Consider the following 57671-nt stretch of genomic DNA (forward strand, 5'->3'; position numbering starts at 1 on the left):
GGTCATCGTCATGGCCGTGCTGCTGCCGATCATCGAGATCAATCAGTTGGTGCAGTAGCAAGGCGCGCACTAACCCGTGGCGAGGGAGCTTGCTCCCGCTGGGCTGCGCAGCAGCCCCAACCCTGACACCCCGGTAAATCAGCCCGATCGATTCAACCTGCTTGGGGTCGCTTCGCAACCCAGCGGGAGCAAGCTCCCTCGCCACAACAGCTGCGAATATTTTTGCACTGCCACAACACCTCCCGTGTCATGCCCGCGCCAAACTCGGGTTCCTCGTTCTGTCATGTTTACCCGCCGCACGACCGCCTGCCGCCGGCTTCCCTTACAACCCTTGCCGTATCCCCGCAAAACCAGCCCGGACCCTCAACCCAGAGCGCTCGAACACCCGAGGAAAAAACTTGAAAAACAGCCCTCAGCTCCCGAGGTTTTTTCCTTTATCTGTCACCGGAAGCTGCGAATTTCTAACCCATGGCCTCACCCCATCGCCATCGGCACAGGACCGAGCGCCATGACGGCAAGCACGCGTCACCCAACCTACGTACGAACACGATGAAAGGAGATTCTTCATGTTTAAGCGCAACGTTCTCGCGGTATCCCTGACCCTCGCCGGCCTCTGCGCCGCTCAGGCCGCCATGGCTGATGTCAACGGCGGTGGTGCTACCTTGCCTCAGCCTCTGTACCAGACTTCCGGTGTTCTGACCGCCGGTTTTGCCCCCTACATCGGCGTGGGCAGCGGCAACGGCAAACTGGCTTTCCTGAACAACGACTACACCAAGTTCGTGGCTGGCAACACCAGCAAGAACGTGCACTGGGCTGGCAGCGATTCGAAGCTCAGCACCACTGAGCTGAACAACTACGTCACTGCCCACGGCGCTGCCTGGGGCCCACTGATCCAGGTACCTTCGGTTGCCACCTCGGTAGCCATTCCGTTCAACAAGACCGGCACCGCCAACGTTAACCTCAGCGTCGCTCAGTTGTGCGGCGTGTTCGCCGGCACGCTGACTGACTGGAACCAGATCACCGGTTCCGGCCGTTCCGGCCCGATCACTGTGACTTATCGTGCTGAGAGCAGCGGTACTACCGAACTGTTCACCCGCTTTCTGAACGCCAAGTGCCCTACAGCTGTACCCGCTGTGCCCGGCACTTTCGCCATCACCACCAACTTCGCCTCCAGCTATAGCCTTGGCCTGCCAGCCGGCGCCGTAGCCGCCACTGGTAGCCAAGCTGTGATGGATGCGGTGAATGCTGCCCAAGGTCGCATCACCTACATGAGCCCGGATTACGCCGCCACCACCTTGGCCGGCCTGGACGACGCCACCAAGGTCGCTCGCGTTGCCGGTGTTTCCCCAGCCCCGGCCAACGTGTCGGCCGCAATCGCAGCCGTCACCGTGCCTGCTGCCGCCAACCGCGCTAACCCGAACGCCTGGGTACCGGTATTCGCCGCAACTACCAACCCTAGCGATCCAAGCGTTGTGGCTTACCCAACCACCGGCTACCCGATCCTGGGCTTCACTAACGTGATCTTCAGCCAGTGCTACGCCAACGCTGCACAAACCACTCAGGTGCGTGATTTCTTCACCCGTCATTACAACGCAACTGCGGCTAACAGCAACGATGCCGCAATCACCGCCAACCGTTTTGTGCCTTTGCCAGCTGCCTGGAAGCAAGCTGTTCGTAGCAGCTTCCTCACCAGCACCAACGCTCTCAGCATTGGTAACACCAACGTTTGCAACGGCATTGGTCGTCCGCTGTAACACCACGCCTGAGCAACACGCAACACCGATCAGCAACGGCGAAAGCCGTTGCTGATTTCTTTGTAGTTAACGGTTGTTGTTTCACACCCTTCAGCCGCGCTTACGGTCGATGCACTCGGGTAAGGCGCCGCTTCTCAAGACAGGAGTCTTGTCATGTTCAATCGTTTATCCAAGGCTGTTGCATTGCTGTGCAGCGGTATATGCGCGCCGTTGGCAATGGCGGATGTCAACGGTGGCGGCGCTACCTTGCCCCAGCCGCTTTACCAAACGCCTGGCGTGTTGACGGCCGGTTTCGCTCCCTACATCGGTGTGGGTAGCGGCAATGGCAAACAGGCTTTCCTGAGCAATGACTACACCAGATTCGTGGCAGGCGACACCAGCAAGAACGTTCACTGGGCCGCCAGCGATTCGAAGCTCACGTCGACTGAGTTGAGCTACTACAACTCTACTCACAGTGCCACTTGGGGGCCATTGATCCAGGTGCCCTCGGCAGCGACCTCAGTTGCCATTCCGTTCAATAAGGCCGGCACCGCCAATGTCGATCTGAGCGTTAACCAACTGTGCGGGATCTTCTCCGGTCGCCTGACCGACTGGAGCCAGATCAACGGCTCTGGCCGTACCGGTCCAATCACTGTGGTTTACCGTGCCGAGAGCAGCGGAACCACGGAATTGTTCACCCGCTTCCTGCGCGCAAAGTGCGCGGAAACAGGCAGCTTCTCTGTCACCACCAACTTCGCCTCCACCTATAGTGGCGGCCTACCGGCCGGTGCAGTATCAGCTAACCGCAGTCAAGGTGTCATGGATGCGGTGAACGCAGCTCAAGGTCGTATTACCTACATGAGCCCTGCCTATGCGGCGTCGACGCTAGCGGGTCTTGATGACGCCACAAAAGTGGCGCGGGTTGGTGGTATTTCTCCGGCACCAGCAAACATTTCGGCGGCCATCGCTGCTGTTCCAGTACCAGCCGCCGCCAACCGCGCCAACCCGAACGCCTGGGTGCCAGTGTTCGCCGCAACCACCAACCCTAACGATCCAAGCGTCGTGGCTTACCCTACTACCGGCTACCCGATCTTGGGCTTCACCAACGTGATCTTCAGCCAGTGCTATGCCGACGCCACCCAGAGTACGCAAGTGCGAGGCTTCATCGCCCGTCACTATAACGGCTTAGTAGCCAGCACCAACGACGCAGCGATCACCGCCAACCGTTTTGTGCCGTTGCCAGCTGCCTGGAAGCAAGCTGTTCGTAGCAGCTTCCTGACCGCTACCAACGCCCTTAGCATCGGCCACGCCAACACTTGCAACGGCATCGGTCGTCCGCTGTAAGCCCACGCTTGAACGACCCGCAATACCCGATCAGCAACGGCGCAAGCCGTTGCTGATTTTTTTCGTCACACCCGTACCAACACAGCCATATGAAATTTTCATGACATCCGTTCGGTCCCGAGCGGCTGTAACCGCCTATCCCCTATAACCAACGCTAGCAGCTTGATAGCACTGCGTTGCGCCCCCTTAGAGCGAACCCGAAAGGATGAGTAGGATGCTGCGCTGCAAACCCCAGACGAACCTGAATGCCCCACGTCGCGATGGCGAGTTGTCGATGTTGCGACTCAAGCCGCTGGCCCAGGCCATTGCCCTGCTGATGGTGGCCGGCAATGCCCACGCAGCGACGGCGTTCAGTTCGGCCTGGTTTGCCGCCAAGGGCGCGCCTCAGGCCGGCGGTGCGGGGCGACCTGCAACGGCGCAGCCAGGCATGCCGCCACCCCTGGCGCAGCAGCAGCGGGCCAATGCGCAGTTGCAGCGTTCGCTGACCAACCTCAACAACACCGTGGCCGCCATCGCGGCTCAGCAGGCGGCCCAGGCCGCCGGGCGCCAAGCCGCGCTCGGCCAGGTACAGGTCGTGCCTGACGGCTTGGGCGAGGGCGGGCTCAAGGTCGATAACAGCCTGACCCAGGGCTGGCTCAACGCCAAGGGACCGCAGCAGACCCAGGCCGGTGGCAAGACCACCGTGAAGATCGAGCAGACCGCTGACAAGGCGATTCTCAACTGGGAAACCTTCAACGTCGGCCGTAACACCACGGTGGATTTCCAGCAGCAGTCGGACTGGGCCGTGCTCAACCGGGTCAATGATCCACAGGCGCGAGCGAGCCAGATCCAGGGCCAGATCAAGGGCAACGGCACGGTGATGCTGGTCAACCGCAACGGCATCATTTTCAGCGGCAGCAGCCAGGTCAACGTGCGCAACCTGGCGGCGGTGGCGGCGAACATCAGCGATGAGCAGTTCAGCCAGCGCGGGTTGTACGTCGATGCCACCGGCACCCAGCCAACCTTCACCGATGCCGCCGGCAAGGTCGAAGTGCAACGCGGTGCGCAAATTGAAACCCACCGCGCCGCCACTTCAACCGCAGGCGGTGGCTATGCCTTGCTGCTGGGTTCGGAAGTGGAAAACGCCGGCTCCATCATCACCGCCAAGGGCCAGACCACCCTGGCGGCGGGCGACAGCTTCTACATCCGCCGGGGCCAGGGCACCAGCGGCAACTTGCGCTCCACCACCCGTGGCAACGAGGTCGCGACGTCACTCAAGTCAGGCAGCAGCGCCGGCACCGTGATCAACAGTGGCCTGATCCAGGCCAGCACCGGCGACATCACCCTCACTGGACATCACGTGCAGCAGAACGGCGTGGCGGTCGCGAGCAGTTCGGTGGATACGCGCGGCACCGTGCACCTACTCAACGCCGCGAGCGACAGCAGCGGCAGCGTGGCCCTGGGGCAGGGCAGCGCCACGGCGGTGCTGCTCGACGCCGCGGGCGGCAGTGCCCTGGACAGCCAGCGCAATGCCGGATCGGCCGGCCTGGATGGCACGCCGAACAACCTGGTCAGCGGCCAGTTCAACAACCTCAGCAGCGTGGTCGACCGCACCGACCAGTCACGGGTCGAGATCGTCAGTGGCGGCAGCGTCGACTTCCAGAACGGCTCCATCACCCTGGCCACCGGTGGCCAGGTCGCGGTCAGCGCGGCCGGTCGCAGCCTGGTGCGCGATGGCGCGGTGATCGACGTGTCCGGCGCCATCGGTGTCAAGGTGGCGATGGAGTCCAATTCCATCAAGGTCAACGTCCAAGGTAACGAACAACGGGATGCGCCGATCAACCGCGAAGGCGGTAAGTTGACCAACAACGATGTGTGGGTGGACGTGCGCGACCTGGTCTACGTCCCGGCGGGCACCAACGGCTACGCCACTGACCGCTGGTACACGGCGGGAGGTCTGTTGGAGGTTGGCGGTTATCTTGGCACCCGTGGGCACAGCGTCGGGGAGTGGGCGGCCCAGGGCGGTACCCTGACGTTCACTGGCAACGACGTGGTGACCCAGCAGGCGGCTCAGTTGAACCTGTCCGGCGGTACCCTGGATGTACAGAGTGGGTACTTGCGCCAATCCTGGCTCAAGGGCGCCAATGGTCGTCTGTATGAGCTGTCCAAGGCCCCGGGCGACATCCTCTACACCGGCATCTACAAGGGTTACGAAGACCACAGCCAGCGCTGGGGCCAGACCGATTACTACTACAACCCGCTCATTGCCCCTCGCGAACGTTTTGAAGCCGGTTACACCGTCGGGCGCGATGCCGGCAAGCTGGTGGTGTCGACCCGCAACGCCGTGCTGGACGGCCAGATCGTCGGCGAGGTCTACCAGGGCGAACGCCAGACCCAGGCGCCCAACCTCAACCTCGACGGCTACCAGCAATCGCAAAACGCCGTGGCCCGTCGGGCGCAATTATGGGTGGGCAGCGACACGCCGATCTATGACAAGGCCAGTGGCGTGATCAACAGTGGCCTGAACCCCACCTTCGATCAGGTCACCCTTGGCAAGGTGAGCGACAAGCTTGCTGCGGGGCTGGACCTGACCTCGGCGGTCGGCACTGACCGGCAAGGCACGCTGGTGCTGGACAATGCGTTGCTCAATGGCTTCCAGCTCGGCGCGGTCAAGGTAGCGGCGGCTGAAGGCATCAAGGTCGATGGGGCACTCAAGGTCGCCGATGGCGGCGATATCACGCTTTATGCACCGCAGGTCGAGGTGAATGCCGACCTGACGGCCCGCAGCGGTCGCATTGCCTTGGGTAACGTGCTCAAACAGGTCAGGACGGATAATTTCCAGATGGCAGACGTCACACTTTCACCCGCCACGGGACAGCGGGCGACGGTCACCTTGGGCGAAGGCGTCAAGCTGAACACCGCCGGGCGCTGGAGCAATCTGCTGCTCGACGGCAACGACCGCCAAGGCCTGCCGTTCATCAACGGCGGCAGCGTGTCCGTGCGCAGCAGTGGCGATATTGATGTGCAGCAGGGCAGCCTGATTGACGTCAGCTCCGGTGCTGCCGTGATGGCCGATGGCAAGACTCGCGGCGGCAAGGGCGGTGACTTGACCTTGACCGCGAGTACCGGTGCATCGTCCGGTAACGGTGACTTGAACCTCGAAGGTGAACTGCGCGGTACCGGCGTGAGCGGCGGCGGGACCTTGAAGTTGGCGGCCAGCAAAGTGCTGATCGGCAACAGCGGCACCCCCCTCGAACCTGGCACTCTGCAACTGGGCGGCGATTTCTTCGACAAGGGTTTCTCCGCCTATGACATCACCGGCGACGAAGGCCTCACTGTGGCCGACGGGACCCGGGTCGATGTGACGATGCCGGTGTACCGTTTTGGTGAGCAGGCGTTGGACACCGGCAGCGACGCGGAGCCGGCCGCTGCCTTGCAGCGCTGGACGCCGGAGCTGTATCAGGAAGATGCGGTCAAAGGTGTCCTGACCCAGCGTCGTGGTGCGAGCCTGAGCCTCACCGCTGGCACCGCGAATTCCAGCGCCGCCGACATGGCGCGCACGGTATTGAGCTTGGGCAAGGGCAGTGTGATTACCGTTGATCCAGGCCAGGGTATCGATGTCCGGAGCAGCGGGCAATTGACCGCCAACGGCACGCTTAACGCCTGGGGCGGGCGGGTCAGCCTTACCGAGTTGAGCGTTGATGATGCGGTTCGCGATCAGGTCAATGCCCAGGGCCACGGTCGTTCCATCTGGCTGGGCGAGCAGGCGCTGATCGATGTATCGAGCCGGGCAATGACCGCTCAGGATATGCGCGGCCAGACCTATGGCCTGGTGCGCGATGGCGGGCAGATTGTCATCGGTGGCCAGATTGATGCCGCGAAAGGATCGACGTCTGCCTCCGAGCTGTTTGTGGTAGTGCGCGACGGTGCCCGTCTGCAAGCGGATGGCAGCCAGGCCGTGCTGGATGTCGCTGGTCAGGGGCGCACGTTAGTGGCGAGCAACGGCGGCAGCATTTCCCTGGCGTCGGCCAATGGCTTGTATCTGGACGGCGCATTAAGCGCCCGTTCGGGAGGTGCCGGGGCGGCGGGGGGCAGCCTGTCGGTGGCGCTGGAAACTCCCTACTACCTGAAAAGCGCAGTCGATGGCCGGGTGTTGAACGTGCGTGAACTGGTGTTGGAACAGGTGGCTCAGGCACATCGGCTTGGCGACACGGCTGAAACATCGGCGGATTCGCTGGTCTACGGACACGGTCGGCTAGGCGTCGATCAAGTCCAGGCTGGTGGTTTCGACAATTTGTCCTTGTTGAGCAACGGACTGATGAGCGTCGATGGCAACCTGTCGATGTCCCTCGGACAAAGCCTGAGCCTGTACGCCCGCAGCTTTGGATTGAGTGCAACCGCGCCAGCCAATACCCGGGTCGAGTTCAATGCACCCCATGTGTTGCTGTCTACTGCGACAGGGCTGGCGACCACTCGACCGAGTTTTGAGCCTTACACCCGGCCAGTGGTCGATGGTGGCGGGGTGTCTCTATCGGCGAACAAGGCGGTGTTTTCCGTCAACGCCGATCTGCTGGATGTGCAAGGCAATGTGATGTTCAGCAGCAAAGGCACAGTGAGGCAGGCCGATGGCAGCACAGTGGGACTTGAGCGCGCAGGTTTCGATCAGGTCCAGCTGAGCAGCCGGGGTGATTTGCGATTCCTGGCCGGGTTCTCGAGCGCCGATATGCCTACGGGTTTTACCACTCAGTTGCTGACCCCTTCGGATATGCTGTTGCAAGCGGCCCAGTTGTATCCGGCGACCGGGGTTGGGGCTCGGGTATTGGCGGGGTATGGGTGGGGCACATCTAACGGCACCTCTCTTTACGATCCGACGCGCAGCCTGGTTATCGGGCGAACCACCAAGGCCATACCACAAGTGCCTTATTCGGCATTCGGTCACTTGCAACTGGGCAGTGCGCAGATCGAGCAGGGTGGGGTCGTTCGGGCGCCGTTGGGATTAATTGAAATCGGCACCAATGACATCACTGGCGTCACTGCCCGGGTGGATTTGCTGCCCAACAGTCTCACTTCAGTCAGTGGCCTCGGTCTGGTGCTGCCTTATGGCGGTACCGTCGATGGTCAGAGTTATGAGTACGCGGGCAAGAAGGTGGTGTTCCTGGGGCAAGGGGCTATGCCGTCTGCCAACGGTGATCTGAACATCGGCGTAATTCTGGGCGGAAAGTCTGTAATGGCCCAGGAAGGCTCGGTACTCGATCTTTCCGGTGGCGGTGATCTGCTCGGCGCCGGTTTCATCTCCGGCCGTGGTGGTTCCACCGATGCGCGCTTCAACCCGCTGGTGCAAATCGGTGCCAACGGCGGCTTTACGTTGCCTGGCCTGTCCAGCAACCCGGTCTATGCCATTGTGCCGGGTAATCAAAGTCCATACGCGCCAGTGGCGCCCGAGGGCGGCGCCGTCGACCCGAGGGTCGGCCAGCAAATCACCATCGGTGCCGGTGTGCCGGGGCTGGCCGCGGGTACCTATACACTGATGCCGTCCACCTATGCCTTGTTGCCTGGGGCGTTCCGGGTGGAGGTCAACGGCCTCGCGGGTCAGGGTTCCACGACGGGTGCGCTGCAGATGCGCAACGGCTCCTGGACCACCGCCGGGGTGCTGTCGGTGGCCAATTCCGAGCATCGCAACCGTCTGGCCAGCCAGATCATCCTGACTTCAGGCGATGTGCTGCGTCGCTATTCGCAGTACAACGAAACTAGCTATGCCCAGTTCGCTGTAGCCGACGCCGCACGCCTGGGCGTGCCTCGGGCCCTATTGCCGGTGGACGCCAAGACCTTGAAGTTGAAGCTGGCCCCAGGGGCGGGAGACCAAGCGTTCTCCTTCAAGGGCATTGGTAAGTTCGCGCCCCAGAAAGGTGGCTACGGCGGCACTGTCACGGTAGTGGGTAATGTGGGGGGCGCGCTGGAGGTAGTGGCTGATGGACGCGGGGCTACGGCTGGCTTCGAGGGTGTGACACTCAATGCCGAAAGCCTCAATGCGTTGAACGCATCGCGTCAGGTGATTGGCGGCCAGTTCTATACGCTCTATGGTCAGGGCGGAAATTACATCACGCCGACATTTGCAGCGTCGTCCAGGGTGATCTTGCGTGAAGGCGCGACGCTAGCGGCACCGGAAGTTTTCCTGCTGGCCAACGGCGAGTTGTCGATGGAACAAGGCGCGGCCATCAACACCATCGGCCGTGGCGCGGCGGCCTACGATGCCCGTGACGGTTTTGTCTATGACCTCAATGTGAACGGCCAGAATTTGAGCTTGCTGGCCGCCTCCAACGGCTTGCTCAACGTGCTGGCACCCTCATCGGGCAGCAACGGCACGATCAACATCGGTGGATGCAGCCTGACGCCCTGCAGTGGCGTCACCCGGATTCATTCCGAAGGCAGCATCGCCGCCGCTACCGGGGGCAGCCTGGAACTGGATGAGGGAGTGCGCTATGGCACCCGCCACCTGACGCTGGCCCTGAGCAATATCAACGTCGGTACCTCCCCGGCGTTGAGCGACGCAGCGGCGCGTAATGTCTTGCCGGCCGGTCTGACCCTGAGCCAGACGGTACTCGATCGCCTGTTGCGCGGGGACACCGAATACGGTGCCCCGGCCCTGGAAACTCTTGAACTGTCGGCTCGTGAGGCGTTGAACTTCTACGGCACTGTCAGTCTCGACACCTATGACTCGGCGACGGGCAAGTCGCGGTTGGCCAACCTGATGCTCAGCACCCCGGCCATTTATGGCGCAGGCGGTGCCAGCGACGTAGCGACCATTCGCACCGCCAACCTGATCTGGAACGGTGCCGTCGGCGCGCCGGGTTCGGTCATCGCCGGCGGGGCCGGCACCGGTGCCGGTCGCCTGGACATCCAGGCCCAGCGCATCGAGTTCGGTTATGGCGAGTTCGCCCAACCGAGCTCGATCACCACCCTGGACCGCCTGGCCCTGGGCTTCGCCAACGTCAACCTCAGTGCCAGCGAACGCTTGACCGCCAATCACAAGGGCAGCCTGGCGGTGTATCAGAGCCAGGGCGCCTATGACGCTAAAACGGGCTACGCCTACAGCGGTGGCAACCTGAATATCCTCACCCCGTTGCTGACTGGCGAAGCCGGTTCGGTCAACCGCATCACCGCGGGCGGTGCGGTCAATGTGACGGGCGCGACCGCTAAGCCGGGCACTGTCTCCGGGCTCGGGGGCGAGTTGTCCCTCAAGGGGGCGAGCCTCAACCTGGCCAGTGCGGTGGTGTTGCCCAGCGGCAAACTGACCCTGAGCGCGACGGATGACCTGACCCTGGCCGATGAGGCGCTGATCGACGTGGCGGGTCGCACGGTCACCTTCAACGATGTCACGCGCTACAGCGCTGGTGGCGAGGTGATCCTGCAAAGCCAGAACGGCAACATCCGCCAGGCGGTTGGCTCCAGCATTGATCTGTCGGCGCGCCACAACCAGGCCGGACGGCTCAGCGCCGTGGCCTTGGGCAGCACGGCCGGGGTTGTCGACCTGCAAGGACGAATCCTCGCCAGCAGCACTGGCGAATACGATGCCGGTGGCACGCTCATGCCATACCTGGCCGGTGGCGTGCAAATCCAGGCCCAGCGCCTGGGCGACAATGGCAGTCTCAGCGAACAGTTCGCCGCGTTGAACCAACGCTTGAGCGACGGCCAAGTGTTCGGCTCCCGCAGCTTCCAGCTCAAGCAGGGCGACCTGGTGATCGGCAACGAACTCAAGGCTTCGTCCATTGACGTGTCCCTGGACAACGGCAGCCTGTTGATCAACGGCACGGTGTACGCCAGTGGTGAGCGGGTCGGCAGCATTTACCTGGCTGCCAAGAATGCCCTGACCCTGGGCAGCGGTGCCGTGCTTGACGCCCATGGTCGACGCCTGCGGGTGGACAGCTACGGCAAGATCATCGACTCGCCGAACCGTGCCATCGTTGACTTGACCGCCAGGGAAGGTCTCCTGACCCTGGGTAACGGCGTGCGTATCGATTTGCGCCACGGTACCGAAGTCGCGCTGGGCAGTGCGTCCGGTATGAACGACGGTCGGCCTCGCGGGACGTTGCAACTCAGCGCGCCACGACTGAGTGGCGTGTCGGGGGGCGACGTGGCGATCGATGCCAGTGGTGCCCTGGACGTACAAGGCGCCCGTTCGATTGCGTTGGTTGCTACGTGGCAATACAGCGACGCGCCGCTGGTGAACGTGCCGGCGGCCAGCGGCAAGCCTTATCAGGTCATCAATCAGGCATGGCTGAAGGATGTGGTGGACCCCGACAACACCGCCTTTATCACCAACGCTCACGACAACAACGATCTGTTGCAGCGCAAACTCGCCGGGCTGAACAACAGCCGCTATCGCGACGTGTTCCACCTGCGCCCCGGTGTAGAGGTGGTGAGTGCGACGGCCGATGGCGACCTGGTGGTCCAGGGGGATCTGGACCTGTCGCAATATCGCTATGCGAGCCTCAATCCGCATAACGTTTTGGATGAAAACGTCTACGGCTCCGGCGAATCCGCCAGCCTGACGCTGCGCGCCGGCGGTGACCTGAACATCTATGGCAGCATCACCGACGGTTTTGCCCAGCCGCCCGCCAGCAACGATGACAAGGGCTGGGTGCTGTTGCCAGGCATTGATTTTGCGGCGGGCGATATCGTCGTGCCCGGCACTGGCGTGACCCTGGAGGTCGACACCGCGTTCCCGGCCGGCTCGGTGCTCAACTTCGACGTGCCGCTCAAGGGCGCGACCCTGGCTGCGGGAACGCGGTTGCCGGTCGCCGCCACGCTGGATCAGCCAATGGTACTGCCGGCCGGCACGGTGCTGGCCGCGGCGGTGCATGACGCACAGGGCAATCTGTTGTTCGCGGCCGGCACGTTGTTGGCTTCGACCCAAACCCTGCAGGCGGGCACGGTGCTCGGGGCGGGCAGCCTGCTGGGCAGCAGCGCAACGATAGGCAACCTGATCTGGCCCAAAGGCGTTGCGTTGCCAGACATTGAAGGCGCGAGTAACGGCTTGACCAACGTGCTGCGTCTCAGCAGCGCCCTGGCACTGAGTGTGGGTTCGAAAATTCCGTCAGGTACCGACATCAAGTTGCCGGCCGGTGTCGAGTCGGTGCAGTTGCGTCCGGAAGTGGCGGGGAGCAACTGGGCCATCGCGCCGATGCTGGCCGAGGGCTCGCAGTCCTGGTCATTGCGACTGGTGGCCGGTGCCGATACGCAGGCGGCGGACAGTCGGGTCGTACGGCCGGTGCTGGCGGGTGGTGATCTGCATTTGGCTGATAGTCACTACGGCACGTTCGGCGTGGCGTCGATGGTCTGGACCGAAGCAGGATCGCTGGATTGGTTCGGCGACACCAGCATGGTGGGGCTGCCGGTTGACTTTGAAGTTTTTGATTACCCCAACTTATGTGTCGACAATCCACTTCATTGTGAAGCTGGCGGAGCACCTGAATACGAGCCCGGCAGCCAACGTTGGAGTGTCATTCGCACCGGCGCAGCGGACTTGGAGCTGCTGTCGGCAGGTGATCTGAAAATGGACTCGCTGTACGGCGTCTATACCGCCGGCAGTTCAGCCAGCGAAACGTACGCCAACGACCCGTACAACCAACCCAAGGCGCGTGCGGCGGCGGGCAAGGTGCTCAATGATGCACTAGGTGAAAACGAGCAATTCGTGGATGGCGGTTCCAATAGTCTTTACCGCGCCTGGTACCCGGACTTTGGCGGCAACCTGAGTTTGAAGGTCGGCGGCAATCTGACCGGTAATAGCCTGGATGTATCGAGTGCGAGTATAGGGCGGCCCAATGGAGGAGACATTGGTTACGATACGGTCAACGTCGGTAATTGGCTGTGGCGTCAGGGCAATGGCTCAGTCGCAACCGGTACGCAGGCACAACCCACCGCTTGGTGGATCAATTTTGGTAGTTACACCGCCGCGAAGGACGGCAAGGCTGACCTGATGGTTGGGTTTACCGGTTTCGGTACTCTGGGCGGCGGTAACCTGAATGTTCAGGTCGCCGGCGATGCGGGGGAGCTCGAACAGATGGCAGGGAGTCGTCTTGTGCCAGGCAGCAACAGCCGCAGCCAAGGACTGGTTCTTGCCGTGGGCAGCACCGGGCGTGTGGGCGCTGATGGCAGCCTGCAATTGACCGGTGGTGGTGATCTCAACCTGCGTGTAGGCGGCGCCTTGAATCCCGATAGCGCGTTCGTCGACGGGCATCTGAACGGTGCGGTCATCAACCTGCGGGGCCACGCGCAGATCGACAGCGGTGCCATCGGTCGAATTGACCTGCGCTATGGCAACGTTGCTTCGGCACAGTCTCCGGGGGAAACGCGTGCGTACGACTCCTTCAGAGCCACACGTAGCCTGCCAACAGGCGGGCTGACCCTGATGCCGGGCGATGCCACGTTCGATCTGACAACTTCGGGCGACCTGGTAGTGATGGACGTAGCGGACCCTGGCCGGGCGCCGATGATGAGCGTATCGCCCTTCAAAGATGGCGCCACTAACGGATCCGGCGTGAGCTGGTTTTCGTTATGGACCGCCAACACGGCAGTTGATCTGTGGTCATCGGGGGGGAATCTGACGCCTGTGGTGCCAGAGGTCGAGACGGATCTGGCGGTGGTCTACCCATCGATCGTGAGGGCTGTGGCGGCCAATGGCAGCCTTTACTATGGCAAGTCCTCGGTATGGGATGGAACAGGTTATGACGGCAACAATCGTCCAGCCCTGTTGCTCGCTCCCGGCATCAACAGTGAGTTGCAATTCATGGCCGGCGATTCCATCTACGGCGGCGACATGTCGGTCAGTCGTTCCGGTGCATCCTCCGCAGCCCTGGCAACGCCGTTCAGGCCAGCCTTTGTGGGTATCGTCGAGACTGTCGAATCCGGTCCCGTCATAAAAGCCAGCAATCTCTCAGCCGATGGCAACCTCGCTCGCCCTAGTGCGAACATATTGCCGCTGTTTGCCTTCGACACCAGCAGTACCTCAGGCGAATGGGCCCTCAATGACGACCCTGCGCGCTTCTATGCGCTGGAAGGTGATTTGCTGGCTGTCACCAGCGGACGGTCGATGACATCGGCATCCGTTGGCAGGTGGCCAGGGCGAATCGCCTACGAAGGCGCCGGAGCTGTACGAATGATGGCAGGACGAGACATCGTCAGTAGCGGGATTCCACTGGGCGGCTCTTTGAGCAACAACTCCCAGGCAGGGGATTACACCAGCGCCGGCAACCTCTTCATCCACAACAACCCCACCGACATCTCAATCGTTTCAGCCGGGCGCGACATCCTCTACAGCAGCTTCAACGTCGCCGGCCCCGGCCTGCTGGAGATCACCGCCGGACGCAACATCCTGATGGATGACAAGGTCAGCATCACCAGTATCGGCGCCGTGGTGCCGGGGGATTCGCGCTCCGGGGCGAGCCTGGTGCTGCAAGCCGGCGCGGGCCTCGACGGCGCGGATTACCAGCGCTTCGTCAAGGCGTACCTGGACCCGGCGAACCAGGCCCTGGCCGGAGTCCCGCTGGCGGACCAGGATGGCAAGGTCGCCAAGACCTACGAAGCGGAGCTGCTGAAGTGGCTCAAGGCGCGCTTCGGCTTCAGCGGCGACACCGAGCAGGCCCGCAGTTTCTTCGCCGCGTTGCCGGCGGAGCAGCAGCGGGTGTTTGCCCGCGACGTGTACTTCGCCGAGCTCAAGGCCGGTGGTCGTGAGTACAACGAAGTCGGCGGCGTGCGCCAGGGCAGCTACCTGCGCGGACGAGAGGCGATCGAGCTGTTGTTCCCGACCAAGGATGTGGCGGGCAATGCGATCACCTACAAGGGCGACATCACCATGTTTGGCGGGGCAGGGGTGCACACCGATTTCGGCGGCAGCATCCAGATGCTCACTCCCGGTGGCGGGCAGACGTTCGGCATCGAAGGCAACGCGCCGCCGTCCACCGCCGGGGTCATCACCCAGGGCGAGGGCGATATCCAGTTGTATGCGAAAAACAGCATCCTGCTGGGGCAGAGCCGGATCATGACCACTTTTGGTGGTTCGATCCTCAGTTGGTCGGCTCAGGGTGATATCAACGCCGGTCGTGGTTCGAAGACCACCGTGGTCTACACGCCGCCCAAGCGCCTGTACGACACCTGGGGCAACGTGACCCTGTCGCCATCGGTGCCGAGCACGGGGGCCGGTATCGCCACTCTCAACCCGATTCCAGAGGTAGCGCCGGGGGATATCGACCTGATCGCGCCGTTGGGCACCATCGATGCGGGCGAGGCGGGGATCCGTGTGTCAGGTAACGTCAACATTGCGGCGTTGACGGTGGTCAACGCAGCCAACATCCAGACCCAGGGCAAATCCACCGGCGTGCCGTTGGCGGCTTCGGTGAACACCGGGGCGATCACCTCGGCCAGTTCGGCGGCGTCCTCGGCCACGCAAGCGGCGGAAGACGTAGCGCGCCAGCAGCAGAACGCGGCGCGGCAGAACCAGGCCTCGGTGTTTACCGTGCAGGTGGTGAGTTTCGGCTCCGAGCAACTGGCGCCTTCGCGTGATGGCGCCAGCCGTGAGGCGCCACGTACCTATGATCCGGCCAGTCCGGTGCAGGTGCTGGGTGCCGGGCCGTTGGACGAGCAGGCGCGGCAGCGGTTGACCGAGGAGGAGCGGGGGCGGTTGAGCCTGTAAACCGAGTCGCGGCCTTCGCGAGCAGGCTCGCTCCCACAGGGGTTGTTGTGCCTGGAAGCCTTCGGGCACCCGGTCCTCCCTTGTCACAGGGTTTGTTGTGCCCGGGCATCATCGGGCCCCCATTATCCCCGTGGCGAGGGAGCTTGCTCCCGCTGGGCTGCGAAGCGGCCCCAAGCCAGTCACTGCGGTGTGTCAGGCTGATTCTCCGTCAGCCTTTTTGGGGCTGCTGCGCACCCCAGCGGGAGCAAGCTCCCTCGCCACGACAGCTGCGGCGCTCTCTCAAATGAAGCTTTCATGACAAAAGTTCGGTAGCACATCGCCATTCCCGTCATGCCTGTGTGACGTGTTCGAGGGGACCTTTCAGGTCGTTTGGAGCCGGGGCGCGAAGCCGGGAGTGAGGCGATGGGGACTATGGAACGTTATTCGAAAGTGGGCATGCAGGAGCTGGACCAGCGGCTGTCGAAGATCGTCGAGGCGGCGCGCAAGCAGCCGGTCTCGGTGTATCGCTACGGTGCGCCGTGGGTCTGGATCGTTTCCCAGGATGACTGGCAGGGCGCGCTCAAGGAAGTGTCCAGCTACATCCCCCAGGGCCACTCCCTGGTGCTGTTACGGCCACAGATCGACGACCTGCTGGCCGAACACCGCGACGTGCTGCAGGGCCTCAACGCCGATGCCGGCATGCTCATCGCGCCGCAGACGGCCATGCACATCCTGCTGCTGCAATTGCTCTATTCGGTGCCCAGCGAGCAGCAACTCTACGAACAACTCAATTACAACCTGCTGTTCCGCTGGTTCGTCGGCCTGGACCTGAACCAGAAGGTCTGGAGCTTCAACGTGCTGAGCAAGGACCTCGCCACGCTGCTGGGCGATGCGCGGGCCGTGCGGCTTATCCAGAAAATCATCGGTGAAGTGTTCTGTGGCGCCTTGCTGCAAATGCCCGAGTTCTCCTTGAACTTCGCGCTGCTGCACACCTGGCTGGCCCGGCACGCCACGACATCGACCGCAAGCAATTGAGCCGTACTTTGAATTCAGGGGGTGGTGTGGAGCATTTTTTCAAATCGCGGCCGGCGCTGTGGGGCTGGTTGCTGCTGGCGGTCGGGGGACCGTCGGCACTCGCTGCAGAAGGAGCGCCGGAAGCCGAAGCGGCGCCGGCTCGCCTGGTGGATGTGAACGAGTACTTCGTGCGGGGCAACACCGTGCTGGATGCCCGCGCGATCGAGGAAGCGGTGTATCCGTTCCTTGGCCCGCAAAAGACTTTGAACGACATTGAAGGCGCTCGCGAGGCGCTGCAAAAGGTCTATCAGGCTCGCGGCTACCAATCGGTGTTCGTCGAGTTGCCGGAGCAGAAAGTCGAAGACGGCATTGTCTACCTGCAGGTCAGCGAGACCAAGATCGGCCGCGTGCGGGTGGTCGGTGCCAAGCACTATTCGCCGGTGGAAATCCGCGAAGATGTGCCGGCGCTCAAGGAAGGCGAGGTACCGGACTTCGCCCAGGTCCAGACCGAGCTGGCGCAGTTGAACAAGACCCCGGGGCGCCAGGTCATGCCGCTGGTACGCGAAGGCCAGCGGCCGGGCACCATGGACGTAGACTTGCAGGTCGAGGACCAGGATCCCTGGCAGGCCAGCCTGGGCCTGAACAACGACTACAGCGCCGACACCGAGAAGCTGCGCACGGTCGCCAGCCTCGGCTACAACAACCTCTGGCAACTGGGCCACAGTATTTCGCTGACCTTTTTTACCGCGCCCCAGGACACCGAAAACGCCAAGGTCTGGTCGGGTTCCTACACCGCGCCACTGAGCGAACGCTGGAGCGTGCAGTTCTCCGGTTACCAGTCCGACAGCAACGTGGCGACCGTCGGCGGCAGCAACGTGTTGGGCAAGGGCCACTCCTACGGTGTGTCGGCGATCTACAGCCTGCCGTCCAGTGGCGCATGGGCCAACAGCTTTTCGGTCGGAGTGGATTTCAAGGACTTCGACGAAGAACTCAACCTGGGCGGCGCCAGCGACAAGGCACCGCTCAAGTACGCGCCGTTCACCTTCGCCTACAACGGTTTCCGCTACACCGAAACCAGCCAATTGGGCCTCGGCCTGAGCCTGGTGGCAGGCACCCGTAGCCTGCTGGGTTATGGCAGCGACGACGAGGAATTTGACTACAAGCGCTACCGCGCCAGCCCAAGCTTTGCGGTGCTCAAGGGCGACGGCAATTACACCTTCACGTTTGGCAGCGACTGGCAGACCGCCTCCAAAGCCGCCTTCCAGCTGGCCTCCGGGCCGCTGGTCTCCAATGAACAGTTCTCCGCCGGCGGCGCCACGTCGGTACGCGGCTACCTGGCCGCCGAGCGCACCGCTGACGACGGCTACCTGTTGTCCCAGGAGCTGCGCACGCCCACGCTGGCCAGGTTTCTCGGCAGCTATGTCCAGGAGTGGCGCTTCTATGCCTTCGCCGAGGGTGCGCAGCTGTACCTGCGCGACGAGCTGCCCGACCAGGATCCCGATTACAGCCTCGCCAGCGTCGGCCTCGGTACCCGCGCGAGCCTGAGCAAATGGCTGTCCGGGAGCCTTGATTGGGGCTTTCCGCTGCTCGACGGGCCGAACACCACGAAACAGGAATCGCGCCTGCACTTCAACCTGCAAGCGACGTTTTGAACCCAGGAGTCATGTCCATGCAACGCTTATTCATACCGCTGTTGATCTGCCTGGGGCTGCTGCTTCCGGCGACCGCCAACGCCTGGTGGCAGGACGATTGGCACTACCGCAAACAGATTTCGGTGGACACCACGCCGCAAGGCGCGGCCATCGCCCAGGCCTTGGGTCGCACGGCGTTGCTGGTACGCCTGCACACCGGCAACTTCACCTTTGACGGGGTCAAGGAGGATGGTTCGGACCTGCGCTTCGTCAGTGCCGACGACAAGACCGTGCTCAATCACCAGATCGAAAGCTTCGACCCGTTGATGGGCATGGCCCTGATCTGGGTCGATGTGCCGAACGTCGAGGGTGGCCAGCGCCAGGATCTGTGGATGTACTATGGCAACCAGAAAGCCCCGGCCACCGCCAGCGGCCAACTGGCCTTCGATCCGGACTACACCGCGCTGTATCACTTCGACGGTGCCACCGGAATTCCGCCACGGGACACCACGGCCTATGGCAACAGCGCCCAGGGCGCGGCGGGCGTGAGCATCGACGGCGTGATCGGCCGGGCCCTGCAACTCAACGGCCAGCCACTGTTGCTACCGGCCAGTCCGTCGCTGCAACACACCGCCGGCGCCGCGTTCACCTTCAGCACCTGGCTGCGCCAGGACCAGGCCAGCGGCGAGCAAATCGTCCTGGCCCGTCGCGAAGCTGCCGCCAGTCTGTTGGTTGGGGTCAACCAAGGGGTGCCGTTCGTAGCGATCAATGATCAGCGTGCGGTCTCGACCCAGCCGCTGAACCCCGGCCAATGGCAGCACCTGGCATTGACCGCCTCGGGTGATCGGGTCGTGCTGTACGTCAATGGCCGCGAAGCCGCGAGCCTGGCGCTGGCAATGCCGGCGTTCAATTCGCCGATCGCCTTGGGGGCAGACGTTGCCGCCGGCACCTTCGCGCCGTTCAGCGGGGCCATGGACGAGGCGCGCCTGTCCAAGGTCGCCCGGCCCGCGCCGCTGCTCCTGGCCGATGCCAACGCTCAGGGCGCCGAATCGAAACTGGTGGCCTACGGTGTTGATGAAGAACAGTCCGGCTTCGGTTTCGGCAGCCTCGGTTTCCTGCTCAATGCCGTGCCGCTGGACGCCTGGGTGATCATCGCCGTGCTGGTGCTGATGATGTTCCAGTCGTGGGTCATCATGATCCGCAAGAACCGCATGGTCAGTCGTCTCAGTGCCGCCAACGAAGCGTTCCGCGAGCAGTTCGCCCGGATCGGCACGCGCCTGGAGATGTTCGCCGACGACCAGGAACTTGCCCAGCGCCTGCAGCATTCGTCCCTGTGGCGCCTGTACCTGGTGGCGGTCAAGGAAATCCGTACCCGCCGCGAACAAGGCGCCGACACCTCGACCGTCTCGGCCGCCACTATCGAAGCGATCCGCTGCTCCATGGATGGCGTGCGCACCCGCGAAAACCAGGCGCTGAGTTCGAAGCTCTCGACCCTGTCCAACGCCATCGCCGGCGGCCCGTACATCGGCCTGCTCGGCACCGTGCTGGGGATCATGGTGGTGTTCCTTGGCACGGCCATGGCCGGTGACGTCAACATCAACGCCATCGCCCCGGGCATGGCCGCCGCGTTGCTGGCCACCGCCATGGGCCTGTTCGTCGCGATCCCGGCGCTGTTTGGCTACAACCGCCTGATCACCCGCAACAAGGAAGTCAGCGCCGACATGCGGGTGTTCGTCGACGAGTTCATCACGCGTTTGGCGGAGATGCACGGCGAAGGCCAGTCCGGCGAAGCGGCTCATCGCCGTGACCATCACGTCCAATCGTCCGTACCGGCCTGAGGAGCATCGCCATGGCTAGCGTAAATACGTCACACGATGACGACGATGATGCAGCGGTCGACAGCATCAACGTCACGCCGCTGGTGGATGTGCTCATGGTGGTGCTGGTGATGTTCATCCTCACCGCCACGGCGCAGGTCTCAGGCATCCAGATCAACCTGCCCAAGGCCAGCGCCTCGGTGTCGTTGTCGGAGGCCAAGACCAAGGCGATTTCGGTAAATGACGGTGGTCAGGTATTCCTCGATGCCTACCCGGTGACCCTGGCCGAGCTGGAGGAGCGCCTGCGCATCGAGAAGGCCCAGAGCCCGGACTTCCCGGTGATCGTGCGCGGCGACGCCACGGTGCAGTACCAGAAAGTCATCGAAGTGCTGGATCTGTTGCGGCGCCTGGAACTGTCCCAAGTCGGTCTGGTGACCGGCAAACCGAGCCAGGGCTGATCATGACCGCCAGACTTCCCGTCAACCCGCCCCCCGTGAAGCGCTCGCCGCTGCGCCTGCTCAAGTGGGCCGCCGGCCTGGCGCTGGCTGGCCTGGCGGCGTGGCTGCTGTGGCAATGGGCCAACGACATGAGCGGCGTGCGCCGTGAAGCGCCGAAGGTGCCGACGATTATCCCGCTGCCGCCACCACCGCCGCCGCCACCGGAAAAACCCAAGGAGCCGGAACCCAAGGTCGAGGAAAAAGTGCCCGAGCCCGAACCGACCCCGAAGCCCGAAGAGGTCAAGCCCGAGGAAGAAGCGCCGCCGTCGCCGGTGGATGACCTGGCCAACCCGATGCAGATGGACGGTGACGCCCAGGCCGGCAACGACGCTTTCAACATTGGCGCGGGCAAGGGCGGCGGCATGGCCGGGGCAGGGGGCGGACGCCTCGGCAACGGCACCTACAGCCAGTTTCTGGCGTTCACCTTCCAGCGCTTGCTGCGGGAGAACCCTGACTTGCGCAGCCTGGCGTTTTCGCTGCAGGCCGATGTCTGGCTCAGCGCGGTGGGGGAGATCACCCGTGTCGAGCTGGTCAAGTCCAGCGGCAACCCGCAGGTGGATGAGCAAGTGATCGCCGCCCTGCGTGCCGCGCCGCATCTGAGTGAACGGCCTCCGGCCTCCCTGACTTTGCCCGTGCGCCTGTCCTTGCAGGGACGGCGTCCGGGTTAACCCGAATTCTTTAAAGTTTGCCAACAGGAGTTGTGTGCAGATGATTGCCAATGTGAATCGATTGTCGTGGGCGGTCGGCCTGGTTGTCTTGAGCCTGGCCGGGCACGCGTCGGCAGCCCCGGCGCCTTCGGAAAACGCCACGATCAATCTGATCCGCCTGCTGGTGCAGCAGGGCGTACTGAAGCAGGACCAGGCCGATGGCCTGATCGCCCAGGCCGAGCGCGAAGCCGTGCAGGCCCGTCAGGCTGCCACTGCCGTTGCTGCCGCACCCGCCGGTGCGCCCGGGGATGTGCGGGTGCAGTACGTGCCGAACATCGTGCGTGAGCAGATCCGCGACCAGGTCAAGGCCGAAGTCATGGCCACCGCCAAACAGGAAAACTGGGCTCAACCCAACACCTTTCCGGATTGGGTCTCGCGCATCAGTTTTGATGGCGATATCCGCCTGCGGGACGAGTCGCGCTACTACTCGGGCACCAACAGCAACCAGATCGTCGACTTCGCTCGCCTCAACGACCGCGGCCCCTATGACGTCAACCCCAACAGCAGCTCGAACCTGCCGCCCTTGCTCAACACCCGCGAGGACCGCGAAAACCTCTTCCGCCTGCGGGCGCGCCTGGGCATGAAGGCGGTGATCGCGCCCGAGTGGACCGCGGGCATCCGTATCGGCACCGGCTCGGACAACAATCCGGTGTCCACCACCCAGACCCTCGGTGGCGGCTTCGGCAAGAAAGACATCTGGCTCGACCAGGGTTACCTGACCTGGAAGCCCTCGGATGAGTTGACCCTAACCGGCGGGCGTATCGCCAACCCGTTCTACTCCACTGACCTGCTGTACTCCGGCGACCTGAACTTCGATGGCGTGGCGGCGATTTTCAACCGCAAGCTCAGCCAGGACTTCGGCCTGTTCGGCACCGTCGGCGCGTTCCCGGTGGAGTACACCAACGACACCAGCACCAGCAACGGCACCGACAAGGAAGAGAGCGACAACAAGTGGCTGTATGGCGCGCAACTGGGCGCCAACTGGGCAATCAACGACAGCAACCGCGTCAAGGGTGCGCTGGCCTATTACCGCTTCGACGACATCGAAGGCCAGCGCTCGTCGCCATGCGAGCCCTGGGCCGGTGACCCGGGCTGCGACACCGACGGCTCGCGCGTGGCGTTCATGCAGAAGGGCAACACCGTGTTCCTGCTGCGCGACATCACGCCCAATCCGCTCAATCCGTCTGCCACGCCACAGCCGCAATACGTCGGCCTGGCCTCGGAGTTCAACCTGCTGGACCTGAACCTGGCGTGGGACACCGATCTGCCGGAAGACCTGAAGCTGCGCAGCCAGGCGCATTACGTGCATAACCTCGGTTATGACGAAGGTGAAATGCGCAAACGTTCGGAAGGGCAGTTCGCCAACAACCTCGATGAGAACGGTGAAGTCGAGAGCGGAGCCAACGCCTGGATGCTCCAGTTCACCCTGGGTAACTCCCTGGAGCTCAAGCGCCAGGGCGACTGGAACATGTTCGCCGGCTACAAGTACATCCAGCCGGACGCCTTGCCGGACGGCTTCAACGATTCCTCATTCCACCTGGGCGGCACCAACGCCAAGGGCTATTTCCTGGGCGGCAACTACGGCTTGGCGAACAATGTCTTCGCCACCGGCCGCTGGCTGAGTTCCGAAGCGGTGTACGGCGCGCCGTACGACATCGATGTCCTGCAGCTTGAAATCAACACGCGCTTCTAAGCGCCGGGAGGCCTCATGAAAAGGCGAACCATCAACCCTTGTCCGGTCGCGTTGCTGCTGGGCCTGCTGCTCAGTCCGTTATTGATCGGCAGCGCCCACGGCGAAGGTCTGGAAGAGCGCCTGCGCACGCAACTGCGCAGCACCACCGCCCAGTTGCAGACGTTGCAGAGCGAACAGGCCCAGGCCAGCGTCGCCCGCCAGGCGGCGGAAAACCGCGCCAAGGAAGCCGAGGCGCAGGTCAAGCGCCTGACCGCCGAGCTGGCCAAGGCGCAAGGCCTGGCCGAACAACTGGCCGGGCGCCAGGAAAGCCTGCAAAGCCAGGCCCAGGCCCAAGCCGCGGCCAGCCATGAGCAGATCGGCAAGTTCAAGAAGGCCTACGACGAGCTGCTGGTAATGGCCCGGGGCAAGGAAACCGAACGGGCCCGTCTCGAAGCCCGGTTGAATGAACGTGACACACAAGTGCAGCAATGTTCGGTCAAGAATCAGCAGATGTACGACGTCGCCAAGGAACTGCTGCACGCCTACGAAACCATCGACGTGACCGACGTCATGAAGATCCGCCAGCCGTTTGCCGGCAAGGCCCGGGTACGTTTCGAAGAGTTGGCCCAGGGTTTTGGCGATGATCTCTACAAGAACCGTTTCGATGCGCCCCAGGCCTCGATCACCCATTGATAGCGCAAGGAAGAACCAACATGACTTCATTGATTGAACACGTCACGCCCGCATCCCTCACCGAGGTGTTGCAAGCCGCCGGTTATCGGGTCAACGAAACGGAGCAGAACGGTATCGTGCAACTGCTCAGCGCCAGCCAAGGCATCGGTTATGCCGTGCGCTTCGGCAATCCGACACCGACGCCGGGCCAATACCTGGATTTCACCTTCAGCTGTGCCTTGCGCGTGCAGGGTGAATTGCCGGCCGGGCTGGCGGAGCTGTGGAACGCCTCGCGACGCTTTGCCCGGTTGTCGGTACAGGGCGAATTCCTGGTGATGGAAATGGACGTGGTGGTGGCGGCCGGCGTCAGCGCCGAGCACCTGCGCAGCAACCTGGAACTGTGGGACCGGTTGCTTCAGGAATTCATCGTCTACCTGCGCGAGTTCAGCCAGAACGCCGCCCGCCTGCACACCGGCGCCGAGCCTGCTGAGGCCGCGCCGGAGGAGGCCGTCGCACTGTGAAAAAGCCAACGTTTGTCATCAGCGCTGCGGCGCTGGGCCTGGTTGCCGTGGCTGTTGTCCTCGGCTTGCGTCCCGGCAACGATCCGGTGGCGGCGGTGCAATCGGTCAGCGTGGCGACAAGCGAGTCGTCGAGCCTGGCGCGGCTGGGTAGCCAGCAGGTCAGCCCGGAAGAACTCAAGGCGTTGCTAGCGGCGCTTGCCCCCGAGGTTCGCCAGCAGATGCGCGGCAACCGCGCCGCACTGGAGGGCTGGATCCGCGCAAGACTGGCGGAAAAAGCCGTGCTGGAGCAGGCCGATGCCCAAGGCTGGCGTCAGCGCCCGGAGGTGGAGCGCCAGATGCGCGCTGCGACCGAGCAGATTGTCTTTCGGGATTATCTGCAGTCGGTCAGCCAGGTGCCGGCCGGGTATCCCAGCGAGGATGAACTGAAACAGGCCTACGAAGCGGGAAAAGCCAACTGGACGGCGCCGGCGCTGTACCGGGTCAGCCAGATTTTCCTCGCGGCGACCGAGCCACAGACCGTCGAGGCGGTGCGCCGCCAAGCCATGGAACTGAGCAAAAAGGCCCAGGCCGCGCCCGCTGAATTCGCCGCGCTGGCCAGCCGTTATTCCCAGGACCGCGCCAGTGCCGAGCGCGGTGGTGACAGTGGCTTCCAGCCGTTGCAACAGCTGGTGCCCACGGTGCGCGAGGCGGTGGCGCGGTTGAAGTTGGGGGCGATATCGGACCCGGTGCAGAGCGCGGCGGGCTTCCATGTGATCAAGCTCACCGAGCAACAACCGGCCCGGGAAGCGACCCTGGATGAAGTCCGCGAGCGCCTGACCCAGGCCTTGCGTGCCCAGCGCCAGGAGCAGATCGCCAAGGCCTACCTGGACGGCATGCTCGACACCGCGACGTTGAGCATTGATGGTGCGCAGTTGAGCAAGGTGCTGGAGGAGGTTCGGTAGCTGGTTTATCGGGACTGCTGCGCAGTCCAGCGGGAGCAAGCTCCCTCGCCACGCTTAATCGGTTTTTAAATGACAGGGAGTCACTCATGTCTTTCATCGAGCCCGCAGGACGCCAGGCTGTCACCGCATACCGCGCGCCCTTGCGTGCGCCTGAGCCCTGGTTGGCCTTGGCCGCCAGCATCGAGCCGCAGGTGGCGCAGTGTTTTCTGGTCAGCGCCCGTTGCGGCTGTTTCATGCAGGCGTCCCGCAGCCTGAACGTCAAGGCCACATGGCTGCGCAAGCAGTTGGCCCAACTGGAAGCTCGCCTGCAGCGCTCACTGTTCAGCTTCCAGGGCAGCACCCTGGCGCTTACCCGCGAAGGACGGCAGTTGCAGGCGCGCTTGCTTGCCCTGGGCGAGGACGGGCCGCCAGCGCTGGCCGATCAACCGCTGATTCGCCTTGCAGTGGCCGAGTCGATCCTGCATGACCTTCTGGGTCGTGACCTGATCTCATTGCTGCGCCGCAACGCCAGCGTGCGCTTGCAAATCATCACGCTGGACAGCGAACTGGCGCTGCAGGCGGTCAGTGCCGACCTGGTGCTGTGGCTGAGTGACGGGCAGGAATCAACGCCGGGGCCGAGCGTTGCGACACAGGCGCCGGAGCAGCTGGCGCGGCTGGACTATCTGCCTCACATCGCCAAGCGTTATTCCCGCCCGGCCAGTCGTCCGCGCCGGTTGGAAGAGCTGAACGACTACATGTTGGTGCAATGGCAGGCCGACAGCCAGGTGGGCAGTTTCACGCCGTGGAATACCCTCGTCGAGCAACGCCGCGCCGGCGTGGTGCAGCTGCAATCCTATGAGCTGATGCTGGAAATGATCCGCTGCTGCGCCTGCATTGGCCTGTTGCCGAAGTACATGAGCCATTTCGATCGCGGCTTGGTCGCCTTGCCGGGGTTGTTTGAGCAGCCGATGCAGCGCCACCTGTGGATGGCTGTGAGCACCGAGGCCCGGCCAGTGCCGCAGGTGCAGATGCTCATCGAACTGATCCGCCACACGCTGGATGAGCGCAGGGAATGGTTCCGGGCTTGAAGCACATGGATTCGGGCCAAAGCAGCTTCAAGCCGTGATCGGCAATTCGATGAGATTGGGGCGGCCTGAGCGTATGCCATCCTCGACCGCCCCGGCAATGTCGCTGGAGCGCTCGACCCGGCGCGAAGCAACCCCCAGGGCAGAGGCGAGGGCCAGGAAGTCGATGGCCGGGTCGCGGATGTCCATGCCGATGAACTGGTTCGTACCGGCACTGCGGTAGTGCGCCTGGTTGCGCGCGTAGTTTTTCAAAATGTTGTATTCGCCATTGTTCATGACCACAAAGGTCACCGGCAAACGCTCGTGTGCCGCGGTCCAGAGCGCTTGCGGTGAATACATCGCCGAGCCATCACCGACCAGGCAGACCACCGGGCTGCGGTCCAGGCCGAGCGATGTCCCGACAGCCGCCGGCATGCCCCAGCCAAGGATAGCGCTACGCGTAAACAGGTACTGGCGGGCCGAATGTGAATCCAGGCAAGCACGCACGTGAGGGATGGTGACCGGCGCTTCGTCGACGATCCAGATGTCAGGGCCGATGGCCCGGACAGCTTCATGGGCTGCTACGAAAGGCGTGGTCAGCGGGGAATCAAACTCACGGCGCGCGCGCTCGGCGACTTCGATTCGACGGGTACTGCGCTCGTGCGCAGCGACATTTCGCAGCGTCGTGATTGCCTGGCTGTGCGGGGCGAGTTTTTTATCCAGTAATGGCAGCAACAGCTGCAAGGACAGCTTTATGTCGCCTATCAATCCCAGCGCGGTTCCGTGAACCCTGCCCAGTTGGTGGCCATCGCCGGTCAATTGAATGAGGCGGCAATGTGGGGGAATCGCCGGACCGTCCGAGTATTGGTAACTGATCAGCGAATGGCCGCCAAGAAGGAGCACTGCGTCGAATTCAGCGAATGTTTCCCTGATGTCGGCAGCCTTGGGCGCCAGGGCGCCTCGCCATTGAGGATGAGCGGTGGGGAACGGGATATGCCCGGGCCAGGAGGGCCCGAACACCGGCGCGCCGAGCGCTTCGGCGAGCCTCACCGCTTCCGCTTGCGCATTCGACTGGAACACCTCTTCACCGACGATCATCGCCAGCCGGCCCGGGGTAACCGTCGATAAAGCCTCAGCCAATGGCTCGATTGCTGCGATCACCGCACCCCGTTCGATTCGCGACGGCTGGCCAGCACCGGTATCCGTGTGCTGCTCCATCACGTTGATCGGCAGCGAAAGGAACACCGGGCCGGTCGGCCCCGTACGGCAGTCCTGCAGAGCGCGGCGCAACAGCATCGGGATATGTTCGGGATGCTGGATTTCCTCCGCCCACTTGACGCTCGGTCGGGCCAGGCTGACCAGATCACCGTGAAGCAGCGGATCGGTTACCCCATGGCGGGTGTCTTGCTGGCCTGCGGTGATCACCAAAGGCGTGTTCGCCATCTTCGCGTTCAGGATGGCGCCCATCGCATTGCCCAGCCCACCGGCCGTATGGAGATTGACGAAAGCGGGGCGCCCGGACGCTTGCGCATAACCGTCGGCCATCGCCACGACGGAGGCTTCCTGGAGGCCGAGCACGTAGTGAATATCAGAGACGCCTGAAAGCGCATCGAGCAACGGCAGCTCCGTGGTGCCTGGATTGCCGAAGACATGGCGAACGCCTTCGCTGCGCAGCACTTCTACGAACAGATCCGCGCCGCGTTGGCCACGGACGCTGGACGGGACACTGGGGGTTGAGGGCATGGCGCGAAACCTCGCTCATCGGGAAGAAACAATTTACCCTGCTTTCGTGGCTATGGGATCGCCAAATGGCAACGAATCGCTGACGCCGGTGAACGAGCTGGCAGCGCAGTGTTAAAGCCCTCATCAGTGCAGCCGATAAATTCGTCCATGAATCGCCAACAGCAGTGATGGGATCGGGCCTACGACCAAGGTCTGCTGGCCGGCCACCTCATTTAAGGAAAAGTGACTGTGATCATAGGTATCGACCTGGGCACCACCAACAGCCTCGTTGCTGTTTGGAATGGCGAACAAGCCCAGCTACTTCCAAACGCCTTGGGCAATCTTCTCACGCCTAGCGTCGTTGGTCTTGACGACCAGGGCCAGTTGATAGCCGGCGATATAGCCCGCGAACGGTTGCATACTCACCCGCACCTTACCGCCGCCTTGTTCAAGCGCTACATGGGCAGCGCTCGTGAAACCCTGTTGGGCGGGCGCGCCTATCGCGCCGAAGAACTTTCGGCAATGTTGCTGCGCAGTCTCAAGGCCGATGCCGAGCGGACCTTGGGCGAGCCGGTGCACGAAGCGGTAATCAGCGTGCCTGCTTATTTCAGCGATGCCCAGCGCAAAGCCACCCGTATTGCGGGCGAGTTGGCCGGGCTGAAAATCGACAAACTGATCAACGAACCCACTGCCGCCGCCCTGGCCTATGGTCTGCAAGAGCGAGGCGAAACGACCTTCCTGGTGTTCGATCTGGGGGGTGGTACGTTTGACGTATCCATTCTGGAACTGTTCGAGGGTGTCATGGAAGTGCGCGCCAGCGCAGGGGACAACTTTCTTGGCGGTGAAGATTTCGACGACCGGCTGGTGGAGCATTTCATCAGCCGCATCGGTGCGGCTGATCTTCCTGATACGAATCAGCCCGCCATCGCACAAAGGTTGCGGCGTGAGGCGCAGCGTGTTCGCCACGCCCTGGGGCAAGCGCAGGTCGCACGCTTTAGTCTTCGCGATCAGACGCGCGAGTGGGGATTGGAATTGACCCAGGGCGATCTGACGCAAATCGTCCAGCCATTGTTGGACCGCTTGCGCGCGCCTATCGAGCGCGCACTGCGCGATGCCCGGATCAAGGTCGCGGACCTGGACGAAATATTGCTGGTAGGCGGTACCACGCGCATGCCGTTGGTGCGCAAGTTGGTCGCGACACTGTTCGGGCGAATTCCGGCCATGCAGCTCAACCCGGACGAGGTCGTTGCGCAGGGGGCCGCCATCCAGGCAGCGCTGCAGGCGCGCCATGCTTCCCTCGAAGAAGTGGTGCTGACCGATGTGTGCCCTTATACCTTGGGGATCGAGACCGCGGTGCAACTGGGCACCGGCTACCAAAACGGCCATTACTTGCCGATCATCGAGCGCAACACTGTCGTGCCCGTCAGCCGTTCCCGTGATGTCTCTACGCTCAGTGATAATCAGAAAGTGGTCAGGCTGGGTATTTATCAGGGTGAAAGCCGGCTGGTGGCCAACAACATTTTCCTCGGTGAGTTGGAAATTCCCGTGCCACCGCGCAAGGCCGGCGAGGTCACGCTGGAAGTACGCTTTACTTACGACAACAACGGTTTGCTCGAAGCCCAGGTGCATTTGCCGATCAATGGCGAAACCCGCCGATTGGTCATCGAAAACAACCCAGGGGTGCTGACTCCCGACGAAATCGCGCAACGGCTTGCCGCACTCGAAGCACTGAAGGTGCATCCACGTGACCAGCAGGTCAACACACTGCTGCTGGCCCGGTTGGACCGCCTATATCAAGAGTGCCTTGGCGATGCCCGGGATTATATTGCCGGGCTGGCGAACCGTTTCCAGCAGGTACTCGACACCCAGGATGAACACCGGATCCGCGAAGCCCGCGGCGATATTACCCAGCGCCTGGCCCATTTCGAGCAAGAGGGTTAAGCCACATGAGCCATTGGCAAATGCTGGGCCTCACCCCTGACGCAGACGAGCGCGGCATCAAGCGCGCCTACGCACGGCTGCTCAAAATTCACCGCCCGGATGAAAACCCCACTGAGTTCCAGCGCCTTCGTGAGGCCTATGAAGCTTCGTTGGCCGAAGCCCGCTGGCGCGCGGAAGCGGATGATGAGGTTGTTTACGCACCATCGGCGGTAATCGCGTCATCGCTGATGGTTCCTGAGCCCAAAGAAAGCCTCACGCATGGCAGCTACCGGGAACATGTTGGCATCGCGACCTCTGCCAACCCTCCAGAGCCGGCCCTGGGCGAGATTCGGCAATGGCTGGATGAAGGCAAGGACCGCGAGGTCATGGACGCGCTGCGCCTCTGGCTGGCAAGCGACTGGTTGTTGCCGTTCGAGCGCCGCCAGCAGTTCGAGCAGGATATTCTGGATTGGCTGGAGTCGGCGCAAGGATGGTCACCTGCGTTCTTCGACGGGGTATGCAAGGTCATGGGGTGGGACGAAGCCCAGGGCAATCTACCCTGTGAATATTGGCGCTGGAGCCGCTTGATAGAGCGATGTGAGGCGCATGCCCTGGCAGAGACCATACGCCGCGATCTAGCCAGGTTTGAGGATGACAGGGTCCATGGGCTGGCTGCCGCCATGCTGTTCCTACCCATGACCGACAGACGTCGCCGGGAAATGGCCGACGGTTTAAGCAACCTCGACTGGCAGCGCTTCACAGAACTCGCTCAAGCCATCGAATATCAATACCCGGAAGTGCCTCAGCGTCTGGGGCTGCAACCGCTCGGTAATTGGAGGGATTGGCTACCGCCCACCAGCTACCACGGCGTTTATCTCTTCGTCTGGCTGGCGCTGTCTGTCGTACTCATCGTTTCAATGCTCGCGGGGCCGAGCGAGAAAGTAGACTTGGTCTCGGCGATAATCATGCCGCTGATGATGGCGTTCGTGAACTGGATCGGCAGCAAGGCATATGTCGTCTGGGCCATGGTGGCTGTGACGGCGGGGCGCCTGGATGTGCTGCTCAGCCGAAGGTTGATCCCGCCTCGCTGGTATCGACAGGGCGCCGGTCTGCTGTTGCTCCGCCACGTGCTTCCTGCCGCAGTGCCCGCCGCATTGGCATACCTCTGGTCTTATGATGTCCTCTGGCTGCGGTGGGGCAGTCCGGTGCTGGTGTTCCTGGGTACGGTCTACTTTACAAACGACGCGCTTAGCGGCGGCAGGATTTCAATGTGGGGTCGTGCATTGAGAGCGCTCAAGTTGAGCGTGGGGCGGCTGCCTTGGCACCTGCTCAATAAGCAGGGGCTTCCGGCTGTGATTGCAGTGGCCGTGATGGCGCTAATTGTCTATTTCCGCATGAAAGCCGCCGTTTAGAGCTGCGCGCGTTGTGGTTGAAAGGCTGCCTGTCTCCCAGGCGGCCGTGGCGGCTGGCAGCTGCAGCCAATGTCTTAGCTCTTCGGGCAGCTCCAGGGTACGCCGGCTAAACTGGCGATACGACTTGCCTGCCCTATGGCGTAATGCGATAAACCGTTTTTCGGTTCTGTTTCGTTACATTCTTTTCATCAGGCCGACATCGTTTGATAGCCAAGAGCGCAATCGTCAATGCCTGATCGTAAAGCCAGCCTTCTTTTTGCCGCCGCCACCGCGACTGCCGTCATGGCCGTCACCGCGGCGGTGGGGCCGATCACGTTGTTCTGGACCAATGAGACGCGTCTGGAGCGGAACGTGGTCGAGTCGCAGATCGAGCGTATCCGCAATGTCCAGGGGTTTCTGGTCGACGCGGAGACCGGCGAGCGTGGCTACGCCTTGACGGAAAAGGACGACTTTCTACAGCCGTACTATGTCGCCGTGTCTCACTTGCCTCCTGCCATCAAAAGCCTGCGAATTGCCTATCAAGGGGATCCGGCCGAAGAGATTGCGCGTGTCGAAGCATTCATCCGGCACGCCGAGCTGAAAATGGTCCACCTGGACAGGGTCGTGAAGCTGGTCAGCCATAACGGCAATGATGCGGCAGAGGCCGAGATCGCCGCTGGTGGCGGCAAGGAACTGATGGACACCGTGCGCGCCTTGACTGCGGAGCTCATTGCTGACGAAACAGAGGAGCTTGTGGCGCTCGAACGGCAGCTTTTGAGCAACATTCGTTGGGCGGTCGCGATTTCCATCCTCAGCTTTGTCGTTACCCTGGGGTTAGGACGTTTCATCTACCTGTCCATGCGCAGCAGTGTCCGCCGTCAATCGGAGTCTGCCGTGGCGGCCAACCTGGCCAGCGATCAACTGAGCCTGAGCCTGGCGCGTTTGAAACGCCGAAATGGCGAGATTGGTCTTCTCGCGGAAATGGCCAGGTTGATGCAGACGGAGTTGTCCCAGAAGGAAACGCTTCAGCTGGCCAGTACTTACTGCCAAAAGTTGATACCTGCAAGCGAGGGGGAATTCTTTCTCTATCGCAACTCGGCTGATGTCCTGCAACACGCCGCAGCGTGGGGGCAGGCCGAGGAAAAGGCCGCCGATGCGATACTCAACCCCAAGGATTGCTGGGCAATCAGGCGGGGACGCTGGCATTTGTCGGTGCACAACCATGATCTTCGCTGCCCTCATTACCCAGCGGCGTCTGGCACTGACCCAGTGACTGACTGTTGTCTTCCGTTGATGGCTTACGGTGAAATCCTCGGCCTGTTGCATATCCGTCAAGTCGGCCTGCGCGACCTGTCCGAGGAGGGCCTGCAGATCGCTGAAGCCGTGGCGGAACAAACGGCGCTGGCATTGGCGAATGGCCGCATGCGCCAGGTGTTGGAAACCCAGTCCATAAAGGACCCGCTGACCGGGCTGTACAACCGCCGCTTCATGGACGAGACGCTCAACCGCGAGCTGGTGCGCGCCGAGCGCAACGGGGCGTGCCTGAGTGTCGTGATGATCGACCTCGATAACTTCAAGCAGTTGAATGACTCTTATGGCCACTCAGCAGGCGACGCCGTGCTGCGTGCGGCTTCCGCCTTGATCGTGCAATCGCTGAGATCCTCCGACATTGCCTGCCGATTTGGCGGGGAAGAGCTGATCATCATCCTTCCGGACTGTCCGCCCGAAGGTGCTGTGGCCCGAGCCGAATCCATACGGGTGTCTCTGGAAGAGATGAGTCTGGTTGATCACAGCCAGACGCTCACTGCGACTGCTTCTTTCGGGGTGTCCTCCACACAAACCTGCGGGGCCAATCAAAACGCACTGTTGAAGGCCGCTGACTCGGCGCTTTACGCGGCCAAGCGTTCTGGAAAGAACCGGGTTGAATCCTGGCCCTTGTCAAAAAGGTGAGCCGCAAAGCTTGCGTCAGCGTCGAGGCTTATAGCTCATAGGTGGCGCGGATAGCTTCCACGGCCCGCTCACCGATCACGACGCAGGGCGCCATCGTGTTGCCACTCGTGACATGGGGCAGGATGGACGCATCGGCAATGCGCAGGCCCTGGATTCCGTAGACGCGTAATTGACTGTCCACCACGGACATCGCGTCCCGGCCCATTTTTGCCGTACCGCACTGGTGCCAGTAGGTCACCGCAGCGTTGCGAGCATAGTGTTCCAACGCTTGGGTGTGCAGTTTTCCAGGCAGGCTTTCGCCCTTTACCAAGCCCTTGAACGGCGTCTGGGCGCCCAGCTCCTGGACGAAACGAATGTTTTCCAGGGCGTTGCGCCGATCGGTCGGGTGCGACAGTGTGTTGGGTTGAATGATCGGGGCATCGCTCACATCCGGGCCGCTGAGCGTGATCCGCCCGCGACTTTCGGGGTGGGAAAGGCCAGCGAACATCGTCCAGCCATGGGCGGGAACACCTAGTGCGGCGGTCTCTGCACTGGGCACTGGAAATTCAACCTGGCAGTGGAACATGTCCGGAAGATGCAAGGCGCTTTCGCTGCTCCAGTAGAGCGTCGCCTCCGAGCCGCCGTAACCCACCGGTTGTGGCCTCGCGTATTCGAAGATAACCGCAAAGGACACGTGGTCCTGATGGTTGGCGCCGACGCCGGGCAGGTGCTGGACGAGCGCAATGCCATGGCGCTGCAATTCATCCTCCGGCCCCACGCCGGATTGCATCAGGACCTTGGGCGTGTTGACCGCACCCAGCGAAAGAATGACTTCGTGTTCGACGTAGAAGCACTCGGCCTGGCCATTGCTGATGGTCTGCACGCCGATGGCGCGTTGGTCGCTGAAGAGCACCCGGCTGACAAGCGTATCGGTCAGGACGGTGAGGTTGGGCTGGCCGCAGCGTGGAGCGACGTAGGCGCGGTAGATCGAATGACGCCGGCCATCCTTGACGATGAGATCGTTCAAGGCCGCACCTCCGCGGCCCTCCATCATGGCGCCGTTGGGGTTTTCAAAGGTGGGGATACCCATTGCGCCAGCTGCACTGAGCATGGCGTTGGCAATCGGTTGCGCGTCCTGGACAGGCGCAACATGAACCGGCCCGCCGCTGCCGCGACGCAGCGGATCGGCGATGCCCCGATAGTCTTCCACGCGCTGATAGATCTTCAGGACCGAGGCGTAGCCCCAAGCAGGATCGCCGCTGTCGACGGCGAAGTCTTCCCAGTCGTTCTTGTGACCTCGGGCCCATAGCATGACATTGACGCTGGACCCGCCGCCCAACCCGCGTCCCATGTTCAGCGGCATCTTCCTGTCGTTGAGGTGAGGGTTGGCTGCACCGACGAAGTTCCAATCGCGCTCGCTGCCCAGGTTCAACGGCCAATGCTGCGGCTCCAGCACATGGGGATGCTCATCGCCGCCGCCGGCCTCGATGAGCAATACCTGGACCTCGGGATTCTCGGCCAGCCGTCCGGCAACGACGGAGCCGGCAGTCCCCGCCCCGCAGACAATAAAGTCGTAATGGTGCTTCTTCAGGGCGGGATTCACGGGCATGAGCGGGCTTCCTTTGCAGGGTTCCTGTTATCGAGTTCAGCGCAGCAGCGGCCTGGGTTACTGGCTCTTCTGTACGGCCTGGATGATGACTTTTGCGACGTCTGCCGGGCGTGATTGCTGTGGCACGTGGCTGGCTTCGATTTCGCTGACCTTGGCACCGATCTTCTTGGCGAAAGCCCTTTGCAGATCCGGCTGGATCATCCGGTCTTCCTTGGCCACGATGTACCAGCTTGGCTTGCCTTTCCAGGCAGCGGCGCTGGTCTTGTCATCGAAAGCCGAAGCGCGGATCGGCCCTTGCGTCGCGGCCATTACCGCGGTTTGTGCTGGGGGAAGGTCCTGGGCAAAACCGCGAGCCATGCCTTCGGTGGTCATGTAGAGGAAGCCGTTCTTGTCGGCGGCGATGTCTTTCACGCCGGATGGAGCCGGGTACTCCTTGCCCAGATCCTTGACGGCCTGACCGGCATCCGGAGCAAACGCGGCGACGTACACCAGGCTGCGGACTTTCTTGTCGGTGCCGGCCTCGCTGATGACGGTGCCGCCCCAGGAATGGCCGACCAACACGACGTCGCTCTCCTGGTTGTTCAGTACACGCTGCGTGGCGGCGACATCGTCAGCCAGCGAAGTCAGCGGGTTTTGTACGACAGTGACCTTGATGCCTTCCGCCTGCAGCAGCGGGACGACTTTGCCCCAGTCGGAGCCGTCGGCGAAAGCGCCATGGACGATCACGACTGAAGGCTGTTGCGGCGCGGCATGGACGGCGCCGCCGAACAATGAACCGGTCATGGCGAGTGTGAGGGCAAGGGCCTTGGGTTTGAACATGATGCGATCTCCTGTTTGGGGTGAGCGCAGTTTCGGCGATACTCGGCGGCCCGGGTATCGGTCGTTTATCCGAGGCCATCAACATTCAATCGGATACGCGGAGGAAACGAGATGACGACAGCTGACTGTATCGCAGTGGAAGACGCCATCCTGGCGTTGTCCATGGTCGGCGACCTGAGCATGGGCCAGCCGTTCGATCAGTCGCGTCGCACCGCCCGCTTGGTGCAGATGCTCGCGCAGACTTGCAACGGTGCTGGCGAGCACACCGAGACCGGACGCCAGGTGGCCTTGCTGCGCTGGTCAGGCTGCACCGCCAATGCCGAGGGCTTCACCCGGCTGCTGGGCGATGACGTCGAGGGCCGCAACGCAATGCTGACGCATACCCTCAGCGAGGCGGGGCAGCGGGCGATGCGCCGGTCGACGCCGCTGGCACAGATTCATTGCGAAGTGTCCGGTGATATTGCTCACACATTGGGTTTGAAAACCGAAGTCGAACAGGGTCTGCGTCATGTGTTCGAGCAATACGACGGTGAGGGAAGGCCATCCGGCCTGCGTCATCCGCAGGTGCCGGAGGTGGTTTATCAGGTGTTGCTGGCGGGGGATCTGGAGATTCTGTCCCGTACGCATGGGCTGGAGAGCGCATTGCAATGGATTGCCAGCAAGCGCGATCGCCGTTATCCGGCAGCGCTTGCCGCTGAAATGCTGCAAAACGCCGAAGATTGGCTGGATCAACTGCGCTCGCCACAGTCAGTTGATTCGCAGGTCGCCACGGCACAGGTGCCGTTGAGCCTGGTTGCTGATGTGATCGATCTAAAGCTGCCATGGCTGGCGGGGTACTCGCGACGTGCCTCGGAGCTGGTTCGAGAGGCCGCCAGGCTTTCCGGGCTGTCGGCGCCGGCCATCGATCATCTCGGCCAAGCGGCGCTGATCCATGGCATCGGCCGCGCGGCGGTGCCCAATCGCCTCTGGAATACACCGGGAGCCTTGCTCGACGGGGATCTTGAGCAAGTGCGGTTGGTGCCTTACTGGACATCGCGAGCCTGTGGCCAGATACCCGCCCTGGCGGTGCCGGGTCAGCTGGCGGCGCATGCCTATGAGCGCCTGGATGGCAGCGGTTATTTCCGCAGCCTGGGCGGCGACACGTTGCAAACCGAACATCGTTTGCTCGCCGCGGCCCTGGCTTGGCAAGCGATGCTCAGCGAGCGGCCGTGGCGGCCGGCCTTGAGTCACGACGAAGCGAGTTGCCTGTTGTTGGCCGAGGCGGATCAGGGACGGTTCGATCATCGGGCTTGCCAGGCGGTAATGGCGGCGTCACGCGGGGACGCCACGATGACAGCCTGCAAGCCGGGCGGTGGACTGCTCTCGGAGCGTGAAACCGAGATTCTTCGGCGCATCAGTACCGGGGGAAGCAACAAGGAGGTGGCGCGCCAGCTGGGTATCAGCCCGAGCACGGTGCGCACCCATGTCGAAAGCGTGTTCCGCAAGCTTCAATGCACCACCCGGGCGGCGGCGACGCTGAAGGCCCTGACACTGGGTTTGATTTGACGCCGGCAGTGACTTAACGTCCGCCCGTTCTTTCGAGCAACCGGCTTCTGAGCGGCAAATCGCTGGTGCGGTTGGCCGAGACTTTGCCGATTGCATTGCACAAGGCCCGGACGACGGGTACGTAGCTCACCTGGCTGGGCTGGCAGGCCTGGAGCACACCCGTGGGGTTGATCAGGTGTACCGCGATGTGCCCTGGCAACCATGAGACGAGTGGCCAGCGGGGCCGCTGGGCGAGGGTCGGGCACAGATCAGCGGCCGTCGCACCAAATTCAGCAGAGGCCACGAACGCGACGCCCATCAGGCACGCGCCTTCCAGCTGAGCGCGCAGGCGGCCGGGGTTTTCTACAGCGCCCAGGTCCGCGACAAACACGGTGTCATGCACAATCAGGCGACCCTCGTCGCTCAGCTCGACATCGAGCACCGCGGCCATGTAGCTCTGCGCATCGTAGTGGGCGGCGATGCCCTGCGTTCGGCGACCTCCCGAAGGCTTGCCCCAATGGCTTTTCGTGGCCGCTTCGCTGATGACATTACGCATTCGCTGGGCGTCGAAGCCTGAACGTTGCTCAGCGCCATGGTTCAGTGTCGGGGCCGAATCGATCAGTGAAAGCAGGTAGTCTCGTTGGTCGCGCCTGCACACAGGATCCTGTGCGGCGATGAGTTGCTGCTCAGCGCCCAGGCGAAGCAACAGGTCTCTGCGGCTCAGAATGCCGTCTGGCGTCATCGGCCAGATGAAGTGGTCAAGTGCGCTGTCGTGCCCGTCGGGGTGGTTCATTGCGTTTCTCCTTCCGGCTGATGACAAGAGCTCCAGCAAAAAAACAACGGCGGATTCAAATCCTTGCTCAAGCCAGGACCCCGTGGGAGCGAGCCCGCTCGCGAAAGCGCCGGTGCAGCTTGCATCGCTATGGGATGTGCTGACGTCTTCGCGAGCAGGCTCGCTCCCACAGGTTGGCGCTGGCGCCGCAGGAACAATCCTGGCGTTACTTTAGGCGGGACGATCTGACGTCAGGGTGACGGGAGGCTGACAGGAACATGTCAGGCGATAGAAGGGGGCGCTGGACGCAGCGCGCCCCCCCGTGTGTCTCAATAAACCTGAGGAACGACGATTTCCGGCGGCGTCGGACTGCGGAAGTAGTCTTCCTGCCTGACGCGTTCCGGTAGCTCGATCACCGGGAGCTCGACTTCTTCATAGGGCATCTGGCCGAGCAGGTGGTGGATACAGTTGAGTCGCGCTTTTTTCTTGTCGTCGGCTTGCACGACCCACCACGGCGCCTCGGCGATATGGGTGCGCTCCAGCATAATCTCCTTGGCCTTTGTATACGCCTCCCAGCGCCGCCGGGACTCCAGGTCCATGGGGCTGAGTTTCCATTGCTTGAGCGGGTCGTGGATACGGCTGAGAAAGCGCAGGTGCTGCTCCTGGTCGGAAATGGAGAACCAGTACTTGATCAGCTGGATGCCTGAGCGGGCCAGCATGCGCTCGAACTCGGGCACGGTCCGGAAGAACTCTTCGTACTGATCGTCGTTGCAAAAGCCCATGACCTGTTCGACGCCTGCGCGGTTGTACCAGCTGCGGTCGAACAGGACGATTTCACCGGCGGCCGGCAAGTGTGAAACGTAGCGCTGGAAATACCATTGGGTGCGTTCGCGGTCGTTCGGGGCGGGCAGGGCGGCCACCCGGCAGACCCGAGGGTTGAGGCGCTGGGTGATACGTTTGATGACTCCGCCTTTGCCGGCAGCGTCGCGCCCTTCGAAGAGGATCACGACCTTGTGGCCGGTCTTGACCACCCAGCTTTGCAGCTTCACCAGTTCGCCTTGCAGGCGGAACAGTTCGCTGAAGTAGATTCTCCGGGCTTCTTTTTCTGATCCTTCTGGAGCCTGTCCATCGAACAGGGCATCCAGGTCGTGACCGTCTTCGGCCAGCTCCAATTCCAGTTCTTCATCGCTGTGATCGAGCAGTTCCCGGTGGATGCGCTGTATCAAGGTGTCGTCTGTCGAGGACATGGGCGTGGGCTCGCGTTGTAGGAGATGGCGAAGTGTTAGTCGCAATTTGTTACGGGGCGATTACAACAGCCAACGTGCTGTAGGCGCTATCTGAAGGACATAAGTGCACTTTGCCACTGCGCATTCATAAAACCGTAACAAGAATGTTGCAGAGTTCCCCGGCCCGTCATCACAAGGAATTTCTTTTAATGAAAAGTTTGATGAAGTCTGCTGCGCTCGCCGTTACGGTTTCTCTTTGTGCCACCTCGGCGTCCTTCGCTGCAGAGAATGTCCGTCTGACGGGGTCCGGGGCGAGTTTTCCAGCTCCGATCTACCTGACCTGGTTCAAGGATTTCAGCAAGAAATCCGACGGTGTCACCGTGGATTACCAATCCAAGGGCAGCGGTGCGGGCGTACAGGACTTCCTGAACAAGACCGTTGATTTCGCCGCCAGTGACTCGGCGATGAAAGAAGAAGACATCGCCAAGGTTGCCGAAGGCGTGCAGTTGTTGCCGATGACCGCCGGTGAAATCGTGCTGGCCTACAACCTGCCGGGCAATCCCAAGGGCCTCAAGCTGCCACGCGATGTGTACTCGAACATCTTCCTGGGCAAGATCACCAAATGGAACGATCCGCAGATCGTTGCCGCCAACCCGGACCTGAAACTCACCGATACGCCGATCACCGTCGTTGTACGTGCGGACTCCAGCGGTACCACCGCGGTGTTCACCAAGCACCTGGCAACCATCAACCCGGAGTTCAAGACGGCGCTGGGCGAGGGCAACACCGTCAACTGGCCGGCCAGTGACAAGTTCATCAAGTCGCCGAAAAACGATGGCGTGACCGCTACCGTGCGTCAGACCCCGGGCGCGATTGGCTATATCGAATACGGCTTCGCCAAGCTCGCCAAGGTCGACTTCGCCCAACTGCAGAACAAGGCCGGCAAGTACGTCGTGCCGAACGCCGAGAGCGGTGCAGAGGCCCTGGCGGCGGTGAAGATGCCGGAAAACCTGGTGGCCTGGCTGCCGGATCCGGACGGCGCCAAGTCCTACCCGATCACGTCCTACACCTGGATGATCTTCCGCAAGGACAACGGCAACCCGGCCAAGGCCAAGGCCATGCGTGAAATGGTCGAATACAGCCTGACCGAAGGGCAGAAGATCGCCGATTCGATGGGTTACATCCCATTGCCGGCGTCGGTCGTCGAGCAGGTTCGCAAGGCATCCGCCAACATTCAGTAACACCGTGAGGTCTCTCTCGGTGTGTGCCTCCGCGCCACGCCGGGAGAGTTTTCCCCCTGTTCCGGACTTAGCCCATGAACAAACCTTTTGTCGTACCGGTTAATCCGGACTCTGCCTGCCAGCCACCCTCGACGAAGGATTTCCTGGTTGATCGCACTTTCCGTGCGCTAGCGCGCATCGGCGTGGTGCTGATTCTGGCGCTGGTATTTGCGCTGGTGTTCGAGGTGGGACGCAAGGCAATTCCCGGCATGGAGAAACACGGTTTCGACGTGCTCCTGGGCAGCGTCTGGGACGTCAACCAAGGCAAATACGGCATCCTGCCGGCTATCTGGGGCACGCTCTACAGCGCCTTGATCGCGTTGTTGATCGCCGGATTTTTCGGCGTCAGCATGGCAATTTTTCTGACCCAGGATTTCCTGCCGCCCAAGCTTGCGGCGATTTTCCGCACCATCGTTGAACTGCTCGCGGCCATCCCCAGCGTGGTCTATGGCCTGTGGGGGATCTACGTGGTGATCCCGGCGATCCGACCGCTGACAACCTGGCTGAACAGCGAACTCGGCTGGATACCCTTTTTCGGCACGTCCCTGAGCGGGCCCGGGCTGCTACCGGCGGCGCTGGTGCTTGCGATCATGATTCTGCCAACCATCGCCGCCGTTTCGCAGGATGCGCTCACCGGCGTACCGATGAAAACCAAGCAGGCCGCCTATGGCATGGGGACGACTCACTGGGAAGCGATTCTCAAGGTGATGGTGCCTTCCGCTGCCACCGGCATCTTTGGCTCACTGGTGCTGGGCCTCGGGCGCGCCCTGGGCGAGACGATGGCGCTGGCCATGCTGGTCGGTAACGCCAACAACATTTCCCTCTCGCTGTTTGCTCCGGCCAACACGCTTGCTGCCCTGCTGGCGTTGAACTTCCCCGAGGCCGGGCCGAACGAGATCGAGGTGTTGATGTATGCCGCCCTGGTATTGATGTTGATTACGCTGATCGTGAACATTTTTGGTTCGATGATCATGATGTATGCCCAACGGGGTAATAAGTGATGACAGACCTCACTGCCGCAACAGACTTGACCGCGCCAGCGGGCGCGATGCCCAGCTTGCAGCGCAAGTTCGAAGGCCGCGCACTGCGCAGCCTGATCCTGACCACCCTGGTCTGGACCGGCGCGCTGCTTGCCAGCGTGCCGCTGATTTCCGTGCTTTACATGCTGATCACCCGTGGTGGCGCGCGCCTGAACCTGGAAGTCTTTACCGAGCTGCCACCGACCGGCTTCGAGATGGGTGGCGGCTTCGGCAACGCCATGGCCGGTACTTTCGTGATGGTCGGTATCGCGGCAGCCATCGCGGTGCCGATCGGCATCATGGCCGCCGTCTTCCTGGCTGAGCTGGGGCCGGACAGCAAGTTGGGGAACGCCGCGCGGTTTGCCGCGAAGATGCTCACCGGCCTGCCGTCGATCCTGGCCGGGGTATTCGCCTACGCCCTGGTGGTGATGACCACCGGTACGTATTCGGCGCCGGCAGGCGGCGTGGCACTGGCCGTGCTGATGCTGCCGATCGTCGTGCTGACGGCGGAAGAGTCGATGCGCATGGTGCCCAAGATCATGAAGGATGCTGCCTATGGCATGGGCTGCACCCGCTCGCAGGTGATCTGGAAAATTGTCTTGCCGACCGGCATGCCGGCCATCCTCACCGGCGTCATGCTGGCCGTGGCACGTGCCGCGGGCGAGACCGCGCCGCTGCTGTTTACCGCGCTGTTCAGCAACTACTGGATTTACCACCAGGGCAATCTCGAGGTCATGAACCCGACGGCCTCGCTGGCGGTGCTGATCTACAACTTCTCCGGGATGCCTTTCGACAACCAGCTCGAGCTCGCATGGGCGGCCTCACTGGTGCTGGTGATGATCGTGCTGTTCGTGAACATCATCAGCCGTATTTTCGGCAAGCCCAAGTATTAAGAACGGGAGCATCTGATCTTGAACGTATCCACTGCGCAAATAGCCGCTCCGTTTGTCACCCAGGCACCTGTAGTCATGGACTGCAAACTGGACAAGATTTTTTATGGCAACTTCATGGCGGTCCGTGACAGCCATGTGCCGATCGAGAAAAACAAGATCACCGGGTTCATCGGTCCTTCCGGCTGTGGCAAGAGCACCGTGTTGCGCAGCCTCAACCGGATGAACGACCTGGTGAAAGGCTTCCGTTTCGAAGGCCACGTGCATTTCCTCGGACAGGACGTCTACGGCAAGGGTGTTGATCCGGTGGTCGTGCGCCGTTACATCGGCATGGTATTCCAGCAGCCGAACCCGTTTTCGATGAGCATTTTCGACAACGTCGCGTTTGGCCTGCGCCTCAACCGCTACAAGGGCGATATCGGTGACCGGGTCAAGCATGCGCTGCAAGGCGCCGCGCTGTGGGACGAAGTCAAGGACAAGCTCAAGGTCAGCGGCCTGTCGCTCTCCGGCGGCCAGCAACAGCGCCTGTGCATTGCCCGCGCCATCGCCACCGAGCCGGAAGTGCTGCTGTTGGATGAACCGTGTTCGGCACTCGACCCGATCGCTACCCGGCGGGTCGAGGAGCTGATGGTCGAGTTGAAGAAGGACTACACCATCGCCCTGGTGACCCACAACATGCAGCAGGCCATCCGCGTGGCTGACACCACGGCGTTTTTCTCGGTGGATATTTCCCAGGGCACGCGCACCGGTTATCTGGTCGAGATGGGCCCGACGACGCAGATTTTCGACAACCCGCGTGAACAGATGACCGGCGATTACATCAGCGGCAAGTTCAGCTAAGCCACACATCAGGTCAAGGCCGCATCCCTGCAGAAGCCAAATGGATTTGGCGGGCATCCGGTAGACATTTACCAAGCGTTTTCCAAGGAGCACCAATGCCTGCTACGCATCGCCTTGATTTGCCAGCGATTGAACGCGCACTACGGGAAGTGCAGGACCGTTTCGCCCAGCTCAGCCGGCACTTCACCGAGCCGCGTGACCCGTTGACCGATGAAGTGCTGCAGAATGTGCTTGAAGGTTATGCGTTGGTTGACGAATATGTTGCCCGCGGCGTCGACCTGTTCGATCTGCAGCAACTGAACCTGATGCTGGAGATCAACGCCACGGTGCTCTGCGGCCGGGATCCGGCTCGCCGCTTGGAATACGCCCATCACTTGGCAGCGACCGAGGCGCATTTCTTCAACAATGTTGAAGGAGGCATCAAGGATTTGTACAACTGGTATTGTGCCTATCGCAGCGAGTCGGTGTGGAAGCGCGCGGCAGGCGTCTATGTACGGATTCTCAGCAAGCCGCAGTTGTTCATCGAAGGTAACAACCGCAGTGGGTCGCTTATTGTCAGCTATCTGCTGATGCGCGCGGGCTTGCCGCCGTTTGTGCTGACACTGGAAAATGCCGAAGGCTATTTCAACCCATCCTCGGTGATACGCAACTCTGCCAAGCATGGCGTCAAGGCGTTGTACGAATTGCCCAAGATCAAGAAAAAATACGCAGCGTTTTTAGAAGAACAGGCACCCGATCCAATGAAGTTTTTTCTCAAAGGCGAGTCTTTGCCGCTTTCCCAAGGTGGCCATTGATGGACGTCAAATGCAGAACATTCAGCAGCCGGGTAGGGCAGGCCATCCGCACCGCTTTGCCGACGCAGCTGTTCAAGCGCCAGCGCATACGGATTTCGTTTGATATCGATGACACGCTCGCCTGCCAACTCCACCACTGCGAAGTCGAGCAAAGCCGGCTGCCGGCCTGCATTCACCGTTGGTTGGGTGAGCCGCTGCGCCGGGGCACCCGCTCGCTGATCCGGGAATTGCGTCGCCAGGATTGCAGCATCTGGGTCTACACCTCGTCGGGCCGCACGCCGTCCTATATCCGCCGTTGGCTGCTGCTGTACGGCATCCGCGTCGACGGTGTGGTCAACAGCGTCCTGCACAACCGTGCCCTGACGGTGCATGGGCTGGAGAACTCACCCTCCAAGTACCCGCCGGCGTTCGATATCGACTTGCATGTCGATGACTCCGAAGGCGTGCAGCTCGAAGGCGATGACCATGGCTTTCGTGTTGTCGTGGTGCATCCGGAGGACGAGGGCTGGGCGCAGAAGGTGCTGGAGGCGGTCGCTGTTGTCCAGGCGCAGCTTGAGTGGCAGCAGATGTTCAGGCCCAAAGGAGCCGCGCAACAACGCCCGGAAGCTTCTTTGTCTTGACGCGATGCCCGCATTACCGCAAAAAAAGGCGCCATGTTGGCGCCTCAGTGGTTCAGGCGATCTTGATTACAACCTTTCCAAATGCTCCTTTTGCCAGGTGCTCGTAAGCTTCCCGGGCTTTCTCGAACGGATACACCTGATCGATCACTGGGCGAATCCTGTGTTGGTTGAGGAATGCATTCATCCGCTCGAACGATGAGCGCGGCGCCACCGCAATACCGCGAATGGTTGTCTGGCGAAAGATAAGAGGCATCAGTTCGAGTTCCGCAGTCTGGCCGGTCAAAAAGCCGATCTGCGCAATACGCCCGGATGCCTTGGTCGCTGCGATCGATTGATTGATGCCGCTGCCTCCGGCCACATCCAGCAGCAGATCCACGCCTTTACCCTCGGTCAGCTTCAGCACTTCGTCTGCCCAGCTTGGCGTAGTCCTGTAGTTGACGCCCGCTACGGCCCCCAATCCCTTCACGGCTTGCAGATTTTCGTCGCTGCTCGACGTTGCGATCACCTTGGCGCCAAGCGCAGTTGCGATCTGCACGGCAAATATGGACACACCGCCAGTGCCTTGGGCCAATACGGTTTGTCCAGGCTCAATCTGCCCGAAGTCCACCAGTGAATACCATGCCGTGAGCGCGGCAATCGGCAGCGTAGCGGCCTCTTCATCGCTCATGTTGTCAGGCGCACCCACGGCGCTTTCCTGATGGATGATCATGTATTCGGCCAAGCCACCGGGCAATGGTGATCCAAAACAGTAATCCGGCTCATTGGGTCCGGGCTCGCCATCCAGCCAACGGGAGTACAGGTGCGAGTTGACCCGATCACCGATCTTGAAGCGCGTCACACCATCGCCAATTGCGACCACTGTTCCGGCCGCATCACTTACGGGAATGAGGGGCTTGGGCACCTTATGCGGCTCATAGATGCCGTCAACGATGGCCTTGTCGCGAAAATTGAGCGAGACAGCGCCAACCTTGACCAGCAATTCGCCGGGCCCCGGGCGTGGGGTAGCCGTCTCTTCCAGTTGCAGATTGTCGAGTCCGAAGTCTTTTAATAGCCAGGCTTTCATTGTGAATCTCCAAACGAGTCAGTGACGGCAAACCGCAGAGGGTTCGCCTTGTGCACATGGTTCGCTTTTGGAGCGGCGCAATAAATGCGTGAAAAAAGACATGATTGTTATATTCTGCGGCAACAATAGCGTTCGCCAGGACCTGACATCATGGAACTGCTGCAATCAATGCGTCTGTTCGCCAGGCTTGCCGAACTCGGCAGCTTCACAAAAACTGCCGAGTCGCTGGATATAGGGCGGCCGCAGGTCACCCGTTCCATTCAGGAGCTGGAGACATCATTGGGTGTGCGCCTTTTCCAGCGCACGACCAGGAAGGTGGCGCTCACCGCCGAGGGTGAACGATTCTATGGGCGGGTACAGGAGATTCTTGCGGACATTTCTGCCGCAACTTCGATGTTCGACCGCACCGGGGCAACGCTTACGGGCCGACTTCGCGTCGATATCCCGACCGCTTTCGCGCAAATGGATTTCATCAGAAGCCTGAAAGCGTTCACCAGCACCTTCCCAGGCATCAACGTGATACTGGGCGTGACCGACCGAGCCGTTGACTTGATAGGAGAGGGCATAGACTGTGCGTTGCGCATAGGCGATCTACCGGACTCGACATTAGTCGCTCGCCCCGTTGCATGGGCGACGATGGTGACGTGCGCGGCGCCCGAATATCTCGCCAGGCACGGCGAACCCGAGACACTCGGCGACCTGGTCGCCCATCGAGGCGTGAACTTCTTGTCCGGTCAGAGCAGCAGGCCATTGCCCTGGCATTTCGTGATGGAAGGTCAGGATCGAGCGTTTGTAAGCAACCCCGCCATCACCGTCACTGAATCGAATGCGTACGTGCAGTGCGGTGTGTCGGGCTTCGGAATAATCCAGGCGCCAGGCATCGCTGTGGCCGGGTATCTGGAAAGCGGCGCTTTGGTGGAGATTCTAAGACCTTGTCGACCAGCTCCTCGCCCAGTGTCGTTGCTATACCCAAGCCGGACGCACCTGGCGCCGCAAGTGCAGGTTCTTCTCGAATGGCTGCAAGCGCACTTTGTTCAGCTTCATCCCGAGTGGCTGGAACGATAGAGGTTCAGGAACATCTTGAGCCCGTCAGGACAGGCGAGACAGTCAGGCTGTCATGGCGCGATTCAAGGCAACGATTTGCTCATGTGAAAACTGACTGCCGGGCGCCATGAACCGGGCGATCAACGCGTCGCGGTTTTGCGGCGCCCGTGTCTTGTCGGCCGCAGCCAGCGCCAGTTTCAACGCCGGCAATGTCAACTCGGTGCAGTAAGCCGGTGTACCTGGTTGCTGACGCCAAGAGTCTTCAAGGTTGCCAGCGGCAAATGCGCTAAAGCCGGTGTCCTCGACGAGATCCTGCGCAACCGCCAAAGCGGCGGGATCGCTCCCTGCGACAGGTAACGCTATGCGTGTTGAGGACCCGGCTGGCTGGCCTTTGTCGGCAAGCGTGGCGGCGAGCAGGGCGTTCCAGGCCTTGATGACCGGGCGGCCAAGCTGTTCGCTGACCCAGATGCTCTCGGGCTTGCCGGCATCGACGTCCTTGATCGCCCCGTCACGGCCTGGATAGTAATTGGAGGTGTCGATGACGACGGTCTTTTCAGGGACGTTACTGAATGCCTGCCCGAGTTCGGGGTGTTTTGCGAACGGGATCGAGAGGATAACCGCGTCCACCCCAGACACAGCCTCTTCCCTGGTCACTGCCTTTACACCGATTTCGCTGGCGAGTTTCTGCAGGCTTTCAGGACCCTTCGAGTTCGCCAGCTTGATTTCATGGCCGCACGCAGCGAGCTTGCGGGCAAGGGTGGCTCCAATGTTGCCCGCGCCGATAATTCCGATCTTCATTTCGATGGCCTCGCATAAAAAGCTTTCAAATTTTTCATCATTCAGCTGGCGCTTTGTATCCCGCCAGCATTTTCAGAACCTTGTGATGTGTACCATTCGCTTCAGTACACCGTAATGGCTTGGAGCACTCGACGACAAGTTCCCGTGGCGTCGAACTGGTGATGCGTGCTGACGCCAAGAAAAACCGTGAACGGATACTGGAGGTCGCCGTAACAGAGCTGACCCTCGATCCTGCGGTCCCGCTGAGCACGATCGCGAAGAAAGTCGGGGTAGGACAGGGCACGTTCTATCGCCACTTCGCCACCCGCGAAAAATTGGTATCCGAGGTCTATCAATTCGAAATGCAGCAGGTGGCTTCGTTGGCGGAACAACTGCTCGCCACGAAACCATCGAAGGAAGCCCTCCAGGAATGGATGGACTGCCTCGCCGAATATGCGATGACCAAGGCTGGACTTGCGAGTGCGATACGCTCGTAGCGGAGTGACCAGCGACGACTTTTTCCTGGCCACTGCCGGAATCTGGCAAATGGATTGCCAGAGCGAATGGCATCCACGTTTCTCCAGGTTGATGGACCTGATCATGGATGGCCTGTGCGCGGGCAGCCCTGAAAGCCTAAGAGGGACAAGGACTAGTTTTCAAATCTCAAGGCGTCGGCAAACCCGTGGTGAGGGAAGGGCTGGCGTTCCAATGCGCGGCGCTCACTTAAAGGGCCGCTACGCAGCCCAGCGGGAGCAAGCTCCCTCGCCACGGTTCATGAATCAGTAGAGTCAGAACGCCGGGGCCGCTTCCTCACGTTCAACTGTGGATGGGGAATACCGCGGGTAGTCGGTGAATCCTTGTTCATTACCGCCGTACAGTCCGGTGGCATCAAGAGCGTTGAGCGGCCAACCATTGGCGATACGCTGGGGCAGGTCGGGGTTGGCGATGAACGGCCGGCCGAATGCGGCCAGATCGGCCAGGCCCGACTCGATCAGGCGCGCCGCGCGGTCAGCGGTGTACAACCCGGCATAGATGATGCGGCCGGTGAAGGTGCTTCGCACCTCGCGCCGAAACGCCTCGGGCAGGTCCGGCGCATTCGGCCAGTCGGCTTCGGCGATCGACAGATAGGCGATGCCTGCCTGCTCAAGCACCTTGATGGCTTCGATGTAGGTCTGGTGCGGGTCGTCCTCGACGAAGCCGATGTACACGCGGTCTTCTTCGGTGCTGGTGAACAGCGGCGTGAAGCGCACGCCCACACGGTCGGGCCCGACCACGGCGCTGACGGCCCGGACCACTTCGCGCAGGAAACGCAGGCGATTGTGCAGCGAGCCGCCGTAGTCATCGGTGCGCTGGTTGGCATGGGCGGAAATGAACTGATTGACCAGATAACCGTTGGCCGCGTGGATCTCGATGCCATCGAAACCGGCCGCCAGGGCGTTGCGTGCGGCCTGGGCATAGAGTTCGACCAGCGCCTTGATCTCGGCGACGCTCAGCTCGCGCGGAGTCGAGGGTTCGACCAGCGTGCCGGTGCCGGGACCGGTTTCGATAAAGGCTTTGACCTTTTTCGCCTGGATCGCCGACGGTGCGACAGGGGCGGCGTTCTCCGGTTGCAGTGCGCTGTGTGACACGCGACCGACATGCCAGAGCTGGGCAAAAATCACCCCGCCCTCAGCGTGAACCGCCTCGGTGACGGTGCGCCAGCCATCGATCTGCGCCTGGCTGTAAATGCCCGGCGTCCAGGCATAACCCTTGCCACGGGGTTCGATTTGGGTGCCTTCGCTGATGATCAGGCCGGCACTCGCGCGCTGTTGGTAATAGCGGGCCATGAGGGCTGTGGGCACGTCACCGGGCTGGCCGCTGCGTTGACGGGTCAGGGGCGGCATGACGATGCGATTTTTCAGCGTCAGTGGGCCTAGCGAGGTGTGTTCGAACAGCGAGCTGTATTTCATAACAATATCCCTTGGTGGCGAGCTATCGGCGCGATAAGGGCGGGAGACCTGCGACGTCTCCCGCGGCAACAGGCTCAAGCCTCGTTCAGCAGATCGATAAGGACCTGCGCGGCTTCGCTTGACGAACCCGGGTTCTGACCGGTGATCAGCAGACCGTCACGCACCACGTAGGAGGACCAGTCGGCGCCTTTCGAATACAGGCCGCCGTTGGCCTTGAGCATGTCCTCGACCAGGAACGGCACGACATCGGTCAGGCCTACCGCGGCTTCTTCGGTATTGGTGAAACCGGCAACTTTTTTGCCCTGGACCAGCGGAGTACCGTCAGGCTTTTTCACGTGGCGCAGCACGCCAGGCGCGTGGCACACCAAGGCGACAGGCTTGCCGGCGGCCTGGAAAGACTCGATCAAGCGGATCGAGACCGGATCTTCGGCCAAGTCCCACAGCGGGCCGTGGCCGCCTGGGTAGAAAACCGCATCGAAATCGTCTGGCGAGACACTGTCCAGGCGCACGGTGCTGGCAAGCAAGGCGGTCGCTTCAGGGTCGGCTTCGAAACGCCGGGTCAGGTCAGTCTGAAAGGACGGCTCGTTACTCTTCGGATCAAGCGGTGGCTGCCCACCCTCAGGCGAAGCCAGAACGATCTCGGCCTTGGCGTCGAGGAAGGCGTAGTAGGGCGCCGCCAGCTCTTCGAGCCAGAAGCCGGTCTTGCGGCCAGTGTTGCCGAGGGTGTCGTGCGAGGTCAGTACCATGAGAACTTTCATTTCGGTTTTCCTGTTTGAGAGTGTGCTGCATTAGCTTGAATAGACCAGTCGTCTAGCACCTGGGCAAAAAATCAAGCTGTGAAAGGCGTCGCCCAAACCTCTGAGTGGGTGGCTTTTACGAGCTGCTGCCTTGCGATGCTTAGAACGTGTGGTTACCTTAATTTCAAATTAGACCAGTCGTCTAGTAATATTTTTATTTTTTCGCATCACGGTTTTTTTGGAGGGGGGCAGGATAGGCAGATTTTGATGAAGGAGGCAGCGGTATCGATCAGGTAAGGCTGAGAATCTGGCGAGTCGTCGCCATTGCCGTCTCGAAAGGCTGGACACTCTTGGTGATCTTGACCATGACACTGGCACCGACCCACAGCTGATAGAGACTTTGCGCGACCGCATGAGGCTCGGCAACGGACTCCAGGGAGCCTTCGGCGATTCCGCTCTCGATCGCCACGGCCAGGCGGTCGGTGATACCCGCTGTGCCGCGCTTGAGCACCGCGCGCATCGCCTCTGAAAGGTCGGCGACTTCCACGCCCAGCTTCACCGCCAGGCATTTGCCCTGGCAATCCTGGAACGATTGAGTCTGTTGCCAGATGTCCCAGTACTTCATCAGACGCTGAGCCATCGTCAGGCCAGGCAGCGCTAGAACCTCGTCCAGCTCCGCCAGATAGCTCGCGAAATAGCTTTCAAGCAATGCCTCGCCGAAGGCGTCTTTTGAGCCGAAGTAGTGGTAGAAGGATCCTTTTGGCACACCCGCAGTGGCCAGGATTTCATTCAGGCCCACGGCGGAATAGCCTTTGGCGGCCATGATTCGTTGGCCTACATCAAGGATTTCCTGGCGGACGTCGGAGGTTTCGCGGGTCTTTGGGCTGCTCATGGGGCGATCTTATTCTCTACTATACGATCAGTCTACTATTGCTCATCCCGCTTGATCGTTTGCCGCCATCGGGCTGCCCATGCGTTGCGCGTCCCAGACCGTCATGACCTGCGTAACCGCGGCGTCCAGGGTCTCAAGGGAGGCGCCGTCGCGCGCCAATACCGACAGGCCCAACAGGAAACTGTCGAACACCGCGGCCAGCGCTTCCGAGGCCACTGTTGCCGGCAGCTCTCCGGCGGCGATGGCGCGATCTACACAGGCCTTGATTCCGGCACGGTTGGCGGTTCTTGCCTCAGCGAGCGGCCGGGAGATGGCTTTGCTTTCTTCCGAGCAGGCACTCAGATAACCCAGTGACACCAGGCAGCCTTTGGGATGGTCTGTCTCGCATTGCATTTTCGCCGAGCGGCGCAGCGTGCATTCGATCGCCTCCCTGGGGGGCAGGGTGGTGTCGAACAGGCTCTCCATCACCCTGCCATGGGTAGTCAGGTAGCGTTCCATCACTTCGTTGAACAACGCCTGCTTGGAGCCAAACGCTGCATAAAAGCTCGGTGCGGTGATGCCGCCACCGATGTTGGCCTTGAGCTGGCTGAGCGACGTCGCGTCGTAGCCATGCTCCCAGAACAGATGCAGTGCCTGCGTGATTGCCACGTCACGGTCAAACGTGCGCGGCCGTCCCATCTGAGCCATGAAAACCCTCCTCTCGAGTTACATAAATACTAATCGATACAAAAGTGATTGACCAGCGGAGCAACGCCTCTCTAGTATTTATATCGATCGATATATAACTCAAAGGACATCGAATGGTTACCAACGAACGACAGGGCGCGAAGCTGCCCTATGGAGCACTGCTGGCGCTGGCAATGACCGGATTCATCTGCATCGTGACGGAGACGCTGCCGGCAGGTCTGCTGCCTGAGATTGGCGATGGCCTGGGCGTCTCACCGTCCCTGGCCGGGCAGATGGTGACGGTGTATGCGCTCGGCTCACTATTGGCAGCTATCCCGCTGACCATCGCTACCCAAACCTGGCGCCGCAGGACGGTGCTGCTTCTCACCGTGATTGGTTTCCTGGTTTTCAACTCCATCACCGCGCTGTCTTCCGTTTACTGGCTGACTCTGATCGCACGTTTTTTTGCCGGTGTTTCGGCGGGGTTGGCCTGGAGCCTCATCGCGGGTTACGCACGGCGCATGGTCGTCCCGGCCTTGCAGGGGCGCGCCTTGGCGGTAGCGATGGTCGGCACGCCCATCGCGTTGTCGCTGGGCGTGCCCCTGGGAACCTGGCTTGGCGGGGCGATAGGGTGGCGCATGTCGTTTGGTCTGATGTCCGGATTGACCCTGGTGTTGATCGCTTGGGTGCTGATCAAAGTGCCGGATTACCCAGGTCAATCCTCCTCCCAGCGTCTGGGCTTGCGTCAGGTCTTGTTCACGCCTGGCGTGCGCGCCGTGCTCGGCGTTGTGCTGACCTGGATGCTGGCCCACAACATTCTCTATACGTACATCGCGCCATTTGTCTCCGGCGCAGGGCTGGGCCGGCATGTCGATGTGGTCCTGCTGGTCTTCGGTGTCGCGGCGCTGGCTGGCATCTGGATCTCCGGGCGGCTGGTCGATCGCCATTTGCGAGCGGCGGTATTGACAAGCCTCGCTACGTTCGCTGCCGTGGCGGTCTTCCTCGGAATATTTTCAGCTTGCGCCGCAGCGATCTATCTCGGCGTTTTCATTTGGGGCCTGACCTTCGGCGGCGCCGCAACGTTGCTGCAAACGGCCTTGGCCGACGCAGCAGGCGAGGGCGCCGACGTTGCGCTGTCGATGAACGTGGTGGTGTGGAACAGCGCAATCGCTGGCGGCGGGTTATTGGGCGGGGTGTTGCTTGGCCAATGGGGCGTCAGCACTTTTCCCTGGGTGCTGTTGGTGTTGCTGCTCGCCAGCCTGGCGCTCGCGCTCCGAGCGCGGGTGCATGGCTTTCCGCAGGGCGAAAGATATGCTGGTCATGGCGCAGCCGCGCATTGATTGGAATGAACTCGATAGAGTCGAATAAAAAAACCACTCGATGAGTGGTTTTTTTACATCCCTACGTTCAAAAGGCGACGGGATAAGACGTTTCGTTCAGCACAGTCGCTTTTGATCCAAAGGTGAGGTGAATCAGTTTCCTTGGCTTCGGGTCCCAACAGAAGAACCGACCCACGGAGCGCATCTGCGCAAGGTCCACGACGATAACCGATTCCACAGGCATGACCGTTTCGGTCCAGAACAACACGTAGAGGTCATCGGCGACATCGAAATAAGCGCACCGCTCGACGTCGGCCAGACCTTTCTCAGCCCCGTTCACGCAGTGCCAGGCCATGGTTTGCGCGCCGAAGTAGACGTGCTCGTACCAATCGTCCGCGCTGTAGCGGTACAGCACGCGCTTACCGACCAGGCCGGCCCCTTGAACGATGGGCGCGCCCCCAGGCTCGCCATCGACCACGGCAGTCACGAAATCTGTACGCGTACGTTTTTCGCCTCCTCTGTCATAAAAAAGGGAGACAGCCGCCAGTACATCACCGGTTTCGTATTTCCAGACCAGGCTGGCCGACTCCTGGTGTTCGGGCTTGAGGAAGTCGATGAAAAAGATACCGGGGCGAACCTCCACCGCTTCGTAGGTTTCTGTTTCGGATTCACCGGTGCCTTCGCCCTCCAGGATGGTCCAGGTCAACGTATTCCCATCAACAAAATGGTGCTCGATCAGCCAACCGTTGGCAAAGCGAAGGTTGGCTTTTTTTCCTGCCAGAAATAGGGACGGAGCGTATTTGTACTCATTAAAACCGTCGGCCATTTCCTCAAGCGTCGGCCATTGCTCTTCAGGCACGAATGGTTGGTTCTTCAGTTCTTGTTCGATCTGATAGCTCACGATGTCTCCTCGTTTACGGCCGGTTCCGATTGAGGTTTCATCCTAGGAGCGGGCGCAATCAATGTCTTGGCGCCGAGCGCCATCGCTTGTGCTGGAGTGACACATTTCCAACAAGCCGGAGGGTCAATTGCATTCGGTTGAAAACTGATGGCGATAGTCGCGGGGAGAAATGCCGAATCGCAGCTTGAACGCCTTGGAAAAATGGCTCACATCATTGAAGCCCCAGGCGTAGGCGATGGCGGTGATTTTTTCATGGGCGGCTGCCTGGCTGATGGTCTCGGCACAGCGTTGCAGTCGCTGTTCCAATATGTGCCGGCCGATGGTGGTGCCTTGCTGGGCGAAGAGCCGATGCAGGTTTCTGACCGATGTACCGATGGCTTCTGCCAGACGCTCGGCACACAACTCGCTATCGCAAAGATGCCGTTCGATCAGGATTTTTGCCTTGATCAGTTTCTGCGCCTGGCCGCTGGAGTCTCCGCCCTCGATTGCACTGCTCACCCCAGGGCGCAACAGCATCAGCAATGCGTCGAACAATGCCGCACTCTCTTGCGGTAGCAGGTTCGAAGAATCGAATAGCCGTTGGGTCATCAGGCCGGCCATGCCCCCCAAAGCGCTGCTGGCAACCAAGGGACGGTTGAATATCAATTGCCTCTGCCCCAAGCGTTGGTGCAGCGCTTGGCGGGGAATGATCAGCGACATCTGGTCGCTCAGGGCATCGAAGTAAAAATCGCAAGGCTGCGTGATGTCCAGCAACACTAGGTCGCCCTTGTCCAGGCGGGCGCGATTGTCAGCCTGGCACATCAATGCGCTACCACCGACTTGCAGCACCAGGTAGAAAAAATCTTTGTCATCGGCCCGAATATCGCTGCGGGCGCGGTGCAAGTGCTGGCAATTGCTGATGATGCGCGAGCCATCCAACGCGGAATCTGTGCCCGTCAGATTTTTCATCGCGCCGGTAAAGCTCGCGAGGCCGGGCCCGGAAGGCGGCTCGGCGTGAAAGGTTCCGCATTTCTGACCGAGGTCGTGTTGCCAGGCCTCGAAGCCCTGGGCGCCCGTATAGAGCGGTTCTGTTTGCCAAGTGTTGTACATCGTTACCTCGGCTGCCGGCTGCACGCCGGTTTTGTTTTTATATTGGATCGGCCGTCGACACGCTTCCGACACCGGCAGTATTTAGTAGCACGCATGTTGAAAAGACAAGTATCTCCCTATCGATGGCAGTGACAGACATGTGCACGACATTCTCAACCATGTTCCCGGCCAGCCAGGGAGGCGTCTAATGGGATTGTGCTTCTTACCCGGCTGGAGTCTGTTCCCGTGGATACAACCAATAACAATACCTGTGCCTCGGCTTCGCATCTGCAGAAAACCTTGCGCTGGAGCGATGCATTCGCACTGTCAATGGCGGTGTCAGGCTCGATCTTCGCTTCTTTCGGCTTCGCCCTCGGTGCACTCGGTCCGGTAGCCGCGCTAATGCTCTGGGTGGGCTCGGCAGCCATCGGGGCCTGTCAGAACTGGATTTTCCTGGAAGTCAGCGCAATGTTTCCGGATAAACCTGGCGGCATCGCAATGATCGCGGCCGAAGGTTGGCGCAAACGCTGTGCCTGGGTCGGTCCCTTGGCCGCCTTTGGTTACTGGCTTGGCTGGTCGGCGGTGTTGTCGATCATCGGCGTGAGCGCCGGAGCGTTGATTCAGGCGCAGTGGTTTCCCTCACAAACCTGGAGCTTCGATACAGGTCTGGCCAACATTGGCCTGGCCCAGATGATCGGAGCGGGTTTGATCGTGCTTTTCTGGCAATTCAATCGTCGCGGCATCCATCTGGCCGCATCGGTCTCCAAATATATGGGGGCGCTGCTGCTGGTGCCGATCCTGGTGTTGGCAGTGGCGCCTTTGCTGGCTCATGGCTGGAGCATGGAGCGCTTCGCATCGGCCTGGCAGGCGCGCGAGGCGTTCGGTTGGGAGTCGTTGCGCACCGCGTTGGTCTGGTTGTTCCTGGTCAGCTGGAGCGCCTATGGCACCGAAATGTGCGCAGCCTTCGGGCCCGAATATCGCAGCGAGCGGGACATGCGCCTGGCGTTGATGAGTTCAGGTGGCTACACCGTGCTGGTGTTTGCCGCAGTAGCTTTCGGCCTGGGCGGCTTGGTGGATCCGCAAGCGGCCCTGGAGAACCCCAGCGGTTTCTACATTGCGGCCTTCAACGCGGTGCTGGGCACGGGCTGGAGCAGCTTTTTCGTGATTGCTTTGTTGGTGGGGCTGTTCATGGGGTTGAACGCGGCATTGGCCGATGGCTCGCGGGCGTTGTACGGCACGGCGCTGGAAGGACTGACCATCAAACAACTGGGTGTGCTCAACAAACACCAGGTACCCGGACGTTGCATGAGCGTGGCGGTGGCGGTGAACCTGGCGATGATCTTTTTCCTGTCATCGCCCCTGGCAATTCTGGTGACGGCCAATATTGGTTATCTGACCGCCATCTTCTTCGCGCTTTCGGGCTTCATCTTGCTGCGCAAGGACGCACCGTTGCACCCGCGCCCGGTGCGTCTGGGACGCGGCTGGCTGCCGGTGGCCTGGCTGCTGAGCGTGTTCACTGGCGTAGTGGTCGTGGTCGGGGCCGCATCTGCCGAGCTGGCCGGTTATGGCGGAGCGAAGGAGGTGCTGATCGCCTTGGGCATCCTGATGTTTTCACTGCTGCTGTATGCCTATCGACGACTCGTGCAAGACCGCGTCCCGGCCTTGCCATCGGTCTCCCCACACTGAGCTGCATTTACAACAACAAGAAAACTGACCAAGAGGTGCAGGCATGCTGTCCGTTGAAACACCAACGACCTATTACACCGCCACTCGCAAATATGACTTGAAGTTCAATGACCTGGAGCACGATGTCGAGGCCGAAGTCGTCGTTATCGGAGGTGGATTTTCCGGTATCAATACTGCGTTGGAACTCGCCGAGCGCGGATTCACCGACGTGGTCGTGCTGGAAGCCCGTTACCTGGGTTTCGGCGGCTCGGGGCGCAATGGCGGTCATGTGATGGCCGGGATCGGACACGATCTGGAGAAGATTCGCAAAAGCGTCGGCGAGGAGGGGCTCAAAGCGATTTTCGAGATCAGCGACCTGGGCGCCTCGATTATCCAGAACCGCATCCAGCGTTATCAAATTGATGCGGATTTCTGCCACGGCTATGGCTATCTCGGTTTCAACAAGCGCCAGGGTCGGCTGCTACAAGCATGGGAAAAAGAATACAAACAGCTCAATCCGGATCACGAAATTGCCTACCTGGAGGGCGCCGAGGTCCAAAGCATCGTCGGCTCGGACGTATACAGCTGCGCCTTGAAGCACATGGGCAACGGTCATATCCATTCGTTGAACATGCTCCTGGGGTCGGCCAAGGCCTTGGTGGGCCTGGGTGGACGCATTTATGAAAATACCCCCGTGCTGGAGGTGACCTATGGCGACACCATTACCTTGCGTACGGCGAAAGGTTCGGTTCGGGCGAAGAAGATCCTCTGGTCCTGCGGCGCGTTTCTGGACCGGCTCGAGCCTGAATTGCACAAGACGATGGTGAGCACTTACGCCTTCCAATTGGTGACGGAGCCGCTTCCCCCTGCGCTGATCGAACAGATCAGTCCGATACGAGGTGCCTTCAGCGATATTCGTCCGGTGATCGAGTACTACCGGGTGACCAATGAAAACCGTCTGCTCTTCGGTTCGGCGACGCGCCTGCTCGAGTACATT

At 61.5% G+C, this 57671-nt stretch carries 41 protein-coding genes and 1 pseudogene (2 of these 42 only partly in view); 29 read left to right on the forward strand and 13 right to left on the reverse strand.

Annotated elements, in window-relative coordinates; all coding sequences use genetic code 11:
- From gspF to M1E16_RS13455, 14 genes are all read left to right on the forward strand, one after another.
- Nucleotides 1-58 carry the 3' portion of a type II secretion system inner membrane protein GspF gene (gspF, locus tag M1E16_RS13390; RefSeq protein WP_458130214.1) on the forward strand. It extends 1154 nt beyond the left edge of the window, so only the last 58 of its 1212 coding nucleotides appear in the window; its start codon lies beyond the left edge, outside the window; it ends in the stop codon at nt 56-58.
- Nucleotides 59-566: 508 nt separating this feature from the next.
- Nucleotides 567-1754 (forward strand): substrate-binding domain-containing protein, encoded by a 1188-nt coding sequence (locus M1E16_RS13395; RefSeq protein ID WP_434600754.1) that lies wholly within the window; start codon nt 567-569, stop codon nt 1752-1754.
- Between the two features lie 153 nt (nt 1755-1907).
- Nucleotides 1908-3077 carry a substrate-binding domain-containing protein gene (locus tag M1E16_RS13400; protein WP_434600755.1) on the forward strand — a complete coding sequence of 390 codons (1170 nt, stop codon included), beginning with the start codon at nt 1908-1910 and terminating at the stop codon, nt 3075-3077.
- 214 nt (nt 3078-3291) lie between these two features.
- Nucleotides 3292-15744, forward strand: a complete 12453-nt coding sequence (locus M1E16_RS13405) for a filamentous haemagglutinin family protein (RefSeq protein ID WP_458130215.1) — start codon at nt 3292-3294, stop codon at nt 15742-15744.
- 411 nt (nt 15745-16155) lie between these two features.
- Nucleotides 16156-16758, forward strand: coding sequence for a transposase (locus M1E16_RS13410; protein ID WP_370871120.1), 603 nt, complete (start codon nt 16156-16158; stop codon nt 16756-16758).
- 26 nt (nt 16759-16784) lie between these two features.
- Complete coding sequence (locus tag M1E16_RS13415) at nt 16785-18389, forward strand: ShlB/FhaC/HecB family hemolysin secretion/activation protein (RefSeq protein WP_458130216.1); 1605 nt, start codon at nt 16785-16787, stop codon at nt 18387-18389.
- Between the two features lie 17 nt (nt 18390-18406).
- The gene (locus tag M1E16_RS13420; protein ID WP_458130217.1) at nt 18407-20206 is read left to right on the forward strand and encodes a DUF2341 domain-containing protein; all 1800 of its coding nucleotides are present in this window, start codon (nt 18407-18409) and stop codon (nt 20204-20206) included.
- 11 nt (nt 20207-20217) lie between these two features.
- Nucleotides 20218-20643 carry an ExbD/TolR family protein gene (locus M1E16_RS13425; RefSeq protein ID WP_434568441.1) on the forward strand — a complete coding sequence of 142 codons (426 nt, stop codon included), beginning with the start codon at nt 20218-20220 and terminating at the stop codon, nt 20641-20643.
- A gap of 2 nt (nt 20644-20645) precedes the next feature.
- Entirely contained in the window at nt 20646-21350 is a 705-nt protein-coding gene (locus tag M1E16_RS13430; RefSeq protein WP_458130218.1) for a TonB family protein, read from the forward strand.
- Between the two features lie 40 nt (nt 21351-21390).
- Entirely contained in the window at nt 21391-23082 is a 1692-nt protein-coding gene (locus tag M1E16_RS13435; RefSeq protein ID WP_458130219.1) for a putative porin, read from the forward strand.
- Nucleotides 23083-23097: 15 nt separating this feature from the next.
- A complete protein-coding gene (locus tag M1E16_RS13440; RefSeq protein ID WP_458130220.1) occupies nt 23098-23754 on the forward strand; it encodes a DNA repair protein in 657 nt (218 codons plus the stop codon).
- Between the two features lie 20 nt (nt 23755-23774).
- Entirely contained in the window at nt 23775-24254 is a 480-nt protein-coding gene (locus tag M1E16_RS13445; protein ID WP_458130221.1) for a YbjN domain-containing protein, read from the forward strand.
- Nucleotides 24251-25195: a peptidylprolyl isomerase gene (locus M1E16_RS13450; RefSeq protein WP_458130222.1), complete on the forward strand. Its 945-nt coding sequence runs from the start codon at nt 24251-24253 to the stop codon at nt 25193-25195. Before M1E16_RS13445 ends, M1E16_RS13450 begins: the two co-directional genes overlap by 4 nt.
- Before the next feature lie 86 nt (nt 25196-25281).
- Complete coding sequence (locus M1E16_RS13455) at nt 25282-26262, forward strand: LysR substrate-binding domain-containing protein (RefSeq protein ID WP_458130223.1); 981 nt, start codon at nt 25282-25284, stop codon at nt 26260-26262.
- A gap of 27 nt (nt 26263-26289) precedes the next feature.
- Here the strand turns inward: M1E16_RS13455 and M1E16_RS13460 are convergent, their stop codons facing one another.
- Nucleotides 26290-27981, reverse strand: coding sequence for a thiamine pyrophosphate-binding protein (locus M1E16_RS13460; RefSeq protein ID WP_458130224.1), 1692 nt, complete (start codon nt 27979-27981; stop codon nt 26290-26292).
- A gap of 228 nt (nt 27982-28209) precedes the next feature.
- On the opposite strand from M1E16_RS13460, the gene M1E16_RS13465 reads away from it, so the two are divergent.
- From M1E16_RS13465 to M1E16_RS13475, 3 genes are all read left to right on the forward strand, one after another.
- Complete coding sequence (locus M1E16_RS13465) at nt 28210-29901, forward strand: Hsp70 family protein (RefSeq protein WP_458130327.1); 1692 nt, start codon at nt 28210-28212, stop codon at nt 29899-29901.
- Between the two features lie 5 nt (nt 29902-29906).
- Nucleotides 29907-31292, forward strand: a complete 1386-nt coding sequence (locus tag M1E16_RS13470; protein WP_458130225.1) for a J domain-containing protein — start codon at nt 29907-29909, stop codon at nt 31290-31292.
- A 228-nt stretch (nt 31293-31520) separates the two neighbouring features.
- Nucleotides 31521-33221: a diguanylate cyclase gene (locus M1E16_RS13475; RefSeq protein ID WP_458130226.1), complete on the forward strand. Its 1701-nt coding sequence runs from the start codon at nt 31521-31523 to the stop codon at nt 33219-33221.
- A 28-nt stretch (nt 33222-33249) separates the two neighbouring features.
- Here the strand turns inward: M1E16_RS13475 and M1E16_RS13480 are convergent, their stop codons facing one another.
- Together M1E16_RS13480 and M1E16_RS13485 are read right to left on the reverse strand one after the other, a co-directional pair.
- Entirely contained in the window at nt 33250-34809 is a 1560-nt protein-coding gene (locus M1E16_RS13480) for a GMC family oxidoreductase (RefSeq protein ID WP_458130227.1), read from the reverse strand.
- Nucleotides 34810-34866: 57 nt separating this feature from the next.
- Complete coding sequence (locus M1E16_RS13485) at nt 34867-35628, reverse strand: alpha/beta hydrolase (RefSeq protein ID WP_458130228.1); 762 nt, start codon at nt 35626-35628, stop codon at nt 34867-34869.
- Nucleotides 35629-35739: 111 nt separating this feature from the next.
- Between M1E16_RS13485 and M1E16_RS13490 the strand changes: the two genes are divergently transcribed.
- On the forward strand, nt 35740-37173 hold the full coding sequence (locus tag M1E16_RS13490) for an HD domain-containing phosphohydrolase (RefSeq protein ID WP_458130229.1): 1434 nt from the start codon (nt 35740-35742) through the stop codon (nt 37171-37173).
- Between the two features lie 13 nt (nt 37174-37186).
- Here the strand turns inward: M1E16_RS13490 and M1E16_RS13495 are convergent, their stop codons facing one another.
- Both M1E16_RS13495 and ppk2 read right to left on the reverse strand, forming a co-directional pair.
- Complete coding sequence (locus M1E16_RS13495; RefSeq protein ID WP_458130230.1) at nt 37187-37945, reverse strand: hypothetical protein; 759 nt, start codon at nt 37943-37945, stop codon at nt 37187-37189.
- Nucleotides 37946-38253: 308 nt separating this feature from the next.
- Nucleotides 38254-39171 (reverse strand): polyphosphate kinase 2, encoded by a 918-nt coding sequence (ppk2, locus tag M1E16_RS13500; protein ID WP_434600769.1) that lies wholly within the window; start codon nt 39169-39171, stop codon nt 38254-38256.
- A 188-nt stretch (nt 39172-39359) separates the two neighbouring features.
- Here ppk2 and pstS point away from each other — a divergent pair, with 188 nt between their 5' ends.
- From pstS to M1E16_RS13530, 6 genes are all read left to right on the forward strand, one after another.
- Entirely contained in the window at nt 39360-40391 is a 1032-nt protein-coding gene (gene pstS / locus M1E16_RS13505; protein ID WP_434674431.1) for a phosphate ABC transporter substrate-binding protein PstS, read from the forward strand.
- Between the two features lie 74 nt (nt 40392-40465).
- Complete coding sequence (gene pstC / locus M1E16_RS13510; RefSeq protein ID WP_305501066.1) at nt 40466-41431, forward strand: phosphate ABC transporter permease subunit PstC; 966 nt, start codon at nt 40466-40468, stop codon at nt 41429-41431.
- The gene (gene pstA, locus M1E16_RS13515) at nt 41431-42342 is read left to right on the forward strand and encodes a phosphate ABC transporter permease PstA (RefSeq protein ID WP_434600771.1); all 912 of its coding nucleotides are present in this window, start codon (nt 41431-41433) and stop codon (nt 42340-42342) included. The genes pstC and pstA overlap by 1 nt, the downstream gene beginning before the upstream one ends.
- Nucleotides 42343-42417: 75 nt before the next feature.
- Nucleotides 42418-43179, forward strand: a complete 762-nt coding sequence (pstB, locus tag M1E16_RS13520; protein ID WP_025214260.1) for a phosphate ABC transporter ATP-binding protein PstB — start codon at nt 42418-42420, stop codon at nt 43177-43179.
- Between the two features lie 95 nt (nt 43180-43274).
- Nucleotides 43275-43973, forward strand: a complete 699-nt coding sequence (locus tag M1E16_RS13525) for a hypothetical protein (protein WP_305501063.1) — start codon at nt 43275-43277, stop codon at nt 43971-43973.
- The gene (locus M1E16_RS13530; RefSeq protein WP_458130231.1) at nt 43973-44593 is read left to right on the forward strand and encodes a hypothetical protein; all 621 of its coding nucleotides are present in this window, start codon (nt 43973-43975) and stop codon (nt 44591-44593) included. Before M1E16_RS13525 ends, M1E16_RS13530 begins: the two co-directional genes overlap by 1 nt.
- A gap of 52 nt (nt 44594-44645) precedes the next feature.
- On the opposite strand, the gene M1E16_RS13535 is transcribed toward M1E16_RS13530, so the two are convergent.
- On the reverse strand, nt 44646-45656 hold the full coding sequence (locus tag M1E16_RS13535; protein ID WP_458130232.1) for a zinc-dependent alcohol dehydrogenase family protein: 1011 nt from the start codon (nt 45654-45656) through the stop codon (nt 44646-44648).
- A gap of 150 nt (nt 45657-45806) precedes the next feature.
- On the opposite strand from M1E16_RS13535, the gene M1E16_RS13540 reads away from it, so the two are divergent.
- Nucleotides 45807-46721, forward strand: a complete 915-nt coding sequence (locus M1E16_RS13540; protein ID WP_458130233.1) for a LysR substrate-binding domain-containing protein — start codon at nt 45807-45809, stop codon at nt 46719-46721.
- 42 nt (nt 46722-46763) lie between these two features.
- On the opposite strand, the gene M1E16_RS13545 is transcribed toward M1E16_RS13540, so the two are convergent.
- Nucleotides 46764-47498: an NADPH-dependent F420 reductase gene (locus tag M1E16_RS13545; protein WP_458130234.1), complete on the reverse strand. Its 735-nt coding sequence runs from the start codon at nt 47496-47498 to the stop codon at nt 46764-46766.
- A gap of 161 nt (nt 47499-47659) precedes the next feature.
- Between M1E16_RS13545 and M1E16_RS13550 the strand changes: the two are divergent.
- A pseudogene (locus M1E16_RS13550) lies at nt 47660-48116 on the forward strand (TetR/AcrR family transcriptional regulator); the annotation flags it as partial.
- Nucleotides 48117-48265: 149 nt separating this feature from the next.
- On the opposite strand, the gene M1E16_RS13555 reads toward M1E16_RS13550, so the two are convergent.
- The 4 genes from M1E16_RS13555 to M1E16_RS13570 all read right to left on the reverse strand — a co-directional run bounded on the left by M1E16_RS13555 (nt 48266) and on the right by M1E16_RS13570 (nt 51742).
- Nucleotides 48266-49426: an alkene reductase gene (locus tag M1E16_RS13555; protein ID WP_458130235.1), complete on the reverse strand. Its 1161-nt coding sequence runs from the start codon at nt 49424-49426 to the stop codon at nt 48266-48268.
- Nucleotides 49427-49500: 74 nt separating this feature from the next.
- Nucleotides 49501-50184, reverse strand: a complete 684-nt coding sequence (locus tag M1E16_RS13560) for a type 1 glutamine amidotransferase domain-containing protein (RefSeq protein WP_434697712.1) — start codon at nt 50182-50184, stop codon at nt 49501-49503.
- 268 nt (nt 50185-50452) lie between these two features.
- Nucleotides 50453-51055 carry a TetR/AcrR family transcriptional regulator gene (locus M1E16_RS13565; RefSeq protein ID WP_434600778.1) on the reverse strand — a complete coding sequence of 201 codons (603 nt, stop codon included), beginning with the start codon at nt 51053-51055 and terminating at the stop codon, nt 50453-50455.
- Nucleotides 51056-51097: 42 nt separating this feature from the next.
- Nucleotides 51098-51742, reverse strand: a complete 645-nt coding sequence (locus M1E16_RS13570) for a TetR/AcrR family transcriptional regulator (protein WP_458130236.1) — start codon at nt 51740-51742, stop codon at nt 51098-51100.
- A gap of 113 nt (nt 51743-51855) precedes the next feature.
- On the opposite strand from M1E16_RS13570, the gene M1E16_RS13575 reads away from it, so the two are divergent.
- A complete protein-coding gene (locus M1E16_RS13575) occupies nt 51856-53061 on the forward strand; it encodes an MFS transporter (RefSeq protein WP_458130237.1) in 1206 nt (401 codons plus the stop codon).
- 67 nt (nt 53062-53128) lie between these two features.
- Here M1E16_RS13575 and M1E16_RS13580 read toward each other — a convergent pair whose 3' ends face one another.
- Nucleotides 53129-53941 (reverse strand): molybdenum cofactor biosynthesis F family protein, encoded by an 813-nt coding sequence (locus tag M1E16_RS13580; RefSeq protein WP_458130238.1) that lies wholly within the window; start codon nt 53939-53941, stop codon nt 53129-53131.
- 123 nt (nt 53942-54064) lie between these two features.
- Nucleotides 54065-55030, reverse strand: a complete 966-nt coding sequence (gene feaR, locus M1E16_RS13585; RefSeq protein ID WP_434600780.1) for a transcriptional regulator FeaR — start codon at nt 55028-55030, stop codon at nt 54065-54067.
- A gap of 225 nt (nt 55031-55255) precedes the next feature.
- On the opposite strand from feaR, the gene M1E16_RS13590 reads away from it, so the two are divergent.
- On the forward strand, nt 55256-56695 hold the full coding sequence (locus tag M1E16_RS13590) for an APC family permease (protein WP_458130239.1): 1440 nt from the start codon (nt 55256-55258) through the stop codon (nt 56693-56695).
- Between the two features lie 43 nt (nt 56696-56738).
- A protein-coding gene (locus tag M1E16_RS13595) for an NAD(P)/FAD-dependent oxidoreductase (protein ID WP_434568417.1) crosses the window boundary here: on the forward strand, nt 56739-57671 show its 5' portion. The gene runs 369 nt beyond the window's last position; only the first 933 of its 1302 coding nucleotides appear in the window; the start codon lies at nt 56739-56741; its stop codon lies off the right edge, out of view.

The organism is Pseudomonas sp. Z2-11 (genome assembly GCF_054161305.1).

Bases quoted from the DNA above. Each gene is read 5' to 3' on its own strand.
- M1E16_RS13475 (WP_458130226.1), top strand. From the start codon at position 31,521: ATGCCTGATCGTAAAGCCAGCCTTCTTTTTGCCGCCGCCACCGCGACT.
- M1E16_RS13470 (WP_458130225.1), top strand. From the start codon at position 29,907: ATGAGCCATTGGCAAATGCTGGGCCTCACCCCTGACGCAGACGAGCGC.
- M1E16_RS13405 (WP_458130215.1), top strand. From the start codon at position 3,292: ATGCTGCGCTGCAAACCCCAGACGAACCTGAATGCCCCACGTCGCGAT.
- M1E16_RS13455 (WP_458130223.1), top strand. From the start codon at position 25,282: ATGTCTTTCATCGAGCCCGCAGGACGCCAGGCTGTCACCGCATACCGC.
- M1E16_RS13525 (WP_305501063.1), top strand. From the start codon at position 43,275: ATGCCTGCTACGCATCGCCTTGATTTGCCAGCGATTGAACGCGCACTA.
- M1E16_RS13565 (WP_434600778.1), bottom strand. From the start codon at position 51,055: ATGAGCAGCCCAAAGACCCGCGAAACCTCCGACGTCCGCCAGGAAATC.
- M1E16_RS13545 (WP_458130234.1), bottom strand. From the start codon at position 47,498: ATGAAGATCGGAATTATCGGCGCGGGCAACATTGGAGCCACCCTTGCC.
- pstB (WP_025214260.1), top strand. From the start codon at position 42,418: ATGGACTGCAAACTGGACAAGATTTTTTATGGCAACTTCATGGCGGTC.
- M1E16_RS13445 (WP_458130221.1), top strand. From the start codon at position 23,775: ATGACTTCATTGATTGAACACGTCACGCCCGCATCCCTCACCGAGGTG.
- M1E16_RS13425 (WP_434568441.1), top strand. From the start codon at position 20,218: ATGGCTAGCGTAAATACGTCACACGATGACGACGATGATGCAGCGGTC.
- feaR (WP_434600780.1), bottom strand. From the start codon at position 55,030: ATGTACAACACTTGGCAAACAGAACCGCTCTATACGGGCGCCCAGGGC.
- M1E16_RS13555 (WP_458130235.1), bottom strand. From the start codon at position 49,426: ATGAAATACAGCTCGCTGTTCGAACACACCTCGCTAGGCCCACTGACG.
- pstA (WP_434600771.1), top strand. From the start codon at position 41,431: ATGACAGACCTCACTGCCGCAACAGACTTGACCGCGCCAGCGGGCGCG.
- M1E16_RS13400 (WP_434600755.1), top strand. From the start codon at position 1,908: ATGTTCAATCGTTTATCCAAGGCTGTTGCATTGCTGTGCAGCGGTATA.
- pstS (WP_434674431.1), top strand. From the start codon at position 39,360: ATGAAAAGTTTGATGAAGTCTGCTGCGCTCGCCGTTACGGTTTCTCTT.
- M1E16_RS13420 (WP_458130217.1), top strand. From the start codon at position 18,407: ATGCAACGCTTATTCATACCGCTGTTGATCTGCCTGGGGCTGCTGCTT.
- M1E16_RS13490 (WP_458130229.1), top strand. From the start codon at position 35,740: ATGACGACAGCTGACTGTATCGCAGTGGAAGACGCCATCCTGGCGTTG.
- M1E16_RS13440 (WP_458130220.1), top strand. From the start codon at position 23,098: ATGAAAAGGCGAACCATCAACCCTTGTCCGGTCGCGTTGCTGCTGGGC.
- M1E16_RS13495 (WP_458130230.1), bottom strand. From the start codon at position 37,945: ATGAACCACCCCGACGGGCACGACAGCGCACTTGACCACTTCATCTGG.
- M1E16_RS13395 (WP_434600754.1), top strand. From the start codon at position 567: ATGTTTAAGCGCAACGTTCTCGCGGTATCCCTGACCCTCGCCGGCCTC.
- M1E16_RS13480 (WP_458130227.1), bottom strand. From the start codon at position 34,809: ATGCCCGTGAATCCCGCCCTGAAGAAGCACCATTACGACTTTATTGTC.
- M1E16_RS13540 (WP_458130233.1), top strand. From the start codon at position 45,807: ATGGAACTGCTGCAATCAATGCGTCTGTTCGCCAGGCTTGCCGAACTC.
- pstC (WP_305501066.1), top strand. From the start codon at position 40,466: ATGAACAAACCTTTTGTCGTACCGGTTAATCCGGACTCTGCCTGCCAG.
- M1E16_RS13460 (WP_458130224.1), bottom strand. From the start codon at position 27,981: ATGCCCTCAACCCCCAGTGTCCCGTCCAGCGTCCGTGGCCAACGCGGC.
- M1E16_RS13575 (WP_458130237.1), top strand. From the start codon at position 51,856: ATGGTTACCAACGAACGACAGGGCGCGAAGCTGCCCTATGGAGCACTG.
- M1E16_RS13430 (WP_458130218.1), top strand. From the start codon at position 20,646: ATGACCGCCAGACTTCCCGTCAACCCGCCCCCCGTGAAGCGCTCGCCG.
- M1E16_RS13570 (WP_458130236.1), bottom strand. From the start codon at position 51,742: ATGGCTCAGATGGGACGGCCGCGCACGTTTGACCGTGACGTGGCAATC.
- M1E16_RS13435 (WP_458130219.1), top strand. From the start codon at position 21,391: ATGATTGCCAATGTGAATCGATTGTCGTGGGCGGTCGGCCTGGTTGTC.
- M1E16_RS13560 (WP_434697712.1), bottom strand. From the start codon at position 50,184: ATGAAAGTTCTCATGGTACTGACCTCGCACGACACCCTCGGCAACACT.
- M1E16_RS13485 (WP_458130228.1), bottom strand. From the start codon at position 35,628: ATGTTCAAACCCAAGGCCCTTGCCCTCACACTCGCCATGACCGGTTCA.
- M1E16_RS13535 (WP_458130232.1), bottom strand. From the start codon at position 45,656: ATGAAAGCCTGGCTATTAAAAGACTTCGGACTCGACAATCTGCAACTG.
- ppk2 (WP_434600769.1), bottom strand. From the start codon at position 39,171: ATGTCCTCGACAGACGACACCTTGATACAGCGCATCCACCGGGAACTG.
- M1E16_RS13530 (WP_458130231.1), top strand. From the start codon at position 43,973: ATGGACGTCAAATGCAGAACATTCAGCAGCCGGGTAGGGCAGGCCATC.
- M1E16_RS13410 (WP_370871120.1), top strand. From the start codon at position 16,156: ATGGAACGTTATTCGAAAGTGGGCATGCAGGAGCTGGACCAGCGGCTG.